This is a genomic window from Methylibium sp. (genome assembly GCF_013817345.1).
Lineage (GTDB): Bacteria > Pseudomonadota > Gammaproteobacteria > Burkholderiales > Burkholderiaceae_C > Methylibium.
On the sequence record NZ_JACDCW010000011.1, the window covers coordinates 1 to 56,289 of the forward strand.

Annotated in this window: 50 protein-coding genes and 2 pseudogenes (1 of these 52 only partly in view); 19 read left to right on the top strand and 33 right to left on the bottom strand. The window is 66.0% G+C overall.

The features are described 5' to 3' along the window. Window positions 1-202: 202 nt before the first annotated feature. The 5 genes from H0W40_RS03455 to H0W40_RS03475 form a co-directional block, all read right to left on the bottom strand. Window positions 203-1,621, bottom strand: coding sequence for an FAD-dependent oxidoreductase (locus tag H0W40_RS03455; protein WP_292443205.1), 1,419 nt, complete (start codon window positions 1,619-1,621; stop codon window positions 203-205). An 11-nt stretch (window positions 1,622-1,632) separates the two neighbouring features. Further along, entirely contained in the window at window positions 1,633-1,938 is a 306-nt protein-coding gene (locus tag H0W40_RS03460; RefSeq protein ID WP_292443207.1) for a 4Fe-4S dicluster domain-containing protein, read from the bottom strand. 8 nt (window positions 1,939-1,946) lie between these two features. Beyond that, window positions 1,947-2,534: a molybdopterin dinucleotide binding domain-containing protein gene (locus H0W40_RS03465; RefSeq protein ID WP_292443209.1), complete on the bottom strand. Its 588-nt coding sequence runs from the start codon at window positions 2,532-2,534 to the stop codon at window positions 1,947-1,949. A 14-nt stretch (window positions 2,535-2,548) separates the two neighbouring features. Next, on the bottom strand, window positions 2,549-4,078 hold the full coding sequence (locus tag H0W40_RS03470; RefSeq protein WP_292443211.1) for a molybdopterin-dependent oxidoreductase: 1,530 nt from the start codon (window positions 4,076-4,078) through the stop codon (window positions 2,549-2,551). Window positions 4,079-4,308: 230 nt separating this feature from the next. Continuing rightward, complete coding sequence (locus H0W40_RS03475; RefSeq protein ID WP_292443213.1) at window positions 4,309-5,787, bottom strand: PLP-dependent aminotransferase family protein; 1,479 nt, start codon at window positions 5,785-5,787, stop codon at window positions 4,309-4,311. A 315-nt stretch (window positions 5,788-6,102) separates the two neighbouring features. On the opposite strand from H0W40_RS03475, the gene H0W40_RS03480 reads away from it, so the two are divergent. Continuing rightward, window positions 6,103-7,566: a DUF3422 family protein gene (locus tag H0W40_RS03480; RefSeq protein WP_292443215.1), complete on the top strand. Its 1,464-nt coding sequence runs from the start codon at window positions 6,103-6,105 to the stop codon at window positions 7,564-7,566. Window positions 7,567-8,176: 610 nt separating this feature from the next. Next, window positions 8,177-11,239 carry a transglycosylase domain-containing protein gene (locus tag H0W40_RS03485; protein ID WP_292443216.1) on the top strand — a complete coding sequence of 1,021 codons (3,063 nt, stop codon included), beginning with the start codon at window positions 8,177-8,179 and terminating at the stop codon, window positions 11,237-11,239. 151 nt (window positions 11,240-11,390) lie between these two features. Here H0W40_RS03485 and H0W40_RS03490 read toward each other — a convergent pair whose 3' ends face one another. Further along, entirely contained in the window at window positions 11,391-11,840 is a 450-nt protein-coding gene (locus H0W40_RS03490; RefSeq protein WP_292443218.1) for a cupin domain-containing protein, read from the bottom strand. 120 nt (window positions 11,841-11,960) lie between these two features. Here H0W40_RS03490 and H0W40_RS03495 point away from each other — a divergent pair, with 120 nt between their 5' ends. After that, complete coding sequence (locus H0W40_RS03495) at window positions 11,961-12,854, top strand: LysR family transcriptional regulator (protein ID WP_292443219.1); 894 nt, start codon at window positions 11,961-11,963, stop codon at window positions 12,852-12,854. A 542-nt stretch (window positions 12,855-13,396) separates the two neighbouring features. On the opposite strand, the gene H0W40_RS03500 is transcribed toward H0W40_RS03495, so the two are convergent. From H0W40_RS03500 to H0W40_RS03515, 4 genes are all read right to left on the bottom strand, one after another. Further along, entirely contained in the window at window positions 13,397-14,230 is an 834-nt protein-coding gene (locus H0W40_RS03500) for an aldo/keto reductase (RefSeq protein ID WP_292443221.1), read from the bottom strand. Window positions 14,231-14,456: 226 nt separating this feature from the next. Next, window positions 14,457-15,245 carry a tRNA-uridine aminocarboxypropyltransferase gene (locus H0W40_RS03505; protein ID WP_292443222.1) on the bottom strand — a complete coding sequence of 263 codons (789 nt, stop codon included), beginning with the start codon at window positions 15,243-15,245 and terminating at the stop codon, window positions 14,457-14,459. A gap of 629 nt (window positions 15,246-15,874) precedes the next feature. Further along, window positions 15,875-16,105, bottom strand: coding sequence for a hypothetical protein (locus H0W40_RS03510; protein ID WP_292443223.1), 231 nt, complete (start codon window positions 16,103-16,105; stop codon window positions 15,875-15,877). A gap of 287 nt (window positions 16,106-16,392) precedes the next feature. Continuing rightward, window positions 16,393-16,644 carry a hypothetical protein gene (locus tag H0W40_RS03515; RefSeq protein WP_292443224.1) on the bottom strand — a complete coding sequence of 84 codons (252 nt, stop codon included), beginning with the start codon at window positions 16,642-16,644 and terminating at the stop codon, window positions 16,393-16,395. 41 nt (window positions 16,645-16,685) lie between these two features. Here H0W40_RS03515 and H0W40_RS03520 point away from each other — a divergent pair, with 41 nt between their 5' ends. From H0W40_RS03520 to H0W40_RS03530, 3 genes are all read left to right on the top strand, one after another. Further along, entirely contained in the window at window positions 16,686-17,051 is a 366-nt protein-coding gene (locus H0W40_RS03520) for a transposase (RefSeq protein ID WP_292443226.1), read from the top strand. Then, window positions 17,048-17,389, top strand: coding sequence for an IS66 family insertion sequence element accessory protein TnpB (tnpB, locus tag H0W40_RS03525; RefSeq protein WP_292443228.1), 342 nt, complete (start codon window positions 17,048-17,050; stop codon window positions 17,387-17,389). The genes H0W40_RS03520 and tnpB overlap by 4 nt, the downstream gene beginning before the upstream one ends. 93 nt (window positions 17,390-17,482) lie before the next feature. Further along, window positions 17,483-19,108, top strand: coding sequence for an IS66 family transposase (locus tag H0W40_RS03530; RefSeq protein ID WP_292443230.1), 1,626 nt, complete (start codon window positions 17,483-17,485; stop codon window positions 19,106-19,108). 195 nt (window positions 19,109-19,303) lie between these two features. Here the strand turns inward: H0W40_RS03530 and H0W40_RS03535 are convergent, their stop codons facing one another. Then, window positions 19,304-19,663: a hemerythrin domain-containing protein gene (locus tag H0W40_RS03535; RefSeq protein ID WP_292443232.1), complete on the bottom strand. Its 360-nt coding sequence runs from the start codon at window positions 19,661-19,663 to the stop codon at window positions 19,304-19,306. 588 nt (window positions 19,664-20,251) lie between these two features. Beyond that, on the bottom strand, window positions 20,252-21,574 hold the full coding sequence (locus tag H0W40_RS03540) for a glycerophosphodiester phosphodiesterase family protein (RefSeq protein WP_292443234.1): 1,323 nt from the start codon (window positions 21,572-21,574) through the stop codon (window positions 20,252-20,254). 253 nt (window positions 21,575-21,827) lie between these two features. Between H0W40_RS03540 and H0W40_RS03545 the strand changes: the two genes are divergently transcribed. Together H0W40_RS03545 and H0W40_RS03550 are read left to right on the top strand one after the other, a co-directional pair. Then, entirely contained in the window at window positions 21,828-22,094 is a 267-nt protein-coding gene (locus H0W40_RS03545; protein ID WP_292443236.1) for a hypothetical protein, read from the top strand. Between the two features lie 314 nt (window positions 22,095-22,408). After that, window positions 22,409-24,001, top strand: a complete 1,593-nt coding sequence (locus tag H0W40_RS03550) for an alkaline phosphatase D family protein (RefSeq protein ID WP_292443237.1) — start codon at window positions 22,409-22,411, stop codon at window positions 23,999-24,001. Window positions 24,002-24,562: 561 nt separating this feature from the next. Here H0W40_RS03550 and H0W40_RS03555 read toward each other — a convergent pair. The 3 genes from H0W40_RS03555 to H0W40_RS03565 all read right to left on the bottom strand — a co-directional run bounded on the left by H0W40_RS03555 (window position 24,563) and on the right by H0W40_RS03565 (window position 30,342). Then, entirely contained in the window at window positions 24,563-27,622 is a 3,060-nt protein-coding gene (locus H0W40_RS03555) for an ExeM/NucH family extracellular endonuclease (protein ID WP_292443238.1), read from the bottom strand. A 157-nt stretch (window positions 27,623-27,779) separates the two neighbouring features. Next, window positions 27,780-29,585, bottom strand: a complete 1,806-nt coding sequence (locus H0W40_RS03560) for an EAL domain-containing protein (RefSeq protein ID WP_292443240.1) — start codon at window positions 29,583-29,585, stop codon at window positions 27,780-27,782. Window positions 29,586-29,655: 70 nt separating this feature from the next. Further along, window positions 29,656-30,342, bottom strand: a complete 687-nt coding sequence (locus H0W40_RS03565; RefSeq protein ID WP_292443296.1) for an alkaline phosphatase D family protein — start codon at window positions 30,340-30,342, stop codon at window positions 29,656-29,658. A 271-nt stretch (window positions 30,343-30,613) separates the two neighbouring features. Between H0W40_RS03565 and H0W40_RS03570 the strand changes: the two are divergent. After that, window positions 30,614-30,730, top strand: a pseudogene (locus H0W40_RS03570) (GAF domain-containing protein); the annotation flags it as partial. 9 nt (window positions 30,731-30,739) lie between these two features. On the opposite strand, the gene H0W40_RS03575 reads toward H0W40_RS03570, so the two are convergent. After that, window positions 30,740-30,889, bottom strand: coding sequence for a hypothetical protein (locus tag H0W40_RS03575; protein WP_292443242.1), 150 nt, complete (start codon window positions 30,887-30,889; stop codon window positions 30,740-30,742). An 810-nt stretch (window positions 30,890-31,699) separates the two neighbouring features. On the opposite strand from H0W40_RS03575, the gene H0W40_RS19995 reads away from it, so the two are divergent. Next, entirely contained in the window at window positions 31,700-31,966 is a 267-nt protein-coding gene (locus tag H0W40_RS19995; RefSeq protein ID WP_367153727.1) for an SDR family NAD(P)-dependent oxidoreductase, read from the top strand. A gap of 182 nt (window positions 31,967-32,148) precedes the next feature. Here the strand turns inward: H0W40_RS19995 and H0W40_RS03585 are convergent, their stop codons facing one another. Further along, window positions 32,149-33,510 carry an integrase gene (locus tag H0W40_RS03585; protein WP_292443244.1) on the bottom strand — a complete coding sequence of 454 codons (1,362 nt, stop codon included), beginning with the start codon at window positions 33,508-33,510 and terminating at the stop codon, window positions 32,149-32,151. A gap of 329 nt (window positions 33,511-33,839) precedes the next feature. Here H0W40_RS03585 and H0W40_RS03590 point away from each other — a divergent pair, with 329 nt between their 5' ends. The 3 genes from H0W40_RS03590 to H0W40_RS03600 all read left to right on the top strand — a co-directional run bounded on the left by H0W40_RS03590 (window position 33,840) and on the right by H0W40_RS03600 (window position 35,694). Further along, window positions 33,840-34,514: a PEP-CTERM sorting domain-containing protein gene (locus tag H0W40_RS03590; protein ID WP_292443246.1), complete on the top strand. Its 675-nt coding sequence runs from the start codon at window positions 33,840-33,842 to the stop codon at window positions 34,512-34,514. Between the two features lie 24 nt (window positions 34,515-34,538). Then, a complete protein-coding gene (locus H0W40_RS03595; protein ID WP_292443248.1) occupies window positions 34,539-34,742 on the top strand; it encodes a hypothetical protein in 204 nt (67 codons plus the stop codon). Between the two features lie 751 nt (window positions 34,743-35,493). Continuing rightward, complete coding sequence (locus tag H0W40_RS03600) at window positions 35,494-35,694, top strand: hypothetical protein (protein WP_292443250.1); 201 nt, start codon at window positions 35,494-35,496, stop codon at window positions 35,692-35,694. Window positions 35,695-35,733: 39 nt separating this feature from the next. Here H0W40_RS03600 and H0W40_RS03605 read toward each other — a convergent pair whose 3' ends face one another. Further along, the gene (locus H0W40_RS03605; protein ID WP_292443253.1) at window positions 35,734-36,048 is read right to left on the bottom strand and encodes a hypothetical protein; all 315 of its coding nucleotides are present in this window, start codon (window positions 36,046-36,048) and stop codon (window positions 35,734-35,736) included. 382 nt (window positions 36,049-36,430) lie between these two features. Between H0W40_RS03605 and H0W40_RS03610 the strand changes: the two genes are divergently transcribed. Continuing rightward, window positions 36,431-36,991 (top strand): PEP-CTERM sorting domain-containing protein, encoded by a 561-nt coding sequence (locus H0W40_RS03610; RefSeq protein WP_292443254.1) that lies wholly within the window; start codon window positions 36,431-36,433, stop codon window positions 36,989-36,991. A 357-nt stretch (window positions 36,992-37,348) separates the two neighbouring features. Here H0W40_RS03610 and H0W40_RS03615 read toward each other — a convergent pair whose 3' ends face one another. Next, a complete protein-coding gene (locus tag H0W40_RS03615) occupies window positions 37,349-37,705 on the bottom strand; it encodes a hypothetical protein (RefSeq protein ID WP_292443256.1) in 357 nt (118 codons plus the stop codon). Between the two features lie 322 nt (window positions 37,706-38,027). Here H0W40_RS03615 and H0W40_RS03620 point away from each other — a divergent pair, with 322 nt between their 5' ends. Genes H0W40_RS03620 through H0W40_RS03630 form a run of 3 tightly spaced genes read left to right on the top strand, consistent with a single transcriptional unit; the run spans window position 38,028 to window position 39,772 of the window. Then, on the top strand, window positions 38,028-38,660 hold the full coding sequence (locus H0W40_RS03620) for a DUF1326 domain-containing protein (RefSeq protein ID WP_292443258.1): 633 nt from the start codon (window positions 38,028-38,030) through the stop codon (window positions 38,658-38,660). A gap of 48 nt (window positions 38,661-38,708) precedes the next feature. Beyond that, on the top strand, window positions 38,709-39,488 hold the full coding sequence (locus H0W40_RS03625; protein WP_292443259.1) for a DUF2182 domain-containing protein: 780 nt from the start codon (window positions 38,709-38,711) through the stop codon (window positions 39,486-39,488). A gap of 20 nt (window positions 39,489-39,508) precedes the next feature. Continuing rightward, window positions 39,509-39,772, top strand: a complete 264-nt coding sequence (locus tag H0W40_RS03630) for a DUF2805 domain-containing protein (protein WP_292443261.1) — start codon at window positions 39,509-39,511, stop codon at window positions 39,770-39,772. On the opposite strand, the gene H0W40_RS03635 is transcribed toward H0W40_RS03630, so the two are convergent. The 7 genes from H0W40_RS03635 to H0W40_RS03665 all read right to left on the bottom strand — a co-directional run bounded on the left by H0W40_RS03635 (window position 39,712) and on the right by H0W40_RS03665 (window position 47,307). Then, on the bottom strand, window positions 39,712-41,184 hold the full coding sequence (locus H0W40_RS03635; protein ID WP_292443263.1) for a M81 family metallopeptidase: 1,473 nt from the start codon (window positions 41,182-41,184) through the stop codon (window positions 39,712-39,714). The genes H0W40_RS03630 and H0W40_RS03635 overlap by 61 nt on opposite strands. Continuing rightward, window positions 41,181-42,455 (bottom strand): Zn-dependent hydrolase, encoded by a 1,275-nt coding sequence (locus tag H0W40_RS03640; protein ID WP_292443265.1) that lies wholly within the window; start codon window positions 42,453-42,455, stop codon window positions 41,181-41,183. Before H0W40_RS03640 ends, H0W40_RS03635 begins: the two co-directional genes overlap by 4 nt. Window positions 42,456-42,680: 225 nt before the next feature. Continuing rightward, a complete protein-coding gene (locus H0W40_RS03645; RefSeq protein ID WP_292443266.1) occupies window positions 42,681-43,379 on the bottom strand; it encodes an ABC transporter ATP-binding protein in 699 nt (232 codons plus the stop codon). After that, the gene (locus H0W40_RS03650; RefSeq protein WP_292443268.1) at window positions 43,379-44,149 is read right to left on the bottom strand and encodes an ABC transporter ATP-binding protein; all 771 of its coding nucleotides are present in this window, start codon (window positions 44,147-44,149) and stop codon (window positions 43,379-43,381) included. The genes H0W40_RS03645 and H0W40_RS03650 overlap by 1 nt, the downstream gene beginning before the upstream one ends. Further along, window positions 44,146-45,123 carry a branched-chain amino acid ABC transporter permease gene (locus H0W40_RS03655; RefSeq protein ID WP_292443298.1) on the bottom strand — a complete coding sequence of 326 codons (978 nt, stop codon included), beginning with the start codon at window positions 45,121-45,123 and terminating at the stop codon, window positions 44,146-44,148. The genes H0W40_RS03650 and H0W40_RS03655 overlap by 4 nt, the downstream gene beginning before the upstream one ends. An 8-nt stretch (window positions 45,124-45,131) precedes the next feature. Then, entirely contained in the window at window positions 45,132-45,992 is an 861-nt protein-coding gene (locus H0W40_RS03660; RefSeq protein WP_292443269.1) for a branched-chain amino acid ABC transporter permease, read from the bottom strand. 109 nt (window positions 45,993-46,101) lie between these two features. After that, entirely contained in the window at window positions 46,102-47,307 is a 1,206-nt protein-coding gene (locus H0W40_RS03665; protein WP_292443271.1) for an ABC transporter substrate-binding protein, read from the bottom strand. A 206-nt stretch (window positions 47,308-47,513) separates the two neighbouring features. Here H0W40_RS03665 and H0W40_RS03670 point away from each other — a divergent pair, with 206 nt between their 5' ends. Continuing rightward, complete coding sequence (locus H0W40_RS03670) at window positions 47,514-48,446, top strand: FadR/GntR family transcriptional regulator (protein ID WP_292443273.1); 933 nt, start codon at window positions 47,514-47,516, stop codon at window positions 48,444-48,446. 69 nt (window positions 48,447-48,515) lie between these two features. Here the strand turns inward: H0W40_RS03670 and H0W40_RS03675 are convergent, their stop codons facing one another. Continuing rightward, window positions 48,516-49,793 (bottom strand): MFS transporter, encoded by a 1,278-nt coding sequence (locus tag H0W40_RS03675; RefSeq protein WP_292443275.1) that lies wholly within the window; start codon window positions 49,791-49,793, stop codon window positions 48,516-48,518. Window positions 49,794-49,848: 55 nt separating this feature from the next. Next, on the bottom strand, window positions 49,849-50,502 hold the full coding sequence (locus H0W40_RS03680) for a metalloregulator ArsR/SmtB family transcription factor (protein WP_292443277.1): 654 nt from the start codon (window positions 50,500-50,502) through the stop codon (window positions 49,849-49,851). 45 nt (window positions 50,503-50,547) lie between these two features. Here H0W40_RS03680 and H0W40_RS03685 point away from each other — a divergent pair. Next, window positions 50,548-50,643, top strand: a pseudogene (locus H0W40_RS03685) (IS3 family transposase); the annotation flags it as partial. A 60-nt stretch (window positions 50,644-50,703) separates the two neighbouring features. Here H0W40_RS03685 and H0W40_RS03690 read toward each other — a convergent pair. From H0W40_RS03690 to H0W40_RS03710, 5 genes are all read right to left on the bottom strand, one after another. Continuing rightward, window positions 50,704-51,558, bottom strand: a complete 855-nt coding sequence (locus H0W40_RS03690) for an oxaloacetate decarboxylase (protein ID WP_292443279.1) — start codon at window positions 51,556-51,558, stop codon at window positions 50,704-50,706. Between the two features lie 68 nt (window positions 51,559-51,626). Further along, window positions 51,627-53,324, bottom strand: coding sequence for a dihydroxy-acid dehydratase (locus tag H0W40_RS03695; RefSeq protein WP_292443281.1), 1,698 nt, complete (start codon window positions 53,322-53,324; stop codon window positions 51,627-51,629). Between the two features lie 22 nt (window positions 53,325-53,346). Continuing rightward, window positions 53,347-54,669 carry an FAD-dependent oxidoreductase gene (locus H0W40_RS03700; RefSeq protein ID WP_292443283.1) on the bottom strand — a complete coding sequence of 441 codons (1,323 nt, stop codon included), beginning with the start codon at window positions 54,667-54,669 and terminating at the stop codon, window positions 53,347-53,349. A gap of 40 nt (window positions 54,670-54,709) precedes the next feature. Beyond that, the gene (locus H0W40_RS03705) at window positions 54,710-56,032 is read right to left on the bottom strand and encodes a TRAP transporter large permease subunit (RefSeq protein ID WP_292443285.1); all 1,323 of its coding nucleotides are present in this window, start codon (window positions 56,030-56,032) and stop codon (window positions 54,710-54,712) included. Beyond that, window positions 56,029-56,289 carry the 3' portion of a TRAP transporter small permease subunit gene (locus tag H0W40_RS03710; protein ID WP_292443288.1) on the bottom strand. Its footprint extends 258 nt past the window's final position, so 261 of the gene's 519 nt are visible here — the last part of the coding sequence; its start codon lies off the right edge, out of view; the stop codon is at window positions 56,029-56,031. Before H0W40_RS03710 ends, H0W40_RS03705 begins: the two co-directional genes overlap by 4 nt.

The following is a 56,289-nucleotide window of genomic DNA, read 5'->3' on the forward strand; positions in this document are numbered from 1 at the left end:
ACAAGGCCATCGGCTTGGCTTGGTCGAATGACGTGTTCATCGACGAGGTCAACGACGGCGAAAGCGACCTGCTGTAGTCCCCTCCCAGCTTCTCGGTCAAGAGGGCCTTGAGGCCACGCTTACCTTCTTTGCGTGTGGCTTGAGCTTTCTTCGCTGGGCTTCTTGCGCCCCCACGAGCCCGAGCTTGTCGTGATCCCGCGGGTCAGGCCTGTGCATGCTCCGCAAGCTGCCCGGCGGCCGCGGCGAGCATGTCGGGCACGCGGACGAATTTCTCGGCCACCTTGTTCAGCGCTCTGCCTCGCTCCTGCTCCGCGCGCTCGATGGCCAGCCAGTCGTCGAAGGTGACGACCCGGTGCCCGGCGGCGTTCAGCATGGCGAGCAGCGCCGTGCGTCCCGGCTTGGGCCTGGCCAGCGCTGGCAGGTCCTCGAGGAGACGCGCCACCGTTTCCACGCTGTCGAGCCGATTGCTGCCGATGACGCCGGTCGGCCCCCGCTTGATCCAGCCGGTCACGTACCAGCCCTTCATCGCATGGCCGGGTGCCTTCATCACCCGGCCGTCCTGATGCGGGACGGTGCCGGTCCGAGTATCGAAAGGCAGGCCCGGCACCGCGCAGCCCCGGTAGCCGACGCTTCGAAACAGCAGGCCGGCGCGCAGGCTCGAACGCTCCCCCGTCGGCACGGCGCGCTGATCGCCGGCGGGGCCTGCCAGCTTCTGCGTTTCCAGCGTGAGGCTGTGCAGGCGGCTGCCCCCCTGCAGCGCGACGGGGGCCTGGTAGAAGTGCAGATGGAGCGTGCGTTCGGCCTCGCGGGGGCGCGCTGCGAAGGCCTGCAGGATCTCGCAGTTCTTCGCTGCGTGAACGAAGCCTGCAAGCGCCAGCTCCTGCCGGCTTTCCTCGTTCAGCACCAGCGAGGCGGGATCGACGACGGGCTGCCAGCCCGGCAGCGCGCCGAGTTCACGCAACTCCTTCGGCGTGAACCGGGCTTGCACGGGGCCGCGCCGGCCGACGAGATGGATCTCGCGCACCCGCGACGCCGCCAGCGCATCCAGCGCATGCTGCGTGATGTCGGTGCGGCGCAAGTCCTCGACCGGCTTGGCCAGGATGCGGCACAGGTCGATCGCCACATTGCCCTGCCCGACCACGACCACGACCTCCTGCGAAAGGTCGAAGTCCATCCCGGCGCACTCCGGCTTGCCGTTGTACCAACCGACGAAGTCGCCGGCCGCGTGCACGCCCGCCAGGTGCTCGCCCTCGATGCCGAGCTTGCGGTCTGCGTCGGCGCCCACCGCAACGACCACCGCGTGGTACATCGCGGCCAGTTGCTCCGCGGTGAACTCGCGCCCGAGCGCGACATTGCCGAAGAAGCGGCAACGCGGGTCGCGCGCGATGCCGTCGAACACGGCGGTCACGGACTTGAGCTTGGCGTGGTCCGGCGCAACGCCGAAGCGCACCAGGCCGTAGGGCACCGGCAGGCGCTCGATCAGATCGACCTCGACTGCGAGGCCGCACTCCAGCAGCGCCTCGGCGGCGTAGAAGCCACCGGGGCCGCTGCCGACGACGGCCACGCGCAGCGGCTCGCCGGGCGCGCCCACCGCGTTCGTGCTGGCGGCCTGCGCCGTCACGGCCGCGCTCCTCAGTAGCCCAGTTCGCGGCGCCGGTCGGCCGCACCCTCCAGCGGCGGCAGCTTCGCCCGCACGGTCGGATAGCGCCCGGACTCGCGGGCATTGATCTCGATCCAGTGCTGCTGGTCCGGGCTCAGATCGAACTCTTCCACGATGGCGTGGACCGGACAGGCGGGGATGCAGGCGCCGCAGTCGATGCACACCGCAGGGTCGATATAGACGCGCACCTCGTTCACGTGAAAGCAGGCGACCGGGCAGGTGGCGACGCAATCCGTGAAGCGGCAGTGGCGGCAGTTGTCGGTCACGACGTGGGTCATGGCGGGCCTCAGACCGTCTGCACGTCCACCAGGTTGTCGGAATAGGCGCCGGCCTGGCCGAGGTTGCAGTGCCGCGCAGGCGTCGTGGAATTGACCGCCGTGCCGCTCCGGTTCAGGCCCGGCCAGTGGCCGACGTTGGTCATCATCAGGCCCGCCGAGACGTCTTCGCTGAGTTCGGCGCGTGCCTCGAACGAGCCGCGCTCGTTGAAGATGCGCACATAGCTGCCGTGCTCGATCCGGCGGGGGACCGCGTCCTGCGGATGGATGACGATGATCTGCTCGCCCTGGCGCCTTTGCTGCGTGGGCTCGTTGCCGTACTGCGTGTTCAAGAAGGCATGCGGCTTGGGCGACACCAGGTTGAGCGGATAGCGCTGAGCCGACGACGCATCGCTCATCTCTGCCGGCGCGATGTAGTTCGGCACCGGGTCCACCGCGTCCCCGGGCTGCATGCCTTCATAGCCCGAGCGCCAGACCGGCACGACGAAGTTGCCGCCGGCCGCCAGGCTCGATGCGAACTCGCACTTGCCCGAGGGCGTCTTGAAATTGCCCTGCGCATGCGGCGCGCGCTCGTGCGGCAGGCCCACGTTCAGGCGCATGTAGCCCTTCTCCTTCAAGGCCTCCAGGGTGATGCTTGCATCTGCGGCGCGCTCCAGTCGTAGGAGCGCAGCAGCATCTCGTCCAGGCTCAGGGACCAGTAGTCGTCGTCGAAGCCCATCGTGCGCGCGAGGCGGCGGAACATCTCGATGTTCGGCACGCACTCGCCGGGCGGCTCGATCGCCGGCTGGTTGAGCATCACGTAGAGGTGGCCCCAGGTGACCATCAGGTCGTACTGCTCGGCCTGCATCGTCGCCGGCAGCAGGATGTCGGCGTACTTGGCGGTGTCGGTGATGAACAGCTCGCTGACCACCGTGAACAGGTCTTCACGCGCCAGCCCCTCGACGATGCGGCCCGCCGCCGGCGCCTGCGACACCGGGTTCGAGTTATAGACGAAGAGCGATTTGATCGGCGGATCGAGCGCCATGTCGCCGGTCAGCGCCGCGCCGAGGTCGAGTTCGTTGACCACCCGCGTGCCCGGGCGGATCCAGTCGGGCCGGCACATGAAGTCGAACTTGAAGGGGAACTCCCAGATCGGCATTTCGACCGTGCCGCCGCCGACATGACGCCATGCGCCCACCAGCGCCGGCAGGCAGGTGATGGCGCGGATCGCGTCGCCGCCGCCCGGGCTCCGCTCCACGGCCACGCCCTGGCGGATCGCCGAAGGCTGCGCCGTGGCGTACTCGCGCGCCAGCGTCACGATGTCCTGCGCCGCGATGCCGGTGATCTGCGCCACGCGCTCGGGCGGGAACTCGGCCGCGCGCTGTGCGAGCTGCTCGTAGCCCAGGGTGTACTTCTCGACGTAGTCGCGATCGACCAGGCCCTCGCCGATGATCACGTTCATCATGCCCAGCGCCAGCGCGCCGTCGGTGCCGGGCTTGATGCGGATGTGCCAGTCGGCCTGCTTGGCGGTGCGCGTGCGCACCGGGTCGATCACCACCAGCCTGGCCCCGTTCGCCTTGGCCTGGAGGATGAACGGCCAAGCGTGCAGGTTGGTGTTGAGCATGTTCATGCCCCACACGATGATGTACTTGGAGAAGGCGAGGCTCTCGACGTCCAGGCCGCCCGTCGGGCCCACCGTCATGATCCAGGCGGTCGAGGAGCCCGACTCGCAATACGTCTTCTCCGCCACCGTCGAGCCCAGGCGGTTGAAGAAGGCGTCGCCGGCGGTCAGGCCGTTGAGCGTGCCCTGGTGGCCCAGGTAGGCGTGGGGCAGGATGGCCTGCGATCCGTGCTCGGCAATGATGTCGGTCCAGCGCGACTTGATCTGCGCCAGCGCCTCGTCCCAGGAGATGCGCTCGAACTGGCCCGATCCCTTGGGCCCGACGCGCTTCATCGGATGCATCAGCCGGTCCGGGTTGTAGTGGTGCTCGGCGAAGTTCTTCAGCTTCACGCACAGGCCGCCGCGTGTCATCGGGTGGTCCGGATCGCCGGTCACTTCGACGAGTTTGCCGTCCTCGACGTGATACAGGAAGGCACAGGTGTCGGGGCAGTCCTGCGGGCAGGCGCCGCGCACGGTGCGGGTCTCGCTGAAATGGGCTGACATGGCAGACTCCTGATCGGTTGCCGACGGTGGATGAACGCCCGCGGTCGAGGCAACATCGTCTCGCTGCCCTGCGCCAGCGCGCGCCGACCGTGAGCCGAAGTTAGGAGAAGGCCTGCCGCAGCGATAGAGCCAGTGCGCGAAAAATCGACGGTGCCAGTTGCGGCGCCGTGCGCCGATCGAGGGTTGCCGGGCCTGACAGCGCCACCTAAGGGTCGTCCCGGACCCCGGGGTCAGCACGCTGCGAGTGCGGTGCCCAGAACAGCGATGCCGCGCCGGATCTGCGCTTCGCTCAGGTGGGTGTAGCCCATGAGCAGGCCGCGCTCGTGGTCTGCCAGGTGCTCGTAGAGCCAGGCCGGGCTGTCCGCCAGGGGATAAACGCCCACACCGAGGGCTCGGCAGGCCTGCTGGACCAGCGCCGCACGCGGCGCGCCCGGCGGCAAGGTGAGGTACACGTGGGTGCCCGCCTCGGCACCCGACACCACTGCGCCGGGCAGCTCGGCGCGCAAGGCCTCGAGCAATGCGTTGCGGCGCAGCTCGTAGGTGTGCCGCAACTTCCTGACGTGCGTCTCCCAACTGCCTTCGCGCATGAACTGCGCCAGCGCGGCCTGCTCCAGCCAGGGCAGCCCGTTGTCCATCAGGGACTTGACGGTCAGGGCGGGCCGGATCAGATCGCGCGGCACCACCACGTAGCCGATGCGAAGACCCGGGCCGATCGAGCGCGAGAAGGAGTTGAGGTAGATGACGCAGCCATTGCGATCGAGCGACTGCAGCGACGGCAGGGGCGAGCCCTCGTAGCGGAAGTCGGCGTCGTAATCGACCTCCAGGATGTAGGCGCCCGCCTTCGCGGCCCATTCCAGCAGCGCCAGGCGGCGGTGCAGCGGCATGGTGACACCGGTCGGAAACTGGTGCGAGGGCGTGACGTACACGAGCTTGACCCTTGCGGCCGGCAAGCGCCCGACGTCGATGCCGTGTTGATCGACGGGCACGGCGATGATCCGGCTGCCGTAGCTTTCGAACAGGAAGGCCGCGCCGCGGTAGGTCGGCGCCTCCATGACGACCGGCGTGTTGGTGCCGACGAACAGGTGGCCCGCGAGGTTGATGCCTTGCTGGAAGCCCGCGACCAGGAGCACCTGCTCGGCCGAAACCACCATGCCGCGGGCCGGCCCGAGGTGGCTGGTGATGAGCTGGCGCAACTCGGCGATGCCGCCCGGATGGCTGTATTCGCTCATCCGCTCGGACGCCCCGCCGAGGCAGTCGGTGAGGATCCTTCTCCAGGCCTTCTCGGGAAACGAGCGCGCCGAGGAGCGCCCGAACACGAAATCAACCGTGATGCCGGCGGGCGTGGGCCGGTGCAGGCCGGGCGGGCCCCGGCCCGTGTAGGCAAGCGGCAGGTTGATCGCGCGGTACGGGCTGCCCGTGCGCGCCGGCAGTCCGGTGTCGTGAGGGCGCATGAATTCGTCGGGCAGCGTCTTGCAGACGAAGGTGCCGACCGTGCGTTCGGTGTAGAGGTAGCCCTGGCCGATCAGCGTTTCGTAGGCGCTCGTGATCGTGTTGCGCGAGACGCCCATCTGCTTGCCCAGCTCTCGCGTGGTGGGAACCGGCGCGCCCGGCGCCAGACCTCCTTGCTCGATGAGCGCACGCATCCGCTCGACGATCTGCGACTGCAAGGTCGAGGTGCTGCTCGGGTCGATGGAGATCGGAAGCTGCAAATCGGCTCCAGGCGAGCGGCGGCGGTCGGACCGAGGTGGGGCCTCCGTACGGACGGGCCATTGTCGCGATCCGCGGACAGCCGGAACCGATCGCCGTCGCGGCGATCGCCTCGGCCTGTACCTTTCGGCCGCCGGACGCTCACCCATGCCCTCGCCGCAGAAGGGCAGCGCCGATCAGCCAGCGGTGACGGGGCTGCGGTCACGGCACACCGGCACGATCGTGCCGTCTATCCGAAGCGGAGGGATCTGCAATATGCTGCGCTCCCTCCGAGCGAAGGCGCAGCGCCCGTGCGGCGCAAGGTTTCGAGCACCGCCATGACCGTCGCGGGCAAGACGGGTTTCGAACAATCCACCATGCTGCCACCCGACCATCCACAGCGACGCACCCTGGCCGACGAGGTGCATGCGCGGCCGCCCGAGCCGCTCGGCACGCCCTCGCGCGCGAGCTACATCGCCCTGCTCGTCGAACCGCATGACCGAGCGCGCGAGCTGGCGCATATCGTCGCGCTGTGCGAGCGTCATGCGGTCGAGCCGCCCGACGGCCAGGCCACGCAGTTCAGCGTGCAGATCGGCCCCGTGCGGCTGAAGTGGGAGCGCCACGGCGAGTTCTCCGCGATCACGCTGTTCGCGCCGGGCCCGAGCGGGCGACCGTTCAGCGAACCGGTGGTCGCCCTGCTGCCCGCCGACTGGGTGGCCGCGCTGCCCGGCGTCGCCCTCGTGGCCGCGCACGCGGAAGTGATCGCCGCCGGCGACGGGTCGCCCGATGCGGAGGCGCTCTCCGGCCACTTCGCCGGCAACATCGTCGTCGGCGCCGAGGTCGGCGAAGGGGCCGGCCTGGCCTTCACCGACTTCCGCGTCCATGCCGACGGCTTCTCGCGCGTCCTGCTGTGCAACCGCAGCTTCACCACCCGCCAGGCCGGGCGCATGCTGCAGCGACTGTTCGAGATCGAGGCGTATCGGATGATGGCGCTGCTGGCGCTGCCGGTGGCGCGGCGGCTGTCGCCGCGCTGCCTGGAGATCGAACGCTCGCTGGCCACGCTGACCGCAAGGATCGCCGCCGATGCCGGCGACGACGAAGCGCTCCTGCAGGAGCTGACCCGGCTGGCCGCCGAGTTGGAAAGCGAACTCACCGCCAGCCAGTTCCGCTTCGGCGCCTGCCGCGCCTACCACGCGCTGGTCACGACGCGCATCGCCGAGCTGCGCGAACGCCGGCTGGCGGGCATCCAGACCATTGACGAGTTCATGGCACGCCGCCTGAACCCGGCGGTCGCCACCTGCGAGACGGTGTCGCGGCGGCTGCACGGTCTGTCGGAGCGGGTGGCGCAGGTGAGCGGCCTGCTGTCGACCCGGGTCGATATCAAGCGCGAGCGTCAGAACCAGGCGCTGCTGGCCTCGATGGACCGCCGCGCGAAGCAGCAATTGCGGCTGCAGCAGACGGTGGAGGGTCTGTCGCTGGCGGCGATCGTGTACTACGTCGTCGGACTCCTGGGCTACGCGGCGAAGGCCGGCAAGGCCGGCGGCCTGGCGATCGAGCCCGACCTGCTGATCGGGGCGGCGATCCCGATCGTGGCGGCAGCGGTGTTCCTGATGCTGCGGCGGACCCGGCGCAGGCTCCACAACGCCGAATCGGAGAGCGCCTCGCCGGTCTGTGTCGGGCGGGATTGCCCGAGACCGGAGCACCACGGCGCAGCGCAGCAGTCAGGGTTCGAAGACGGCCGCAGGCCGCAAGCGCTCTCCGCAGCGAGCGCGCAGACCTTGACGGCGAGAACGACGTGGTAGCGTGGGTCGACACGGCAAGCCCACCAACACCAACGCACGCCAGCCCGCTTCAGTGAGATAGGTCGAGGCGCAGAAACTCGCCGCTGAGTCGCGCGAGCTGAGCACTGTCGGCTCGCCTATCGCAGCGTCGGCTTCGCGGCTGCTCAACGACAGATTCGACTGGCAAGACTCGACCCGAAGCGGTCCGACAGGTCGCGTAATTCAGCGCCCAATAGCTGCCATTCAGCTCACGCCGCCATCGCTTCGATCTCGTCGTTGAACGCGGAGCGCTCGATTTCGTTGCCACACCAGCCCGCCAGGCACAGGACGCCGCCCGAAGATATCTACAGCCGCGGCCCAGGACTGGGGCGCTCGAGGAGCGCACGCACCACCGAGGGCTTGGCGCTGTTGACCTATGCCCGGGGTCGCCGCAGCGCAGCCTCGGGGAACCGTGGGCCAGAACGCCGCACTCCAGGAAGCCGTCGAACTCGTCCTTCACGAACTGCGGCAGATCGGTCCGATCGATCGAGAAGCGGCGCCAGACGCGCCCAGACGTGCAGACCGGGCGCGTCGCGCGTAGGCACGATATCGGCCTCGGGCGAGCCCTTTCGTGCCGCCCGCGCACATTGTGATGGCCGTCTCGAACCGACCCCGCTGGACCCGCAACGCTCTGCTCGTGGTGTGCGCGATTTTCATCTGCGCGCTGGCGGTGGCCGGCTGGCTGATTTTCGACGAAGCGACCACCTCGCGCCGACAGGCCGGATGGCTGAGCGCGCAGGCGCCGGCGATCGGCTACACCGTGCAGCCCGGCGCGACTGCACAGCCCCGGTTCCCGACCACCGGGCCCTTTGACGAGCGTCTCGGCTACCGGCGCGTGCCCGAGTTCGTGCAGCGCCTGTCGGCGCAGGGCTATGAGCTGACCGCGCAGGCGCGCATGTCACCGCGCATGGTCGAGTTCATCGACCGCGGGCTGCACGCGCCGTACCGCGAGACGGTGCAGGCCGGGCTCGACGTGCGCGATTGCCGGGGCGATGCGCTCGCGCTCGCACGCTACCCGCAGCGCGTGTTCGACGGCTTCGGCGCGGTGCCGGCGCTGCTCGTCGACGCACTCCTGTTCATCGAGGACCGGCACCTCCTGGACGCACAGCATCCGATGAAGAACCCCGCCGTCGAGTGGGATCGCTTCGGCAAGGCCGTGGTCGGCCAAGGGCTGCGGCGCCTGACAGGCGCGCACACCGCTGGCGGCGGCAGCACGCTCGCGACGCAGATCGAGAAGTACCGCCATTCGGCCGAAGGCCGCACGGTGAGCGCCGAGCAGAAGGTGCGCCAGATGGCATCAGCATCGCTGCGCGCCTATCTTGACGGCACCGAGACCCTGCCGCGCCGGCAGCAGATCGTCGTCGACTACCTGAACACGGTGCCGCTGTCCGCCAAGGCCGGGTTCGGTGAGGTCAACGGCGTCGGTGACGGCCTGTGGGCGTGGTACGGGCGCGACTTCGATGAGGTGCGGCAAGCGCTCGGTGCGCCACGGGGCGCCCCCGCCCCATCGACTGCGCAGGCACTGGCCTTCAAGCAGGCGCTGTCGCTCATGGTCGCGCAGCGCCGACCGTCGCACTACCTGGCCGAGGGTGAGCCGGAACTGCGCAAGCTCACCGATGCCTACCTGCGCCTGCTCGCCGATGCGGGCGTCATCACCCCGTCACTGCGCGACGTCGCGCTGACGCAGCCGTTGCGACTGCAGCGCGGTCTGCCGGGGTCGGACGCGCAATCGTTCGTCGACCGCAAGGCCGGCACGCTCGTGCGCGCGCGGCTGCAGACGCTGCTCGGCGTGTCGCGCGCCTACGACCTCGACCGGCTGCACCTGGCGGTGCGCAGCCCGCTCGACGGCCGCGTGCAGCACACGGCAACCGAGCTGCTGCGGGGCCTCGCCGACCCGAAGGCCGCGCAGGCCGCCGGCCTGTACGGTTTCCGCCTGCTCGATCCGGGGCAAGACCCGTCGAAGCTGCGCATCAGCTTCACGCTGTACGAGCGAGGCGAGACCGGCAATCTGCTGCGCGTGCAGACCGACAACTTCGATCAGCCGTTCGACCTCAACGACGGCGCGCGACTCGACCTCGGATCGACCTCCAAGCTGCGCACGCTGACGACCTACCTCGAGATGGTGGCCGAGCTGCACCATCGCTGGTCCGAATTGTCGAAGGATGGCCTCGCCGCACTGACGATTCCGTCGCAGGACACGATCGGCCGCTGGGCGCGCGAGCAGTTGCTGCGCGACGAGGAGCGCAGCCTGCGCCATCTGCTCGACCAGGCGATGGACCGCGTCTACTCGGCCAGCCCCGCCGAAGGCTTCCACACCGGCGGCGGGCTGCACCATTTCGGCAACTTCGACAAGGTCGACGACAGCCGCAACATGACGTTGCGCGAGGCGCTGACCCGCTCGGTCAACCTGCCTTTCATCCGGCTGATGCGCGACCTGGTCCATCACGTCACCGCGCGCGGCGACGGCGCGCACACGGTGCTGATCGACGACCCGAACGACCCCCGGCGGCGCGAGTTCCTGGCCCGTTTCGCCGACAAGGAAGGGCGCGAGTTCCTCGGCCGCTTCCACCGCCAATACGCTGGCAAGTCGCCGGCCGAGATCGAGACGCTGCTGCAGCGCAATGCGCGCGGCACGCCCTCGGGCCTGGCCGCCGCGCTGTACGGCATGGAGCCGACGGCCGACACCGCCCGCTTGCGCGCGTTCATCGCCGGCCGGCTGACGAACAGCGCGCCGAGCGATGCGGCGCTGGAGACGCTGGCGGCCAGGCATGGGCCGGACCGCTGGTCGCTCGCCGACCGCGCCTACCTCGCAGGCGTGCACCCGCTGGAGCTATGGGTGGCAGCGCAGCTGCGCGCGCATCCGCAGGCCGGATGGTCCGAGGTGGTCGCGGCGAGCGCCGACGCGCGCCAGGCCTCGTACGAATGGCTGTTCAAGACGCGCCACAAGTCGGCGCAGGACAGCCGCATCCGCAACCTGGTCGAGCTCGACGCGTTCACCGAGATCCACGCCGCGTGGCGCCGCCTCGGTTACCCCTTCGATGCACTGACCCCGTCTTACGCGAGCGCGCTCGGAGCCTCGGGCGACCGCCCGGCGGCACTCGCCGAGCTGATGGGCATCATCGTCAACGGCGGCCTGCGCCTGCCGGTGACGCGTGTCGAGTCGCTGCGCTTCGCCCGCGGCACGCCGTACGAGACCCAGTTGGCGCGCCGGCCGGCCGAGGCCGAGCGCGTGATGCCGGCCGAGGTGGCCGACGTGCTGCGCACGGCGCTTATCGGCGTCGTCGAGGACGGCACCGCCAAGCGGCTTAAGGGCGCCCTCGTTCGCCCCGACGGCACGCCGGTGACGATCGGCGGCAAGACCGGCACCGGTGACCAGCGCTTCGACGTCCACGGCCGCGGCGGCGTGCTGATCTCGTCGCGCGTCGTCAACCGCACCGCCACGCTCGTGTTCCTGATCGGCGAGCGCCACTTCGGCACGCTGATGGCCTACGTGCCGGAGCCGCACGCGGCCGCGTACAACTTCACCAGCGCGCTGCCGTCTCAGCTGCTGAAGGCCCTGCTGCCCGCGCTGCAGCCGCTGATCGACGGCACCGGCTGCCCCGCCGGCGTCGAGCCCGCGGCCTTCGCGGCCGCGGTGCTCTCCGTCCCGCGCTGACGCTCGCGGCGCCGCGAACGTCGCCGCCCGCGCTGGCCGGACGCCCCCGCGCTCCTTGCGCGATCGGCGACTGGTTTTCGAGACGATGAACTCAACATCTCACCCATGGCGGTCGTCGACGCATTGGATGGCAGCGTCGGAAACTAGTCTTTCACACCGGCGCGGCCGCCGTCGGCTGCGGCGGCGCCGCAGGCACCAGCCCGTAGCGCGACATCACGTCCATCAGCTTGGCCCGGTCCGGCGGGCCGCCGGCATTGGTCACCGCGGTTACGTCGAGGAAATACTGTGCACCGATGTCCGGCGTCATGACGATCAGCGCGCGCGCCGTCGTCGTGCCGGTGTTTCGAAAGCTGTGCACCGAACCGCGCGGCGACGACATGCACTGGCCGGCGGTCAGTTCCCGCGTCACACCGTCGACCGAATAGCCGAGCGTGCCTTCAAGTCCGTAGATGAACTCGTCGTTGCGTTTGTGGCTGTGCGGCGGCGGCACTGTGGCGCCCGGCGCCACCGTCAGCTCGAACGCGCCCAGCCCATCGGTCTTCGAACCATCGACCAGGTAGCGGATCTGCAATTCACCCAGCTTGATGACGTCTTCGCTCATGCCTTGCTCCTGAAGCTCCACGATGCGTCAGAATCTAGTTCGTTGCACGTTCGGTGTAAATACGACTTTCAGCAACTCATTGTTGCTTCAATAGTGCAATTAAGGGAACGTCTGGCCGCGATGTCCGTGTTTGCACAGGTGGTGCAGGCGAAGAGCTTTTCCGCGGCCGCGACGCAACTCGGTCTGTCGAAGTCCGTGGTCAGCCGCCAGATCAGCGCGCTGGAGCAGTCCCTGGGCCTGAAGCTGCTGAACCGCAGCACACGCAAGCTGAGCCTGACCGAAGGCGGTGCAATCTTCTACGAGCACTGCGCGCGTGTCGTGCACGAAGCTACGTATGCCGAGCAGCGGGTGAAGCAGACGCAGTCCGAACTGGCCGGGCTGGTGCGCGTGACCTGCGTGCAGGCCTTCGCGCTGCGCCACCTGATGCCGGCGCTAGGCGAGTTCCAGTCCAGGCACCCAGAGATCCAGATTAAGCTTTCGTGCAGCAACCACAGGATCGACCTGGGCGAGGAACGCTTCGACATCGGCATTCGCATGTCGGACGACCCCGACCCGAATCTGGTGGCACGCAAGCTGGCGGTAAACCGCAAGCTGATGTGCGCCGCGCCCGCCTACTTGGCACGGCGCGGCACGCCGCGCGGAGTGGCCGACCTGGCCGGCCACGATGCGGTGGTGTTTCCGCCTCTGGCGCCGAAAGGGGTCTGGACCCTGCGGCACGACGGGCGCGACCACACCGTGCATTTCACCGCACGTCTCGAGACCGACGACATGGATGCCACCCAGGCCGCGCTGGTCGCCGGGCTGGGCCTAGGACCGCTGCCGGTGTATGTCGCGGCGGACGACATCCGGCACGGCCGCTTGGTGCCGCTGCTGCGCGAGTTCGAGGTCGTACCCCAGTTCGGCATCTACCTGGTGCACCAGCCCAACCGCACGATGCCGACGCGCGTGCGCGCGCTCATCAACTTCCTGGTGCAGCGCTTTGAGCCCACGCCGCCGTGGGAGATCGGTTGGTAGCGCCAGGGGCCGCCAGCGGAGCCGGTCGATCTACACAGACAAGCAACGGATCTATTGCAAAGCTCGCGCCGAAATTTATTGAACCCAGCGAGACCAGCCTCGCCGCTCTTTGACGGACACCAAAGACTTGCCCTACTCGCTTGGAGTGGGCATGCCCCCACACCGGACTGCGTTTGATTTTGCTGGGTGACTTCGGGTCCGCAGATTGAGCGGCGTGAAAGCGGCCGCTCGTGGCCGACTGGAAGTGGCCGCGAGTGTGAGTACGTGAGCGTCGCCGGTAAGCCGCCCTTCGACTTGAGGGTCCAGCCCGCCGGGTATGGCAGAACGCGGCGCTGATCGGGAAAAGCGCTGCGGCGTGGACCCTCAGCTGTATCGCCGCCTGCGCGAACGCGCATCACGGACCTCAGGGTCGGGCCTGGGATCTCACCGTAGGCCAACGCCGCGCCTTTTGCGCTCCCTGTGGCGATTGACCGGGCCTCTTCAAGCTCCGAAGGATAGGCGTTATGCCATGGAGCAGCAGCAGGCGCTGAAGAGCCAGGGTCCTAGATCATCTCGAGTGAAACGGGGCCGGTTGGGGCCGCGAACAGGGCATTCAGTTCGCCCAACTGTTGAGGCGTCAGCGGTCGCGAGAGTGCCCTTGCGTTCTCCTCCAACCGCTCCCTGCTGCCGGTCTTGGGTATCGCCACCACGCCGTCCTGCGCAAGCAGCCAGGCGAGCGCGACCTGAGCCGGTGTCATGCCTTGCTGCCTCGCATACTTCACGAGCCGTGGCGCTTTCAACAACCCGCCCTGCTCGAACGGTGAATAGGCCATCACTGGGATGTGGCGTTGGCGCAGCCAGGGCAGTAGGTCCCATTCGATGCCTCGCCGTGTCAGGTTGTAAAGGAGCTGGTTCGTCTGCACCCCGGCTCCTCCATGCACCGCCTCCAGCGCCACCATCTGGCGCAGGTCCAGGTTGCTCACACCCCAGTAGCGGATCTTGCCGCTTTGCTGCAACCGTTCGAAGGCCTCCACCGACTCCCCGAGTGGAACGCTGCCTGACCAGTGCAGCAGGTACAGGTCGATCACTTCGATACCCAGGCGCCGCCGACTGTTGTCGCAAGCAGTCGGCATGGCGTGACGAGAGGCGTTGTGGGGGTAGACCTTGGTGACGATGAAGACCTCCCCGCGTCTGCCCGCGATGGCTTCGCCGACCAGCGATTCCGATCGGCCATCCCCATACATCTCCGCGGTATCGATCAGGGTCAGTCCGAGGTCAATGCCATGACGCAGGGCGGCCATCTCGCCCTTGCGGCGGCGATTGTCTTCGCCGATTCGCCAAGTGCCCTGCCCGAGTGCGGACAGGGTCTCGCCGCAGGGCAAGGCAATGCGCTTCATCTAAAGCCTCCGGCGCAGAAGTCAGGTGCGGTGGAACCGTTCATGCGGTTTGCGATCATCAGATAAAACACGATCACCATCGAGACAAAGGCCGGCACGCCGAGTGCCCCAGGATCTTGACCATGCGACCCTACTGCGCCGGCAGTGGCGCCGCCTGCTTTCGTTGATCAATTTCAAACGTCGTATCAGTCTGCAAGGGCCATCGCGTTGCGCTGTCGATCGCCCGTCAAGCAGTTGGAGTCGCTTCAAGCGTGACGTCGCTCTGCTCCATCGCGCCCTGGCGACCCACTACCTCGTGCAAGCGCTGATGAGCTGCTCCTTCCCAGGCAATGGGCAGCTGGTTCTTCGCCTGAACGTAGTGGTGCGTGAAGACGTTCAAGTACGCCTCCAACGTCTGCCCGGCGACCTGGTCGCCTGCGAGATTCAGGCACAGCGCGGCCACCTCGCTCGTGCAGAAATGGTCGCCGCAACGTGACCGACGGAGCTTGTACTGAGACGTCCGGGCCGGCTCCAGACTGAGCACCGGCAGGTGGTCCAGATAAGGGCTTCGCCCGAACATCTTTCGGGCCTCCGACCACGTACCGTCCAGCAGAACAAACAGCGGACGTTTGGTCGCGCCCACAGGGCCTGCGGCGCGCGTCCGAACGGCGTGCACGACACGTTCCGGCGCCGCGTACTGGCCTGGAAACACAACGTAGAAGTCCCAGGTCGGATCGCTCAAAAGGGAGAGAAGTGCAGGATCGGGTTCGGTTCGAGACCAGCCGAAGGCGAAAGTGTCCTCGACCACATCCGCGATCAACCAGCCGGTGTTGGACGGCTTGAGCGGTTCGATGTCGGCCATCAGCAGGCATACCGCCGCGCGCGTGAACATCGAAGTGCGCAAGACGCACATGCAGTGCGTCGGGACCAGCCGGCAGCCCGCGCAGCGCTCGCGCTTGAAGCCGCCACGAACCAAGAAGGGCTTGGTGGCGTTCGCCAGACGCGCGGCGCGCAGAAGAGAGACAGCGTGAGACATGCGGAGATTGTCAGAGCGATCGCATGGGCCTTGGACTGCACATCCGACGCGACGGGCCGGTACTGAGCCGGGTTATACGGATGGCAACTGCAAAGCGCGCCCCGCGTCGAGCGGACACCGTGACGCTATGGCTTTGACGGATTCGCAGCGATTGCTGTCGTTTCCGGCCAAGCCCTGAACTCACGGTCTCAGCCCCATTCCGGTCGTTCAGGCGCCAAGGAGATCTTGGCATCGACGACCGGTCTCAAGGTTCTGCAGACGGCGTTCGGCAACCCATTCTCTCCTCCAGAGCACGAAAGAGTCCTCGCAATCGGGGGGAGTTCACATAGCGCGAAATCGCAGCCCGTCAGAGGCGAGACGCACGGCGGCTCGACGCGAGGCGCAACTGCTCGGCCTCACGAAGCGGGGCGCGCCCAGTGTGAAGAACATCACCGCACGCGCTCGCAGTAGCCGGTCCGTCAATCGGGACCGACTCGGCTATCGCCTGGCATCGCATGCAGCAACACTGACTAAGTCCGATCTCGCAAGGCATTCATCCGCTGAAGGCACCGGACGAACGCCGTGAGTCGGTACGAGCACCGGTGCGCATGGTCATCGAAGTCCAACTCCACCGGGGTCTTCTTTTTTGCTTACTGCCAGCAGCCGGCACGCAAGTCTTCGAGGAACTGACCGATCCAATCACCGCCGAAACTTGCGTCGTAACAGCATTGCATACCGTCGCGACTGACGGCCACGATGCGAGATGTGGAGTCGCCGGTCAGTAACTCCAAGGTGAACTTTTCACAGCCGCGAACTTCCGCGGCGCAAGCGTCATGAAAAGCCTTCACCTCTCGCTTGGTGAGCTTGTCGCCAGTTGCCATTTCTCCCTCTATCGTCTTTGTGTCCCAAGCGGATCGAGCCGCATGTGGTGTCCAACGATACTGCCTGTCGTCTAGGCAAGATGTGAGGTGCTTCCCCCGTCTGTACAACCGCTCAAAAGAAGAAGCCCGTGCAATGACGAGCTTCGATGAACGACTTCGACAAATGTTTCTGAGTTGGCAGCCTGACCGCCAACCACAAGCTTGTTCGATCCGGATCGTCGCTTCTGCGAGCACTGTTAGATCGACGACGATCGCAAAGCCCGTGGCGATGCGAGAAAACTGCTCGTCTAAATGGATGGCATTCCTGCGTTCGGGAAACTTCCAAGCACCAGCTTGGCTTCCTCAAGCAGTGCTGCAGCCGGCTCGGATTCGTCAAAGTCGCGACGATCTTCGCCAAGCAACGAGCTCAAGTGAGCTTGCACTTCGGTCCCTAGCTGCATGCGCCGCTCTTCGTCGAGTGCAGCCCCGAGCCATGGGAAGTAAGCGTCTCGGGGCGACACCTTGAACAGCGGAGCGCTGAGGCTAATGATCGTGTCCATCAAGAAGTTAGGTGGACACGATGGCAGAGGAGAGGCCGGTAATGCGGCGACGGCACAGTGCGCAGTTGAAGGCGCAGGTGCTTGCGGAATGCGCCGAGCCGGGGGCGTCGGTGGCGAAGGTGGCGATGTCGCACGCACTGAACGCGAACATCGTCCATGGGTGGCGCAAGTTCGCACGCGAGCGCGATGGTCCCGCCGTGTTACCACCAAGCCCCGCGGCCTTGCCCGCCAGGTCAGCCGCGAGCATGCCGCAGTTCGTGCCGGTGTCGATGGCGCCGACACCGCCGCAGTCGGCGCCCGCCGACATCCGCATCGAGCTTCGTCGCGGCGCCACTTTGATGAAGATCACCTGGCCGATCGCAGCGGCGGCGGACTGCGCGGCCTGGATGCGCGAGTTGCTGCGGTGATCCGCATCGACTCACTGTGGCTCGCGGTTGAGCCCATGGACATGCGCGCAGGCGCCGAGCGGCTGCTGGCCAGCGTCGTGCAGGTCTTCGGCCGCGCGCAGGCGCACCATGGCTACCTGTTCTCAAACGCACGCACTACCCGCATCAAGCTGCTGGTGCACGACGGCTTCGGCGTGTGGTGCGCGGCCAGGCGCCTGAACGCAGGGCGCTTCGACTGGCCGCGCGAGGTGAGCGCCGGGACGGCGCCGATGACCTTGACGCAGCAGCAATTCGACGCCCTGGTGCTGGGTCTGCCGTGGCAGCGGCTCGCGCAAATGCAGGTCATTACGCGGATGTAATTGCCCTGCGCTCAGTCGACGGTGCCAGACCTGTGCAAGGCAATTGGCGCATGTCCGAATGGCTCGGTCCGGACTGCGTCAACACAATGGCGCATGCTCGATGTGCGCGACTTCAAAGCCCAAGACCTGCGCGGTCTGAGCCCCGATGCATTAGCCGTCGTGGCCGAGCAAATGTTGGCCCACATCGGCGAGCAGAGCAAGCATATTGGCGAGCAGAGCAAGCGCATCGACTCGCAGGCCCAGGCCATCAAGTGGCGCGACGCCAAGATCGAGAGCATCACGTTCCAGCTCGCCCGGCTGAAGGCCTGGAAGTTCGGCGCCAAGACCGAAGCCATGAACGCCGAGCAGCGCGCGCTGTTCGAGGAGACGTGTGCCGCCGACCAGGCCAGCCTGGAGGCCCAGCTCGCCGCGTTGCAGCCCGCAACCGTTGGCGGCACTGCACCAGACAAGCAGCCAGAGCATCCAAGCAAGCGTCAACCCAAGCGCGAAGCACTGCCGGCACACCTGCCGCGCATGGATCAGCGCGTCGAGCCCGAGGACACGAATTGCCCGACGCCAGAGTGCGGCCAACCGATGGTGCGCGTGGGCGAGGACATCAGCGAGAGGCTTGACGTCAAGCCGGCGCAGTTCTTCGTGCAGCGCCAGATCCGGGGCAAGTGGGCCTGCCGGTGCTGCCAGTTGATGGTGCAGGAGCCTGCCGCGCCGCAGGTCTTCGACAACGCCATCCCCACCCCGGGGCTGCAGGCCCACACGGTGGTCAGCCGCTTCATCGATCACATTCCCTACTACCGGCAAGAGCAGATCAACGCCCGCTCGGGCGTGCACACGCCGCGCTCGACGTTGGCGGGCTGGGGCGGCCACACCGGTGCGCAGTTGATGCCGCTGTACGAGGCGCACCGCAGCTTCGTGCTCGGCAGCCCGGTGGTTCACGCCGACGAGACGCCGATCGGGATGCTGGACCCGGGCGGGGGCAAGACCAAGAAGGCCTACATGTGGGCCTACGCGCGCGGCGCCTTCGAGGCTGAGCCCGGGGTGGTGTACGACTTCTGCGCCGGGCGCGGGGGCAAGTATCCCCATGCCTTCCTCAAGGACTGGTCGGGCACGCTGGTGGTGGACGCCTACGGCGGCTACGACGCCACGCTGTCGCTGGATGGGCGCTTCACCGCGAACTGCCTGGCTCACGCGAGGAGGAAGTTCGACGAACTGGTCAAGGCCAACGCGAGCGAGGTGGCCAAGCAGGCCATCCAGCGCATCGCCTGGCTGTACCGGATCGAGGCCGACGCCAAGGTGTTGACATCCGAGCAGCGGCTGCAGATGCGGCTGGAGCGGACCCGGCCGTTGTGGCAGGAACTGCACGTGTGGCTGCAACTCGAGCGCCAGCGTGTGCCCGACGGCAGCGCCATTGCCAAGGCCATCGACTACACCCTGAACCACTGGGCGGGACTCGGGCGGTTCCTGCTGGACGGCGCTGTGCCGATCGACAACAACCACATCGAGAACCAGATCCGGCCCTGGGCCTTGGGGCGGCGCAACTGGCTGTTCATCGGCAGCCAGTTGGCCGGCGAGAGGGCTGCGATGGTGATGAGCCTGCTGCAGTCGGCCAAGCTCAATGGGCACGAGCCCTGGGCCTACTTGAAGGACGTGCTCACGCGGCTGCCCACGCAGTTGAACAGCCAGATCGAGGAGTTGCTGCCTCACCGGTGGCGCCGCGCCGACTGAGGTGCTCCCGGCGGCGCAAACGCGCCCAGTGAACAACGCGGCGATGCGCTGGCCGATGCACGCGACCAGGGCGCCGACGCACAGGCAGCGAACGAGCCGCGTCATCGCTGCCCTGCAAGTCATCGCCACCACGTTCGCCATGCACGCGAGGGTCGATTGCCGTTCGCGTCAGATCAAGATGCCACGCCCAGACGCTTACCATGGGAAGAGCTGCTCGACTCCGATCCTCTGCTGACGACGCAGCTTCAACGCCATGGTGTTAAGGGCCGCCGTGTAGGCGGGCGTATCGAGGCGCGTAGTCAGCAGTTCGCCTAACTGATGCTTCAGCTCGACATGCTCACGAAGCAGTTGAGACGACACCTGCTTCCAGCCCTCGATCTTCATGAGTGGAATGACCGAGAGATCCATCGCCCGCAGCAACGCGCCGACCCCTTTGGCGAACTCGTCAAAGAGCCGGCGGTAAGACGGCGAGCTTTGCAGCGCCAATAGCTGGTCCATCAAATCAGCAAGGACCCGGTGATGGTCGTTTATGACGGCAACTACATCTCGCTTCATGTCGCGATTACCGTCTGCTTGCAAGATGGCTGGTGCGGCACCGGATGTAGCAATTTGTGTGCCGCATAACACCGATGCGCAAAAGATGCACAACGACGGTACGGAAACGTACAAAGCGGACCTAAAAGTTTATCCGAGCCCAAGGATCGCTTTTACTGCAGGACCGGCTACCTGACCGGTTCCTCGTGCAAGCAGCGTGACGTTGATTGCCAGCTTTGTATGGGTCTTTGGCCTGCCCCCTCTGCCTTGGCAGCGTTTAGGCTGGAGTCCGGGTCGAACTGATGCCAAACAACAGCAACAGAACCGCTCGTAACGGACCAGACCGTCACGATGACTGAAACCCAGTACGAATCTCCGACCGTCGAAAACTTAGGACACAACCAGCCTTTACTCAAGCTTTCAACTACGCACCCGCAGCCATGGCCTGCAGACCCTAAGCAAGGGCGTCTGAATATAGGAGCAGGCAGCCCTGCTGGCCGCACGGTAGTGCGGCAAGGTAAGGGCCCCCTGTACGTCCGCCCCATGGCGGCCGACGAAGCGACGGGCTGCCGTGCGATTCCCGACGCTACACGCTCCCGCGATGGCTGCTTAGCGCAGGCCTGCGCAGTTCGCGTAGAAAGTCGTCGTGGCCGGCCAGTCCGAGAAGATGCCCAGTATGCCGATCTCGCGCGCAAGCACGTCGAGAACCTGCATCATGTCGCCTTCGCGTTTGATCGCCGTGTCAAAGCTCTGATAGTAGAAGCCGTTGCCACCGTCAGCCAGAACCCCTGAGCGCTCCAGGGTCCACGTGATGATGTCGAGTCCCGCGGCCTTGGCGTTGCGGGCGTAAGTCGATGGCACGATGCGACCGCCGCCATCGTCGGCCAGCAACGCGAAGATCGGCGGCGCCACGATCTGGACACCCTCGTTCTTGTAGCCGACAAGCTCGGCGTAAGTCGGCAGGTCCGCAACGGTGTTTGCGTCGTCTAGGTAGACAGCTTGTTGCCCGAACTCGGGCTCCTGGGCAACCCAGTAGCGCACGTCCCGAATGTCGAACGACTGGGGCCAGACGTGGCGCGGCGGCACCTTTGCCTGCCTGTACTCGTCGATCATCTTCTGCGCGTAGGCTTCCTGCGTGAAGCCATCGAACGGCATGGCCACGTTGGGGCCCTTGAGTTCGGGAGTCATTTTCACGCCGAGGCGCTTGAACAGCTCAATGCTTTCGCGGTGGGTCAGCAGCGTGCCGCTCGTGGGCCCGGCATACAGATCCGTCCGCCAGTTCGCCGTGCCACCGAGGTACTCCTGCACTGTGCGGGCCCGCGGGTTGAAGGCGTCCATCTTGCCTCGCAGCGTCTTAAACTCGGCGAGCGTCAGCTCGCTGGTGCGGCACTCGGCCGTGGCGGGCGTGACCAGGGCGCCGTTTGCATCAAAAGTAGCTGGCGTGAAGGGCTGGGTGCACTTGGCCGCCAGCTCGGTGGCGAGGATGTTCGTGGAGGTGTGCAGGTCGTTCTGGGCATGGCGGCAGACGAGCTGCTTGTCCTTTGTGAACGTCACATCGCACTCGATGATGCCGGCGCCGGTGCGCGCCGCGGCTACGTAGGACTCCAGCGTGTGCTCCGGAAACTGCATCGGTGCGCCGCGGTGCCCGATCGAGAACTCTCGCGCCGTGTAGGTGCCACGCTGTGCGCATTGGCGTAGCTGCTGCTTCAGCGGTCCCTCGCGCATGTCGTCGACCAGAAAGAGCGGGCGCGGACCGATCTGCACGCGTGTTGGCTTTTCGATCTCAGACAGCGTAGGACCGCCGCTACCGGCGTGAACGCCGCTCGTCATCAGCCCGGCGAGTGCGACGAGCAGGATCAATGTGTTGCGCATGGATGTCCTCGGTGGTGGTGGATGACCAAGCCCGATAAGTGCATCGGGCGCCCGCACCATTCTCGGAAGCGCTTGTGGCAGTTCGGTGTCGATCGCTTGACGGCGCCGTGGCAGTCGGGACCACCCGAACGGAACAGGATAGGGAGCATCGAAGGGTGGGGTCGCTGAAGTAGGGCGCCGGCGACCGGCTGGAATATTCAGCGCTCTCTGGATCCGCATCGCTTCTCCCCTCTGCGATGACGGGCTGAGCCATTCAGCGAAAGATTCTCTCAGGTGTATGCTGCAGTGCAGCAATACCTTGAAGTGGCTCCCCATGCTCAAGTTCGATGCTCTTGTGCGAGGGCGTGTGTTCTACGAGGGTTCGGACAGCCAACCCGTGCGCATGCCCCAGGGCCGATGCTTGGTCGAGGCCTATCAGGGCTTTGTCAGTCTCACATGGGCCGAGGAGGTCGGCCCATGTACGGCAGTGCTCAACGCCGATGCCTTTGAAACCGCGCTCGAGGCCGGGGCAATCTTGATCACTGATGCGTCCCAACTGCGGACTTTGCGCGAGCCTGCCCGGGAGGATTCCGAAGGTTGATGCGCAACGCCCTCCCGGCCGAGCGCCCGCGCTGCCGCCTTCCGTCTGGTGAGGGTAGCCGCTGTGCGGATCGATGGAAACGGCTTCATGGGTGCCTGCGGCGCGAACAGCGCGATCGCTGCGAGCAGGATCTGCAGGGCAACAGCCGGCGCTGCAGCGCCATGCGAGCTTCTCGTCGTGACCCGCACATTCGCACCGCAACGCGACAACTCCGTGAAGCACGATGGTGACCGTCGCGTCGCGCGCCGGTCATCGAACTGACTTCGCCGCCGCCTACGGTGCGGGCTTCTTCCACCAATGCCCAGGAGCCCTCGATGACCGATCACGATCTCCCCTCGCGCCGCCTGTTCCTCAAGTCCAGCGGCGTCGCGCTCGGCGCGCTGGCCGCGCCTGCCATCGTCACCGCGCAGTCGGCGCGTCCGATCGCCGCGCAGGGCGTGCAGTTCGGCGATCCGACCGGCGACGCCGTCGTCGTGTGGAGTCGCAGCGACCGGCCGGCACGCATGATCGTCGAGTGGTCCAGGGACCCGATGTTCCGCGACGCGCAGCGCATCCTCGGCCCCTACGCACTGAAGGCGAGCGACTTCACCGCGCGCCAGGACCTGACCGGTCTGCCGCCGGATCGCGACACTTTCGTGCGCGTGAGCTTCCAGTCGCTGGACAACGCGCGCGCGCTCAGCGAGCCGGTGATCGGCCAGCTGCGCGGCCTGCCCGACCGCGGCGAGGACCTGCGCTTCGTCTGGGGCGGCGACACCGCCGGCCAGGGCTGGGGCATCAACCCGACCTTCGGCGGCATGCGGATCTACGAGGCGATGCGCCAGCGCCAGCCGCACTTCTTCGTCCACAGCGGTGACACCATCTACGCCGACGGCCCGATCCCGGCCAGCGTCGTGGCCGAGGGCGGGCGCGTGTGGAACAACCTCGTCACGCCCGAGGTCGCCAAGGTCGCCGAGACGCTGGACGAATTCCGCGGCCGCTACCGCTACAACCTGCTCGACGAGCCGCTGCGCCGCTTCAATGCCGAGGTACCGCAGATCTGGCAATGGGACGACCACGAGGTCACGAACAACTGGTCCGACGCCAAGGACCTGTCGGCCGACGCGCGCTACACCGAGAAGAACGTGCCGCTGCTGATCGCGCGGGGCACACGCGCCTTCCTCGACTATGCGCCGATGCGGCCCTTCGATGCCCGCGAGTCGCAGCGCGTCTACCGCCAGTTTCGCTACGGCCCGCTGCTCGACGTGTTCGTGGTCGACATGCGCAGCTACCGCGGCCCCAACAGCTACAACCGCCAGACCGCGCCCGACGACAGCACCGCGATCCTGGGCCGCGAGCAGCTGGACTGGCTCAAGCGCGAACTCGCGAAGTCGCGTGCTCTTTGGAAGGTGGTCGCCTCAGACATGCCGATCGGCTTGCTGATCGGCGACGGCCGCGACGCGCAGGGACGCGCTCGCTTCGAAGGCCCGGCCAACGGCAGCGGCCCGGCGCTGGGCCGCGAGTTCGAGATCGCCGAGCTCCTGACCCACCTCAGGCGCGAACGCGTCGACAACGTGGTCTGGCTGACCGCCGATGTGCACTACTGCGCCGCTCACCATTACGACCCGAAGGCGGCGTTGTACGCGGACTTCGACCCGTTCTGGGAGTTCGTCGCCGGGCCTCTGAACGCCGGCTCTTTCGGGCCCGGCGTGCTGGACGACACTTTCGGACCGCAGGCCGTCTTCGTGAAGGCGCCGCCCCCCGGCCAGGCCAATTTGTCGCCGTACGCGGGACTGCAGTTCTTCGGCGAGGTCAACATCGACAGCCGCGGGCAGTTCCACGTTGATCTTCGCGATCTCGACGGCACGGCGCTCTTCAGCAAGACGCTGACGCCCGAGCGGGGGCACGGCGGTCGTCACCCCCGGCGTTGATGCCGGCCTGCGCCGCGCGCGAACTTGCGGCCGCCGGTGGGCTCCAGTAGGGCATTTCTTTCGGCATCGCCAGTACTGCCTGCCCATGTTGCCGACAGCGTTCGGCGTCAGCTCGATGCCGGCGGATGACGCGCCGCGCCCAGTCGACTGCAAGCGGGGGCCCGACGCCGCGCGAGCCCAGAAGGCGATGTCGGCGGCCCGCGGGTCGCCTTACTCACCACCTACCGCGCTACGCCTGCGCGCTGCCGCCCGAGCAGCGCGGTTCGCTTCAGCGCGCAGTAAGTGGCTGCGGCAGAAGCGCCGAAAATCGACATGAAGCTGCGCTTCGTCATCAGGAACGCTAACGGCCAGTTGTAGCGCGCTGCCACCGAGGGCATTTTCGGCCTGCTGCCGCATTTTGCGACCGAGATCGCATTCGGTCGCAGAACCTACAACGCCCGCTCGGACGACCAGCGCGACTTTTCCCCAGGTCGATCCACCAGTTCAGAGGACAAGAAAGAGGGGGCGGCGCACTACCGCGGGGCGACGCGTCGCTGGAACAAGCCGCTCGCTCCCGGCCGCTCAGAAAACGAAGTCCCGACTCGCAACGAGCGCCTGTTTCTTGACGCCGCGCAACAGCACCAATGGCTGGGAAGCGCTGCGCTTGCCACGACCCTTTGCGCGGTGTTCGCCTTCTTCGGTATCGACCACGATCAGCGTCCCAACGCCGGTGCCGAACAGCCGCACCTGCCCTGAAGCCACTGCGTCTGCGCCGCTCGTGCCTAAAGCGGCCAGCACGCCACGCAGATCGATGCGGTCGGCGCCCGGCTCGAAGTCGGTGATCAGGTCCAGACCCCGCCCGATCTCGTTGTAGACGAACAGGTCGTTGCCGGCACCTCCCGTGAGCAGGTCCGGGCCGGCGCCGCCCGTGATCACGTCGTCGCCCAGCGTGCCGACGATGCGGTCGCGCTTGCGCGTCCCGTTGATGGTGTTGACCAGGTTCAGGCCGACGATGACCGGGTCGTGGTCCGACGAGCGGTAGGCGTTCGGCGCGTACAGGTCCTGCGGTTTGAACTCGGTGTTGTAGTCGATCACCGACGGCTCGTCGGCGTTGACGGGCCACAGGATCGCGCGCTCGACCTTCTCTCTGAGCGAGTCGGTGGCCAGCGCATGGTCCAGCCGCCCGGCGGCGCCGTCGAACACGAAGGAGTAGCCGAAGCCGTTGTCTCGTGCGACCTCGTCGACCAATCCGGTCTCGGCGAGCACCGCGATCGGATCTTCCTTGGCATAGGCGTTTAGGTCCCCGATGACCAGCACGTCCTCGCTGTCGGCGGCTGCCTGCAGCGCCGTGACGAAACGGCTCAACGCCTGCGCCTGCGCGACGCGCGTGGCGTTGTAGCAGCCCTGCAGGTCGCCCTGATCGATGTCGGCACCGCTCGCACCGCCGCAGCCCTTGGACTTAAAGTGATTGACAACCAGCGTGAAGCGCTCTCCGTTGGCCGCCGCCAAAGTTTGTGCCAGCGGCGGGCGGTCGTGCACCGGGTCGGTGTCGCTCAGTGCGGTGCCCACGAGACTCAGGCGGGCCGACTTGAAAATGATGGCCTGCCTGATCGCGTCGGTGCCGGTGCCGTCTTCGGGGTCGGGCACGACCGCATAGACGGCCGAGCCGAGTCGCGCGTTGAGCGCGTCCACCAGGTTCTGCGTCGCGACCGTGCCATTGTTCTGGATCTCGATCAGGCCCAGCACGTCGGCATCGATCGCCACCATGGCCTCGACGATCTTGGCGCGCTGACGTGCGAACTCCTCGGCGTTGTTCGCGCCGCGGCAGTTGCTCGCCGCGGTCGAGGTGCCGAGCGTGCAGCCCTGCCCGCTCTGCCCGTCGGCAGTCGTGCCATCGGTGAAGGTGGTGAAAAAATTGAGCACGTTGAAGCTGGCCACCTTGATGTTGCCGCCCACGTTCTCCGGTGCCGCTGTGCGTGGGTTGCTGCGCGTGAACACGGGGGCCGTGGTCGGCTGCAGTCGGTAGCTGGCGATGCCGGTGTTGCTGGCCGTGGCCAAGCCGTAGTCGAGCACACCCGTCAGCGAGGGCGCGGTGTCGCCGGCACGCACGGTGTTGTCGGTGCCGATGTAAGGAATCGGATTCGGGTTCTGCATGCTGGTCGCATCGTCGAGCAGCAGGCTGCGGCGCGCGTTCTGTTCTGCCAGCGCGAGCGCTTCGGGGCCAGGGCGCAGCCGGTTGGTCGGATTCTCCAGCCGCGGGCCGACCGCCACCGTCATTTGGCCGTAGCGGCCGAGGAAGAAGTTCTGCGACACGGTCACCGGGCCCGCAATCGTGACCAGCATGCTCTCGTAGCGCTCGAGTGCAGCGCCGCCCATCTCCGGCAAGCTGACCGTGACCGGCGCGATGGCCGGTCCGTTGCCCACCACGGTGAAGCCGGCAACGCCGCTGAGCTGCGTCAGCGGATTGGCGGCGGTCACCGGGTTGCCGGCGGCGCCGGTGTTGAAGTCGGTCACAGTGCCGGAGAGTTGCACGCGTTGGCCGGGTGTGGGCTTGGCCGAGCTGCCGTTAAAGACGAAGAGGCCGTCCGAGGTGCTGGCGTCGCCGTCGCCCTCGGCGTCCTGGAGGAAGAAGCCGTTGTTGGTGACTTTCGTGACCACGCCCTCGGTCGCCACCTGCATGCCGGCCAGCGGGCTATTCGCGCCGCGACCCTGGATGGTGGGAATGCGCGTGAGGCTCGCGACATTGACCAGCACCGTGCAGTTCGCCGTCTGCGCCTGGTCGTTGCCCCAGCGCAGCTCGACCGCGTAGCTGCCCACGGCGGTGTTCGACGCGACGCGCAAGTCCGCCCCGGCACTGCCGCCCACGCCGGTGGCGGGAGTCAGCTCGCCCAGGCTGATGCCGGCCGGCACGCTGCCGGCAAAGGCAACACTGCCGACGAGGCCGTCGGCATCGCTCGCGCCCAATGCGACCCGGCCGGGGCTGCCGGCCGCGAGGTTCAGCGCCGGACAGGTCGTGACGATCGGCGCGTTGACCGGCGCACCGTCGCAAACGTTGAAGGCCGCACTGCGGTTGCGGGGACTCGGCGCGCCGGTGGCGAAGTCGGCGCGGTTGTCGTTGCTGTCGGTGCAGCCGCTCCCGGCGCGCAGCGCGCCAGTGGTGTTGCTCAAGGTCGGTGCGGCGGCGCTGCCTTCGAAGAAGCCGGCCGAGCCGAAGCCGATCAGATCGACCAGCGCCGGCGAGGCCGGTGCCGTCCCAGAGAGCGCGGCCGTCGTGCTCAGCAGTGCGACCTTGCCGGCGGAGGCACTCATCGCGGTCGTGCCCGACGCATCGGGCGCCGGCAGTGCGGCGCTGCCGCCCGCGCCCATTGCCTGCTGTACCAGGTAATACTGGCCTGGCTGCAGGGTGGCGCTTTCGAGCGCGGTGACCTGCCAGCTGCTGCCGGTAGCGGACGCGTACTGGACCGACCAGCCGGCCAGGTTCACCGGCTGAGTCGATGCATTGAACAGCTCGACGAAATCGTTCCTGAGCGTCGCGCCGCTGTTGCCGCCGCCGCCGTAGACCTGGCTGATGACCACGCCCTGCGCCGAAGCCGCGCAACCGAGAAAGGCAAGGAGTCCACCGAGCAAGAAGGATTTGTTCATGGGGCCGCCGCGATGAAAGAACGGGCCGTTGCGGCAGCGCTGAACGCGCCGTGCCGCTGGCCAACTGGCGCGATTTTGTTGACGCGGCATGACGCGGCAGTGACGCGCCCCGGACATGCGGCCAAGCGTGCCCCGCGCAGCTCGCTCCGACCGCCCCTCAGAACCCCGTATCGCGCGGCCGCCCCTCCAGCACGACGACACCTCGGTTTGACTGCTTGGCCTGTCGCTTGGCGGCGGCCGCCGCGCTGGCCACGTCCTCCGCGTGATCGAAGCGCCCCGGTTGCACCTGCACGGCGCCGATGCACAGCGTCGTGCAGGGATGAAAGCGCATGTCCCCGTGCCGGTCTTCGGCATGGATGCCCCCGGCCGCGAGCGCTTCGGGATCGAACAGCTCGAGCGCCTTGTCGTTGAAGGCGACGACGATGCGCTCGCAGCGCTCGAGCCAGTCGCTGCTCTGGAACAGGACGAGGAAATCGTCGCCGCCGACATGGCCGACGAAATCGCGGCGCGCATCGCAATGGGAAACCAGCATGCGGGCCACCAGCCGGATCATTTCATCGCCGCGCCAGTAGCCGTACTGGTCGTTGTAGGGCTTGAAGTGGTTCAGGTCTGCATAGGCCGCCACGAAATCCCGCCCGCTGGCCAGGAGGCGATCGATGTGGTCGCTGATCGGGATGTTGCCCGGCAGGAAGGTCAACGGATTCGCATGGCGCGCGGCCTCGATGCGAGCCTCAGTCACCGCCCGTACCAGTTGCTGGCCGGTGCCCAGGCCGCGGTAGCGCCCGCCCTCGGTGATGACGAAGCCTTCGGTCAGATAGCGCTGGTCTCCCGACGTCAGCACGCTGGTCAGCTCTTCGATGCCGGTGTGCAGCTCGATTGCCAGCGGCGCGAGGTTCGCGAACAGTGTGCAGGGCTTGTTGCCGTAGAGCTCCTTGAAGTACGGCCGCGCATAGCTCGCGATGAACTGGCTGCGGTTGATCAGGGCCACCGGTTTGTCGTTGTCCACGACGGCCACCGCGTGCAAGGCGTCGCGTTCGCGCAGCATGTCGTAGACCGCGTCGTGCGACATGTCGGGCCGGATCGCCGGTGCGGCGATCAACAGGCGCGAAGCGGTGTAGCCGCTGTTGCTCGCCCGCTTGAGCTCCGGGAACACCGAGATGTCGCGACTGATCAGCACAGCCCTGGCTTCGGGCAGCAAGGCGTCGACGGGTTCGGCGGCCGGACGGCCGAGTGCCCAGCCCTGGCCGTAGGTGATGCCCAAATCGCGCGCGAGCCGGAGCTCTTCCGAGCCTTCGAGGCCTTCGGCGACGAGCTGCGAGCCGAAGGTCTCGGCGATCTGCAGCAAGGCCCGCAGCGTTTGCAGCTTGTCCCCGTGACGGGCCAGGTCCTTCAGGAAATACTTGTCGATCTTGACCAGGTCAGGCTTCAGCTCCGACCACAAGCGCAGGCTCGACCGACCGTCGCCGAAGTCGTCGAGCGCGATGCCGATGCCGTTGCGGCGCAGCGTGGCGCATGCCGAAAGCAAGGCGTCGAAATCGCGGACCTGCTCATGCTCCGTCAGCTCGATCACGACCGACGACGGTGCCACGCCCTGCGTCACCGTAGCCGAGATGATGTCCTCGATACTGCGCTCGCTGAGTGTGCGCACCAGGGCACTCGCGCTGAGATTGAGGAACAGCCGGCCGCTGCGCTTGCTCTTCGTCCATGCCGCCAACGCCCTTCGCACACAAGCGACTTCGAGTTCGAATGCACAGTTTTCCTTGTGCGCGGCCGCGAACAGCGCATCGGGCATCGCATAAGCCGAGCCCGCGGGCCCGCGGATCAACACCTCGTGCGCGTACACGGCGCCATCGCGCAGATCCGCGATGGGCTGAAAGTGAGCCTGTAGGAGGCGATGCTCAATCAGATCGCGCACCGTGCGCCATGTGAGCGGTGCATAGGTCGACGTCGGCAAAGTATTCATGGGGCACTGCAAAGCACGGAATTGGCGTTCTTATCGGGTGTTCGCGCTCGATCTTGATCACCGCCTTCAATCATCCGTTTTCTCCTCGGCGCAATCGGCGCGCTGCCGGATTCGACTTACGCGCGTCACATGCTGGAGTGAAGATTGGCCGGAGGATGAACTCAGCGGTGAAAGGAGAAGCTTGTGGAGATTTCAAGCATTGCGCACCGATATACGCTGCTGCGCGGGGAAGTAGCGCGGCGCATGGCCCAAAAGGGCAAGTGGGCCGGCTTGCCCGGCTTGCTGGACGAGTTGCATTCGCTTCGTTGCGAGTACCGCGCCTTGGCTGCTCAACGAACATAGCCGTTCTCACGCCCGGCACGAAAGCGGCGGGTCGACATCCGAGACCGCCGTTGCGCGGCCTCAGCGCCGCTGCCAACCCGGCACAGGCTCCAGTGTCTTGGTGAAGACCGACGTACCGCTCAGGTCCCGCAAGTCCACCGTCAGGTGCGCTCGGGAGTCGATGTTGACTTCGCCGAAAAACTGCAGTCCCGAGTAAGGCGACAAGTTGGCCCCGCCCTGGAGGCAGCGCCTTATAGAACACGGCCTGCCGCCCGAAGGTGTTGTCCAACGTGCCGGGCCCGAAGCTGCCCGCATTCAGCGGCCCCGCAACGAATTCCCAGAACGGCTCGAAGTCCTGGAATTGCGCTCGCGCCGGGTCGTAGTGGTGGGCGGCGCAGTAGTGCACGTCGGCCGTGACCCAGACCACGTTGCGCACCTGCTCGTGTTTGATATGGCGCAGCGTGATCGCGGCCGACATGCCGATCGGTCTGCTGATCGGCGACGGCGCCGACGCCTAGGGACGCGCCCGCTTCGATCACGGGCTGCATGGAAGGGCTCCTGTGATGCTTCGACGGTACCGGCTTTCTGTCGTCTATATACATCCGACCCGCACGGCCGACCCCGGCGGGCTTCGCGGACTGTTGTGCAATCTCCGACGTCATCCCCGTTATCTTTTTCGCCTTGGCCTCTAAGCGACCCCAGCTCCAATCCCCAGTAGTGAATCTGCGCGTCTCCAAGCGCTCAGACAGCTCATCATTCTCGACACCCCACCCGAGGAAAGATTTGACCGGATAGTTAGATTCGCATGTGAAGAGTTTGAAGTTTCTACTGCACTAACCCGGCACCGTCACGCTCGCGTAGTTGCAGTTTGTTTGAGCCGAAGCAATGCGCGCGTTCAACAGGCCCAACGGCGCCAGCGCGATGCCGACCGCTGCGGCGCTCGACATCTCCATCAAGCGACGGCGATTCAAGGGGGGAGTCACATCTGTCTCTTTATCAGAATGCAAGTTGCTGACGCACGAGACCGGCGTCAGGACTTCGGCACGAAGGACGGGCAGTCGGGTCGAAAGGATAGGCGGCGGAGATGACAGCAGTGTGAGAAGCCAGTACCGGTTTTTGACCAACGCAATGCAGGTAGGCGCAATCGACGTTGCGCCGTCCGGGCGAAACTGCCGCTCCAAGCGCCGAAAGAACGACGGAGGATGGCTTGACCAAACAACGCACTAACGTGGGCTTGTTCCTTTACCGCGGTAGGTGAGCGCTGTTAACTTCCTCGAGCGACTTCTCGCCCGCAATCTCTTCACAAACTCATGCGTACCGCTTTGACCCTGTTGCTCCTCGTTGGCCTGACGGGCTGCGCCGTGTACACCCCGGCTGGCTCCGTCGTGATCGATCCGCAGGAGCGGCCCTCCCACGGCGGCGGCTTCTGCCCTCCAGGGCAGGCTAAAAAGGGCCACTGCTGAAGGGCCGCGCCCTCGTCTTCCCGACCGCCTTGACAGGCGAACCTGATAGCTGAACCCGCTGCTCTCCGCCGGAGCGAGGACGCACTGCCTCCTTCCAGACGGCTGCGGATCATCGCGCTCGATGTCACCAACGCCGACAGCATTCGACAAGCCGTCGAGGCCGGTCCGATTGACGTGCTGGTCAACGATGCAGGAGTCGGACTGCTGGCGGCACTTGAGGGCACGTCGATGCAAATGCCCGTGAGGTCTTCGAGACCAACACCCTCGGCACAATCGCAATGACACAGGCGGTACTGCCGCAGTTCTGTCAACGTCATGTCCAGCGTCACCATGGCCCTGCTGCCGCTGCTGTCGCTCTACACCGCCAGCAAGGCGGCCGTGAACGCGTTCACCGAGTCTTTAGCGGTAGAGCTAGCCCAGTTTGGCGTCCGGGTGCGCTTGGTGCTGTCGGGGCGAGCACAGGGCACGCGCTTCGTCCAGAACGCCTCTCGATCATGGAGGGCAGCGTGCCGGAGGCACACAGCGATGTCACCCACGCATCTTCGCCCTGCTTGGCGACAGCGGAACGCCGAGCACGCATGCGGAAGATGCTGCTGAGGCCGTATGGCGCGCGGTCACCGAACCCGCGTCTGCGATGCGGATCCCGGCCGGCGAGGACGCCGCCGCGCTTGCCCGCACCGCCTCACGCGTCGAACGTTCAACTCGCCGCTGTGCAGTGGATTGGGCGTGCCGCGGCTAGCCTTCGGCGGCTTTGCCGTCAGGGCCTTGCGGTGAGCCCTCTAACAAGCTGCAGGACCTTCATAGCATGTGCGGTCAGCGACATCCGGAGTCAACATGGGCAAGACTGTTCTGATCTGAAGCTCACGACTCAAGATGTCGAGCGCCGATCGCTTCTCGGACATGTAGTCGTGGCCGTCATAGTGCCGCGCCTGAACACCGGTCAGGCCATGCGATTGGAGGTGGCCTCGTACTTCCCGACTAACGCCACGGGCTGCAAGTAGTGTCTCAACGCCGGATCGAATCCGTTTCAACTGAAACCCTTCGATCGCGTCGCCAACGATGGCATGCGCCCAGCCCGCCAGCGTTCTCACGCTGATGGCTTTCTTGCCGGCAGTCGTCGAAATCGAAAATTCGCCCTCCCTTGTGAGTACCGCCAGATCGGCACGGGCCAGCTTCACCAGTGGAATTTGATGGGGCCGCGGCCCCTGGCCCGGCCGTCCCTTGCCATCGAAGATCGTGATGGCTTCATCACCCACGTCAGTCCATTTCAGTCGAACGAACTGCTCGATGCGCTGACCACCGGTCAGCAGGTGCAGTCTCAGCATCGCAGCTTCAGGCCCCGGACGCTCAGCGATCAGCTGCCAATACGCCTGCAAATCGGCCTTGGAGAACGTTCGCTTGTCAGCGCGATCGAACTGCGGCGATCGACGCGTCTGCGCGGCTGGGTTGAACACAACGCCGAATGACTTGAAGACCACAGGGATGGAAGCGGTCGTCCTTACGTCGAGCGCGCACTGGTAAGCCGCACGGATGTAGGAGCGCAGCTTGTTGGCAGTGCGGCCCTTGCCGGCCTCGATCAGTCTGCGCAGCATGTCGAGCACCTGGTCGGGCGTAAGGTCCACAGCAGGTGCATCGGCGGTCCCCGCCCAAGCCTCGGTGACGTGGCGCTTGAAGATCTGGTCGGCGTCCACGTGGCTGCGTCGGCCTTGAGTCTTGAGGTGAGCCACATAGGCATCGAGAAGCTTCTGCAGAGTCCGCTCCGACTTCGCCGCTTCGGCGACCTTCTGCGCGAAGAAGGCTTTACGCTTCTCGGCTTTCGCCTCGCGAAGGCCGCCCGTGTCCGCCCGCGCAGCATGCACGTCAGCGAGCTCGCGGCACTTCTCAAGCGCCGCGGCCAGACCGTACCCGCGCGGGGTTGGTTGCAGTTTCTTTGGTGGCGCCGACGAGTCATAGACGCCGATCGGCTCGCGACTCGTCTTGCCGCCAAGCGAGTAGCGCCAGTAGAGCTGAACCGCCCCGTTGCCCAACTTGCGCGCCTGCAGTGCACCGCCCCGATCGAGGCGGCTATGCAGCGTCACGAAGCCGCCGCCATCCAGCGATTTGATGGCCGCGGAAGCCGGGGAAACTTGATCTCTTGCCATAGTCCGTAGCTGATCTGGTGCCAGTCTGGTGCCAGTTTTGGCGGGAATGGTCCAAGACGGCTTGAAATGACTATGAACGTAAGCTGTTGATCTGTAAAGGGTATTTCAGCGGCAAGTTGTTTCAGGAGATCCCAGGAAATCCCATTCCCAGGGACTGTTAATCCGTAGGTCCCTGGTTCGAGCCCAGGTCGGGGAGCCACATAGTTGTTTGGCAAGCACTTGGCCCAGCCTTCACCGGTTGGGCTTTTTGCTGTTAGGAGCGAAGATTAGCGTCGCACAGCAGCCGCGTGAATGGGGTACCGTCTCTGATCAACTTTTTAGGACGCCGGATGCCTCGTACTTTTGTTGCTCGCTTAGCCGCTACTGCGGCTGTTGCCGCGATCACTAGTGGCTTTGGCTCGGCCAGTGCCGCGCTCATACCGGGACATGCCAGTTATTCAGTGGTCTTCAGCGATCTCAAGTTAGATCTCGTCGATCTCGACTTGACTGACAACTTGACGCCACAGGTCACAACCACCGCAGAAGAGTTTGAAAGCTATTACACAGGCGACCTCGGCGATTTCAAGCTCCTGACCGGTTTTCTCGGCCCCAAGACAGAGGTGGTGATTAGCTACACCACGGAAATCACACTTCAGGCACTCGACTATCCCGGCAGCTTTGTGTACTTCAGCTACGACGCGCTCGTGTACGTAGAGGGCGTCGGTTATCAGGGCTCATCGGGCGAGGCAGATTCCCTTTCAGTCTTCCATCCGAACAGTCCATACACCGGAGAGCCCGTACTAAAGAATTACAGCTTCAGCTACACCTTCAACTTGACGAACGGGATCGACTACGACGTGCCCACATTCGTGCCGTTCACTTTGGCTGCCGGGCCAATATCTGAGCTCTTCTCGGATGGTGAAGCAAACTCGCCAATTCCGGAACCAAGCACCTATGCCTTGATGCTGATGGGGCTTGGAGCGGTCGGCTTGCACGTGCGAAGGCGCATGCGGCGGGTGAGGTGAAAAGGTTGTCCTAAGCGACGAACGATGAAACTGAGCATCATCTGCTCTGCTGCCGCGCTTTGCCTTGCCACTACAGCCCAAGCCGCGCTGTTCGATCGTGGGGGCGGGATGATCTACGACAGCACGCAGAACATCACATGGCTGCGATCCACCTCAGCCCTTCACCTCGGCACCGGCATCGAGCGAGCTGTATTCGCTTTACCTACAGCTTGGAAGTCCTTCTACTGACGAAGAAGCCGTGGGGCCGTTCTTCAACATCCAGCCTACTCATTACGTGGTTGGCTCGTGGACCGGCGACGCGAAGGTCTCACCAACGTCTTGGCCGGCTTTTCCAACCTTCGAGAAAGCATCGCAGTATTTTGCGGCCTGAACATCTGCGAGATAAAGCCTTGCTTGGCCGTCCTCGAAACCGGCGTTGTAAACAGGCGAAGCGAAATTACAGGCCTGCGCATTGCAATCGCAAAGCAGGCAGCGGGTCGCGACCATGTTTCCGACCGGTTGGAACGCATCGACACCCGGCTCCGACAGCTTGTGCCTAATCCTCGCTCGCTACAGCATCTACCTCTTGGCTGACCGACCTCGCGCTCAAGGGCCGCGATCTTGGCTTCGTAGTCGCCAACCACAGACGCTTCGACCTCGTCCCCGTTCCACTCGCCGCGGTCGTATGGCGTCAGCCAGAGCTGAATCATATTGGCCGACAGGCTGTCCTGCATGAGCCGTGACAGCGCATGTAGCACGGCAGGTGCCCTAGGCCCGATCGGCTCAGGAGATGCACGCGCAATGGTGAGGAATGAGGAATAGGCTCGTGCGGGAATCAAGACCGGAACAAGTTCACAGTCGCCACCGTTCTTATTCCCGATGCGTGTTAATGCCTAGATGCTGACCGATTCTGGATGTGTAATGAGCACGCGTACACGCGGACCCTTCAAAGCGGACATCGAGCTAGCCACACCAGCACTAATCTTGCACGGGAGGTCGAGTGGCCATTTTTCTGTTTTGGCTCACCTGTTCGATAGCAGTCGGCGTCATTGCCGACGGAATGCGGCGCAGCGGCTACGGGTGGTGCCTGCTGGCGCTATTTATCAGCCCGTTCATCGCCGGAATATTGGTTCTTGTCCTTGGCCCTCCGAAAGGAGATCGGTCCTCCAGCGGTATGCGTGTGAAGGGCGAGTTACGCTGACCGAATCAGACCCTGGAGGCCGGACTGCAGCTCCGTCTGTTACAGCGTCCCAGGGGCAGCATTCGCGACAACCGTTCGGGTCGGGTCAAGCCCACCGGACGCAGCAACATGCATACGGCGAAGCGCGGCCCATCGCTGTTGCCAATGGACCGCCTCAGCCTGCGCCACCCTCTCTCTTTCCATAGCAGCAGCAAGTTCTGTCTGAGTGGCTGTGAGGGTGGCGAGGATCCGGGCAATGTTCTCCGGCTCGCAAGCCTCCTGGTACTCATCCCAAACGTCGCCGACAGCGTTTAGGCCGTGCGGCGTGGTCCTGAACTTTGCGAGCACTGCCGCCACAGCATCAGCGTCGCTCATGCGCTCCTTGGCTTCTTCCGCCGGCACCTTCTTTGGACTCGCCATCGTCCCCTCCCTGTTTGCCGCAACGCTACTGCGTAATGGCAAGCGGGTGGCGGTGAGATTCCACGCAGCTCTGCTGTTCGATCTGCAGTTGCTAGGGCCGAGGAACAGCTACATCGTGCTCCGCGGCGTCGAGCGTGCGAATTGCGATTCGCCGGAATGGTGCAGGAGTGGCGGGTAAAGCCGGCCTAGCCCGAAGCTGACGGGACTCATGGTGGACGCCCCCCGAGTTGGGGGCCGCGGCGATCGTTTAGACCATCGGTCACCGTTTAGATTCTCGGCACTGGCTACTCGTGCGCCGCCGTCGCTGTTCAGTTCGGAAGAACTCTAAGGGATCGACATGACCTTTACTAAGCACCTGGTGACCGCCGCGATCGGCGTAATGACGCTGTCGGCTGCGCCCGCTTACGCCGCAATCTCGCCTGCTAATTCATGCAGCTTTGCCGATGTCTCCGGTACCGGCGTCACAGTCGCGGACTGCAGCGGCTATTACACCGGCAACCTGAACAATGCCGCCGACTTCAGCGATGTGAAGCCGCTGCTCACGACCGAATTTCCCGGCGTCGTTCTCGGCAATGCCATCCTCGAACAGTTGAACGTCAACTCGGGCTCTATCACGTTCGCGTCATCACTGTCCGGTGACTCCGTCATCGGCGTGCATTGGGGTGGCGGCCAAGGTGGTGGCGAAAGCGCCTTCTACCGACTGTCCTTCGATGAAACTTTCACTGGCACCTTCAGCGTAGTGGACACGAATCCCACACGGCGTCGGGGAGGCATTTCTAACGTTGCCCTTTACGACACCGGCACCATCACGGCGGTGCCGGAGCCTGGCACCTACGCCCTCATGCTCGCTGGCCTCGCAGTAGTGGGCTTCATGAGCCGCCGAAACCGCTCGGCGTAGCTCCAGCCAAGCTAAGGCGGACTGCCCTGCTTGTGGAAGCCGGTGTCAACCAGCGATTCCCATGGAGGATAGGCGGGCTTCCCCCACATTGCCGGGCTCGGTGTAGGCTCGGTCGGAATCCGGGCAACCCATCGATTCTCGTTGACTTTTTCGCGCATAGACCCTATTCCGGCTATTGGGGTTCGGAATGGGTTCGGTGGGGAGCGTAGCGTTCAAAGACAGTGGAAAAAGGCCTCTCGATTCTTTAACTTGCGCTCAGAAAACTTCAGCGTGTGCTGTTCTGTTAATCCGTAGGTCCCTGGTTCGAGCCCAGGTCGGGGAGCCACATAGTTGTTTGGCAAGCACTTGGCCCAGCCTTCACCGGTTGGGCTTTTTGCTTTCTGATGCCCTCTTGCCGCGCGTGAACCGCTGCAGCGCCTGGCTTGCGGCCATCTCGGAGGACACCGAGCGCTCCAGCGGAGACATCGAGAGGCCGGACCGCGCGTAGTGCAGGTTTTCGTACACCTCGCCGGCACTCGGAAAAGCATTCGAGATCGCCCTGATCGCGTCCGACGGTAAATCGCCTTCGAACGCTTGACGCACACGCGCCACGAGCCGCTGGTACTCATCCGCCGTAATGCGGAATTGCTGGCGTTCGGCGCCTTCGAGCAGTCGCGATACCGCGACCAGCTCTTCGAGACGTGTCCTGACGGTGTCGAGCGGTTGGGCAGCCATGTCTGTTCCTGGGTCATCCGAAGTGTTTTCGATGACTACCACGTGCGGCCTCGTACGCGGTTATCAAGCGCTCGGTGCACGGGCGAGCCTTACAACCCGTGGAGGGATGACTGCATCAAAGGTATTGCGCAGCGCCCGCAACAGGCAGATAGTCGACTGGCCCCACTTAAGGTTTCAGCCACGGCGAAAGCAGGCCCGCCGGCCCGCCACCCGACTCACACTGGCGATTCGCTCCCACGCAGGCTCGAAGCGAGGCCAGCCGGGGCGGCAAAAGAGAGGCCCGCCGCGATCGTCACATCTGTCCGACACAGGAGATGAGTCCATGGCACAAGCAAACTGGCGCCTCGAAGGCGAATGGCTCAAGAACTGCAACTGCGCCTACGGTTGCCCCTGCGACTTCAACGCCAGGCCGACGCAGGGGTATTGCAAGGGCTTCCTCGGCATGCGCATCACGAAGGGGTTTTTCGAGGAGACGCGCCTCGACGGCCTGAGCTTCTTTGCTGTCGTCTCGTTCCCCGGAGCGCTGCACGAAGGTAATGGTCAGTTGCAGCCGATCATCGACGAACGCGCCACGCCGGAGCAGCGGGAGGCCTTGTTCAAGATCATGTCCGGGCAGAACTCGGCGGAAGGGACGCTCTTCCACATCTGCAGCCTGATCGTCACTCAGATGCACGAGCCGATCTTCGCTCCGATCACCTTCGCGTTCGACAGGGACGCCCGAACCGCGCGCCTCGTCATCCCCGGCGTGCTGGAAAGCGATGTCGAACCGATCAAGAACCCGGTGACCGGCGAGGCCCACCGCATCCAGGTCGTGATGCCCGACGGGTTCGAGCACCGAGAGGGCGAAGTGGCCTCTGCCGACATCCGCAGCCACGGCGCCATCCCCTTCGAGACCCGCGGCTCGCACAGCACCCTCGCTCAGGTGGTGCAAACGCCGCAGGGCGTGGCGGCCTAGAGAGAGCGCCTGCCCCACAACGCAGATCGCGCGCCGGGGAGCACGGGGGTGACGGCCGGTGCGCTGGTCGAGCAGGCGCTGCGGCGCGATCGCCTCCTGGTTGTCTTCTGCCTGCTGCTGGCGATCGTCTTGGCCTGGGGCTACCTGCTCTCCGGCGCCGGGATGATGCAGGACATGGGCGACATGCTGATGCCCATGAGTTCGGGCCCCTGGACACCCGCCCATGCGGCGCTGGTGCTCGCCATGTGGGCCGTGATGATGGCGGCCATGATGCTGCCCAGCGCGGCGCCGATGATCTTGCTCTACGCCACCATCGCGCGCCGCCGCAGCGAACAAGGCCAGCCGGCAAACGCCTCAGGCGCCTTCGCTTTCGGCTACCTCGCTGTCTGGGCCGCATTCAGCCTTGCGGCGACGGCACTGCAGTTCGGGCTCGAGCGGGCCGCGCTGCTGTCGCCGATGATGCAAAGCACCAGCACGGTGCTGGCGGGTTCCGTGCTGATCACCGCTGGCATTTACCAATGGACTCCGTTGAAGCACGCCTGCCTGCGGCGCTGTCGATCACCGCTGGACTTCATCCTCACGCACTGGCGCCCTGGCACTGTCGGTGCGTTGCGCATGGGCTTGGCGCACGGCGCGTTCTGTGTGGGCTGCTGCTGGCTGCTGATGCTGTTGCTCTTCGTCGGCGGGGTCATGAACCTCGCATGGATCGCGGGCATCGCCCTGTTCGTCCTGATCGAAAAACTCAGCCCGGCCGGTCACTGGATCGGCCGCGGCGCAGGCGGTCTGCTGATCGCATGGGGTGTCGCTACATTGCTCGCCGCGTTGTGAGTCCGCCGACAATCGCCACCATGGCCAAGCCCGTTCCCCGTTTGACTGCTGCAGAGATCCAGCGTGTGATTGAAATTGCCTGGGACGACCGGCCGCCCTTCTCGGCCGTGCTGCGCAGCCACGGGCTGTCGCCTGGTCAGGTGGTGCAGCTTCTCAAGCGGGAGCTCACGCCGAACGCGTTCAAGGTCTGGACTGCACGAACAAAAGCGGCTCCGGCGGCCACTCAGAGCGAATCCAGCGGAAAGACCGGCCGGCGCACGTTCCGGAAAGGGAACAGCGCGTAGTCGGAACTGGTGACGCCCGCGCTGTCGCATTCGATCAGCGCAGCGGCCAGGGGCTCGAACACGGGCCGGCAGTACATCCGCGACTTGAGCAGGATGAAGCGGTGGTGGGTCGGGTCCAGGCCCACGCAGGAGAACACGCCCAGGTCCCACGGTTCGTGCGTGCGCTCGGTCACCACGATCTGTGCTGCCCCGACGTCGAAGTGGACGCTGCGGCCCATCGAGCAGAGCATGCCGGTGTAGGTGGGGCCGGTGACGGTGTACTGGCCGTCGCTCACGCAGCGCACGACGCCGCGCAACAACGCCGGCGTCTTGGCCACGCCGATGGATTCGAGCACGGTCTTGTTGCCAAGCGCAATCTCGACTTCGGCTCCAACGCCCGCCTGCGCGAGCAAGCGCACCGCTTCCGGGTCGCACAACGGGCCCACGGCAATGTCCGTGAGGCCTCGTGCCAGGGCCGCTTGCAGCACGTCCATGGTGTCGCAGGTGCCGCCCGACATGCAGTTGTCGCCGTGGTCCAGCAACAGAACCGGGCGCTCAGCATGCTCGGCAGCAGCCTGGGCGCGCGCCAAGGAGGCCGACAAGGGTTCGCTGCAGTACGAGAAGCCTGCTCGACCCGTCCAAATCTGTTCACTCAACGTGTCGAGCGCCGCTTGTGCGCGCGCCTGCGCGTCGGGCGACTCTGCTGTCGTGACGACGACGCTGACGCAGGGCGCCTCGATGTCGGCGAGTGCAAAGCCGGCAAAGACGGACACCGCCGACACACCGCCCGACTCTGCGGCGCGGGCGCTCGCCACGGCCTCTTGCATCGCGCCCGACATCGTGGTGCTGCGCAGCGTGTGGCTCATCAGCGGCAGGCGCTTGAACAGCACCCGCTGGCGCGGCCCGCCCCGCAGCATGGCGAGCAGCAGTCTGCCGGCATGCTCGCCCGTCTCGTACATGTCGATGTGCGGATAGGTCTTGAAGCCCACCATCACGTCGGCGTTATCCACCATCTTCTGCGTGATGTTGCCGTGCAGGTCGAGCGCCACGCCGATCGGCGCACCGGGCGCCGCCGCGCGCACGCGCGCCAGCAGGTCGCCTTCGCCATCGACGCTGTTGTCCGCGACCATGGCGCCATGCAGGTCCAGCAGGACGGCGTCGCAGCCGGCGCACGCATCGACGATGCGGTCGCACAGCGTGTCGTAGGCCGCAGCGTGCACTCGCCCGCTGGGGTTGGCCGCGGCACTTACGGGTGTCAGCAGTTCCGCGCCTTGGGCCTCGGCCAGATCGATGAACGCGGACATCGCCGTGCGCATGCCCTTCTGCACCCGGTAGGCATCGTTGCCGAAGTGCGGCTCGAACGCTTCGAGCGGCGTCGCTACCGGCGAGAACGTGTTCGTTTCGTGGTTCAGCCGGGCGATCAGGATCTTCATGCCGCGACTCCCGCGCTGCGCAGCATCGCGTGCAGCAAGACGTTGCAGCCGGCCTCGAGGTGTTCGGGGCGGGCGTCTTCGATCTCGTTGTGGCTGATGCCGCCCGCACAGGGCACGAACACCATTGCGGTGGGGGCGACGCGGGCGAGGTAGACGGCGTCGTGGCCGGCGCCGCTCACCACGTCCATGGCGGTCAAGCCGAGCGTGGCCGCGCCCTGGCGCACGCCTTCAGTCAGTTCCGGCGTAAAGGGTTGCGGCGGGAAGTACACGACCTGATCGACTTGCACGGTGAGCTGGCGCTCTTGCGCAAGCTTCGCGCAAAAGCTGCGCAGCGCCGTGTCCATCGACGTGAGCACCTCGTCATCGGCCGCACGCAGATCGACGCTCATACGAACGCGCCCCGGAATGACGTTGCGGGAGTTGGGATGCACCTCCAGCGAGCCGACAGTGCCACGCCCGTGCGGTGCGCGCTCGAGCGCGATCCGGTTGACTGCCTCCACCAGGGCGCTGGCGGCCAGCAGCGCGTCGCGGCGCAAGGCCATGGGCGTGGGGCCGGCGTGCGCTTCCATGCCCTGCACGACCACGTCGTACCAGCGCTGGCCGAGCGCGCCCTGCACGACGCCGATCACGCAGTCGTTCGCTTCGAGCACCGGTCCCTGCTCGATGTGGGCCTCGAAATAGGCGCCGACGGGAGGCGCCGCATCTGTGGCGCTGCCGGCGTAACCGATGCGCGCCAATGACTCGCCGACGCTCACACCCTGCGCATCGCACTGAGCGAGCGCGTGCTCCAGCGTGAACGCCCCGACGAACACGCCCGAGCCCATCATGACCGGGACGAAGCGCGAGCCTTCCTCGTTGGTCCACACCGCCACTTCCAGCGGGGCTTCTGTTTCGATTCCCGCATCGTTCAGGCTGCGCAGCACTTCCAGCCCTGCCAGCACGCCATAGTTGCCGTCGAACTTGCCGCCGGTCGGCTGGGTGTCGATGTGGCTGCCGGTGACGATGGGCGGCAAGGCCGCGTTGCGGCCCGCGCGGCGCGCGAAGATGTTGCCGATCGCATCGATGCGCACGGTGCAGCCGGCCGCTTCGGCCCAGCTCACGAAGCGGTCGCGCGCCTGGCCGTCCAGCTCGGTCAGCGCCAGGCGGCACACGCCACCCTTGGGCGTGGCGCCGATCCGGGCGAGCTCCATCAGCGAGTCCCACAAGCGCCCACCGTTCACGCGCAAGGCCTGCGTGGTTTGGCTGTGACGTGATTCAACCGATGTGTTCATGACTTTTTCCTTCGGCGTCGGTCTCAATTCCATCGCTCTTCGCACGTCTCGCGACGCATGAAACGCTCAATGAACGACGCGGCCAAAACTCCCTCTCCCGCACGCGGGAGAGGGTTGGGGTGAGGGTCGGTGCAGCGCGCGATACCCTCATCCCCCGCCTTCTCCCGCAAGCGGGAGAAGGAGCCAACACGCTGCAGCGATCGTTTCGGCAAGTTCAATTTCATCCTAGACCAGGCCGACCCCCAGATAACGGTCCTTGACCGCTTCGTCCGCAATGAACGCGGCGTTGTTTGCCTCGTACACGATGGCGCCCTGCTCGAGGATGTAGTGCCGGTCTGCCAGTTGCGTGCAGACATCCAGGCTCTGCTCCACCAGCAGGATCGTCACGCCGGCCGCCTTGATGATCTTCAGCTGCGCCACGATTTCCTCGACGATCACCGGCGCCAGCCCCTCGACCGGCTCGTCGAGCATCAGCAGCGTGGGATCGTTCAGGAGCGCGCGGGCGATGGCCAGCATCTGCTGCTCTCCGCCGGAAAGCTCCCCGCCGCCGTTGCGGCGCCGTTCCTGCAGACGCGGAAAGATGCGATAGACGTCCTTCAACTGCCAAGGCGACGACTTGCGCTGGCCGAGCAGCAGGTTCTCTTCGACGGTCAGGAGCTTGAAGATGCCGCGGTGCTCGGGCACCAGGCACACGCCCCGGCGGGCGATCCGGTGGGGCTCCCACCCCTGCACTTCCTGACCGTCGAAGCGCACCCGCCCGCTGCTGGGGCGCACGACGCCCGCGATGCACTTGAGCGTCGTCGACTTGCCGGCACCGTTGCGCCCGAGCAGCGTGACCAGCTCGCCCTGGGCGATGCGCATCGAGACGCCCTGCAGCACATGGCTCTTGCCGTAGTGCCCATCAACTTGTTCGAGTTCCAGCATCACGCCTGACCTCCCGCGCTCTTGTTGCCCAGATAGGCAGTGCGCACGCGCTCGTCGCCGCGGATGTCCTGCGGCAGGCCCTCCGCGAGCACCCGGCCCAGTTGCATCACCGTGATGGTGTCGGAGATGTCCATGACGATGTTCATGTTGTGCTCGATCAGCACGACGGTGTGCTCGTCACGCAGGCTGCGAATGAGCCGCTTCATGTCGTCGAGGTCGTCGATGCCCATGCCCGAAGTCGGCTCGTCCAGGAAGATGGCCTTGGGCTTGGCAGCCAGGGCCATGCCCACTTCCAGGCGCCGTTGCTGCCCATGCGAGAGCGTGCCGGCCACTGTGTCGGCGAAGCGCTGCAGACCCAGGCGTTCCAGGACCCGGGCGACGGTCTCGGCCTGGGCGCGCGGACCATCGGGCGGGCTCCACCAGTTCATGGCCTTTCTCGGCGCCGTGCCCTGCGCGGCCAGGCGTAGGTTCTCGCGCACCGGCAGGTTCGGGAACAGGCTCGTGACCTGGAACGAGCGCGCGATGCCGCGCTGGACGCGGCGGTAATCGGGTTCGTGCGTCACGTCGTGACCATCGAACACGATGCGCCCGCCACTGACCGTTTTGGTTCCGGTCAGCATGTGAAAAAGCGTCGTCTTCCCGGCGCCGTTCGGCCCGATGACAGAGTGCACGGTGTTGGCCCGCACCTTCAGGTTCACGCCGCTGAGGGCCGCGAACTTGTCGTAGCGCTTGTCGACCTCGATGGCCTCGATCAGGATGGGCGAGCTCATGCTTTCTCCGCCTGCGCACCGGCTCGCCCGGCGCTCTTGCCGCGCACCAGTCGCCACAGTTTTTCACCGAGGCCCCACAGGCCGCCCTGCATGGCCAGACTGATGACGATCAGCAGCAGGCCCAGCAGCATCAGCCAGCGCGGCCACAGTGTGGAGAGCCAGTCGGACATCAGCAGATAGAAGGCCGAGCCGAGGACCGAGGCGAACAAGTTGGACGTGCCACCGATGACCGTCATGACCAGGATCATTTCGCTGGTGTGGTACTCGACGCTGGACAGCGGCGCGATGCCGGTCATCATGGCGTGCAGCCCTCCCGCCAACCCCGTCACCGCGCCCGAGATCACAAAGGCCCGCAGCTTGAGCTGCTTGAGGTTGTAGCCGATGGCTGCGGCGCGCTCGGGGTTGTCGCGCACCGCCAGCAGCGTGCGCCCGAAGATCGACCGCGCCGTGCGCAGCATCAGCCAGAACACCAGCATGAAGATGCCCGCGACGAAGCCGTAGTACTGCCACGGCGTGGCCAGCGGCCACAGCGTGTGGCCCATCACGCTGATGGAAGGCCGGGGGATGTCGAGCAGGCCGTTGTCGCCGCCGGTCAGGCCGGGGGCCGAATAGGCGACGAAGTAAACCATCTGCGACAGACCGAGCGTGAGCATCACGAAATAGACGCCGCGTTGCCGGATGGCGATCCAACCCACCACTGCGGCGGCGAGCCCGCCCATGGCGATGGCGCACAGCAGGGCCAGCGGCATCGGAAGCGGCCAGCGCGTCAACAGCAAGGCGATGGTGTAGCTGCCCAGGCCGAAGAAGATGCCCTGCCCGAAGGACAGCAGGCCGGTGTAGCCGAGCAGCAGGTTGCAGGCCATGGCCGCCAACGCAAAGATCAGCACCTCGCTGGCCAGCGATCCCGACTGCATGAACAGGGGCATGGCCAGCACGACGGCCAGGGCCAGCAGGAGAAGTCCGTGCTTTCTCATCATGGCGCTCATCCTCTACGGCCCAGAAGACCGTGCGGGCGCAGGAGCAGCACCGCCACCATGGCAACGTAGATCATCAGGTGCGCGCCGGAAGGCCAGATCGTGCTCATCAGGCTTTGCACGATCCCGATCAACAAACCGCCCACCAGCGCGCCGCCGAAACTGCCCATGCCGCCCACAACCACGACCACGAAAGCGACACCCAGCGCCTCGATGCCCATGAACGGTTCGGCGCCGCGGATCGGCGCGGCCAGCACGCCGGCTATCGCAGCCGTGGCGGCGCCCAGCGCGAACACCAGGCTGAAGATACGGAACACGTTGATGCCCAGCAGCGAGACCATCTCGGTCGATTCGCTGCCGGCGCGCACGGCACTGCCCAGGCGCGTTCCTTCCAGCACCCACCACAGTAGCGCGGCGAGCACCGCGGTGAAGCCGATGACGAACAGGCGGTACTTGGGGTAGATGAAGTCGCCCCACATCACCACGCCCTGCAGCAGCTCGGGCGGCGGCACGTTCTCGCCCAGCGCCCCCCACTGCACGATCACCAGTTCCTGGATCACCAGCGCCAGACCCAGCGTGACGAGGATGTGGAACTCGTGCGGCTTGGCATACACGTGGCGCAGCACCAGCTTTTCGGTCACCCAGCCGAGCGCCCCCACCGCCAACGGCACCAGCAAGAGCGCGAGCCAGAAATTGAGGCCCCACTGCATGATCTGGTAGGTGCCGTAGGCGCCCAGCAGGTAGAACGAGCCGTGCGCGAAGTTCACGAAGCGCAACAGGCCGAACACGATGGACAAGCCGACCGCCAGCAGGAAATACAGCATGCCGATGCCGATTCCGTTGATGATCTGAAGCAGGTAGATGCTCATGCGATGCGTGAAGCGAACGAGGGCCGCACCCTCAGCCGCGAGGCTGCGGGTGCGGCACGTTGAAACGCCGGGTGAGGCGGGGTGCTTGCAAGCCGGCGATGGGCTGGGTTCAGACCAGCTTGCAGCCCGCCTTTTCCGGCGACAGGAACGACCGGCCCGAGCTGATCACATCGACGTAGTCGTCCTTGTTCTTCATCGCGGCCTTGCCCTTGGCCTTGAGCAGGTAGTAGTCCTTGAGCACCTGGTGGTCGGCCTTGCGGATCTCTTCGTCGCCCGTGAGGCCCTGGTACTTCATGCCTTCCATTGCGGCGATCACGGCCTTGGGGTCCACCGTGCCGGCCTTGACGATGCCGTCGAGCAGCAGCTTGGTGCAGATGTAGGAGCCGGCCAGGCTGTAGTTCGGGTTGCTCTTGAACACGTCGTTCGAGCGCTTCACCAGCTCGCGATTGAGCGGGGAATCCACCGTGTGCCAGTACTGGGCGCCGAAGTACACGCCCTCGCTCAGGTCGGCACCGAGCGACTCGAATTGCTCGAGGCCCGAGGCCCAGGCGATCAGGATCGTCATGCGCTTGTTCAGGCCGAAAGCCACGGCCTGGCGCAGCGCGGAAGACGACTGCGAACCGAAGTTCAGCAGCAGCAGCACGTCGGGCTTGGCGGCCGCGGCGTTGGTGAGGTAGCCGCTGAACTCCTTCTCGGCCAACGAGTGGTAGCTGTTGCCCACATGCTCGATGCCCTTCTCCTTGAAGATGTTCGTCGCTGCCGACAGCAGGCCTTCGCCGAAGACGTACTGCGGCGTGATCGTGTACCAGCGCTTGGCCTTGGGCATCGACTCGATCAGGGGCCGCACGGTCTGTTCGATGGCGCCGTAGGTCGGCACCGACCAGCGGAAGGTCGCCTTGTTGCAGTCCGAGCCGGTGATCTCGTCGGCGCCGGCCGTCGTGATGAACACGCCGCCCGCCTTCTCGATCTCCTTGCCCATGGCGAGCGATCCGGACGACAGAATGCCGCCGGCGAAAAACTGAATGCCCTCCTGCTGCGACGACTCCTGCACCTTGCGCACGGCGGTGGCGGGCTTGCCCTCTGTATCGAGCACGGTGTGCGCCAGGGGGCGCCCCAGCACCTTGCCGTACTGGTCGAGCACGAGCTTCATGCCCAGGTCGGCGAACTTGCCGTTGGCCGCGAACGGGCCCGACATGGGGACCGGGCAGCCGAAGCGGATCGGGCCCGACGCCTGGCCAAAAGCCGGCGCCATCAGGCCCAGCGTTGCGGGCATTGCGCCCAGGGCCGAGAGTTGCAGCAGTTGGCGTCGTTTCATGGGGTCTCCGGTTGGGGTTCGGGAAGCGCCGCCGGCGGCGCGGCGTGAGTTCGATTACGACGGGTACGACGGGTACGACGGGTACGAGTACCAACGCGTTGAACAGATGCGTTGACGTTTGATGCTATTTATACGTATAAATAAAACAAAGCTTCATCGGGCAAACCCTAGACGATGTTTCATCGAACGCTTGCAACGATCCCCCAATGCCAACCAGCCCTGCCGTCCGGTCGAAGATCAAGCCACTCAAGCGCTCCGATCTGGTGGCCGAAGAGATCAAGCGACTCATCACCGAGAAGGACTTGAGCCCCGGCGACCGCCTGCCGCGCGAGAGCGAACTGCAGGCCCGGTTCGGGGTGAGCAAGGGCACGATCCGCGAAGCCTTGAAGTCGCTGGAAGTGCAAGGCCTCGTCAAGATTTCCACGGGGCCGAGCGGGGGCGGCACGATCGTCGAGGTGCCGCTCGATCGCACGCTGCAGTTCCTGCAGAACTACCTGTTCTTCAAGGAGGTGACGATCGACGACATCTACGCCGTGCGCCAGCGGCTCGAGCCCGAGCTTGCGGCCGGCGCGGTGCCGCATCTGACCGAGGCGGACTTCGAGGCGCTCGAGCACAGCATCAGCTGCTGCGACCCCACGAGCAGCCGAGAGAACCTGCTGCAGCAGCGACGCGAGGACGTGAACTTCCACGACATCCTGGCCGCAGCCAACCCGAATCCGTTCCTGCGCTTCGTCTCCGAGTTGATCAACGAGATGATTCGCCAGCTCATCGTGTTCGGGAACCAGACTCCGGCCGCCGAACACCGCCGCTTCGGAGCGGCCAATGCGGAGTTCCATCGCAACATCGTCCAGGCCGCGCGCGCACGCGACGTCGAAAAGACGCGCGCCTTGATGACGCTGCACATGGCCGATGCGGCCCGCAGCGTCAAGCGCATCAAGGGGCGCATACAGGGGCGCTTGATCCTGGATGCCGACAGCCTGCGGTCGCAGCGGCCGATGGGGCCAGTGATGCCCCGCTCTCAGGAGCCGCCCCCCGCCACCGCCGCCAAGATTCCCCGCGCCACCGGGCAAACGAGCGGCACGGCGGTCAAGACGACCTCGGAAAAGGCAGCAACCACGACAGCCCGCAGGGCGCGATAGCGTCAGCATCGGCAAGGGCCAGGGCGGTGGCGATACGACGAGTGGTCGCGGGTGTCTCCTGAAGGGAAGTCAGGGCGCGGGGTTGAGGCGGGGATGGGTCTCCTCGCCCCAGCGGTAGAGGACAGCACCGGAGACCAGCATCGCGACGGCGACGAACCAGAAGGCGCTTTCGAGCCGGCCGCCCAGTGCGGCCGCAGCACCCAGGCCCAGGGCGCCAATGCCGTAGCCCAGGTCACGCCAGAACCTGTAGATGCCGATGGCTGAGGCGCGCCAGTTCGGGTGCGCGATGTCGGCGACTGCTGCACTCAGGTTTGGATAAAGCATCGCCATGCCGAGGCCCGTCACGGCCGCCGAGGCGCTCCACCACAGCGCGCCGCTGCCCAAGGGCATCAATGCCACGCCCGCGCCGCAAATCCACATGCCCCACGAGTTGAGCAAATGCCGCCCGACACGGTCGGAGAGCTTGCCGGTGATGAACTGCGCCGCGCCCCAGGTGAAGCCGTAAATGCCCACTATCCAGCCGATGCCGGGCAAGCCGACCCCCTGTTGGTGCAGGTACACCGGCCAGAAGACCCAGACCAGCGCGTCGACAAACTTTTCGACCAGCCCGGCCTGGCAGATGGCGGCCATACGCCGGTCGCGCCAGCTCATCAGCGCAAACATCTCGGCCGTCGAGGGTTGTGAGCCGACGGCCGTCGGGTACCTGGGCTTGAAGGCCTCAGCCGAGGGGTTGGCGTGCCGTTTCACCTCATCACGTGCCCAGGGCAGGGTTTCTGCGACGGTAAGCCAGGACAGCAGCGTAGCCAGACCGATGACGACGGCGCCGAACCACAGCAGGCCTTCACGCGGCCCCAGCATCGACGCCAGGTAGCCGGTGATGATGCCGGCGATGGCAACGCCGACATAGCCCGAGAACTCATTGAGCCCGATGACGAGGCCGCGTTGGTCGGCCCGGGTGAAGTCGAGCTTGGCCGTCTGCGTCATCGACCAGGTCAGGCCCTGGTTGATGCCCAGGAGGACCGTCGCCGCGACCACCCAGGACCAGCTGGGCGCGAAGTAGACCAGGGGCGGGATGGGTAGCGCGACCAGCCAGCCAAAGAGCAGCACTCGCTTGCGGCCGAGCTGCTCCGCCATGCGGCCTGCGACAAAGTTCATCGCACCCTTGACGAACCCGAAGGCCACGACGAACGCCACCAGCAGCATGAAGGAGCCGCGAGGCACGCCGAACTCCGTCTCAGCGAGCGCTGGGACGACGGTGCGCATCATCCCAATGGTCATGCCCACCAGCAGCACCTGCAGCAGTTGCTGCAGGAACTGAGCCAGGTTGGCGCGGATGCCGAAGTTCATTGCACGGTCAGGCGTGGGCCGCATCGGGACACAACGTTTTCATGGCAGCACCTCGTCACTCCTCGACCGGGAGACCCTTGGCGCGCCACTCTGCGACACCGTCGGTCAAGTGGAAGGCTTGGTAGCCCTTGTTCCGCAGAAGCTCGACGGCATCCTTGGCCATCAGGCAGAACGGGCCACGGCAGTACGCGACCACCGGCACGTCCTTCGGCAGTTCGGCCAGGCGCTTCTTGAGTTCGTCGACAGGAAGCGAACGCGCATGCGGCAGATGAGCGACGGAGAACTCGTCCTCGGGGCGCACGTCGAGAACGACGACCTCACCGGCTGCGGCTCGGCGCAGGATGTCAGCGCGGTCGACTCCCTTCAGCTCGTCTGCGTGCTCGACGATGGACGTGAGCGCCATCTGGAGCTCGACCAGACGTTCCTCAGCCTCCGAGCGCAGGTTCACCCAGAGGTCCGCCACGCTGGTGCTGGCTAGCTGATAGAGCACGTACCTGCCGTCCTTACGGGTGTTGACGAGGCGGGCCTGACGGAGCACCTTGAGGTGCGCGCTGGCGAGCTTTACGCTGATTTCGGCTTGTGCTGCCAGCGTCTCGACGGTCTTCTCGCCCTGGCACAGAAGCTCAATGAGCTCGAGTCGCTTCGGGCTGGCGACCGCCTTCCCGATGCGGGCGACTTGCTCGTACAACTGGTTCTTGAGTTCTCTCATGCTTAAATTCTAACGTATGTTGGAATGTTGGGGATTCGATTTAGCCGGCGCCGTTTCGGCTATCGGCGCATCCTCGATCTGCTGCGCCCCGAATTTCCGGGCCTCAACCACAAGCGGGTGTACCGGCTCTACGGCGCAGCCGATCTTCCTGGCGAGCGGGTCGGCCCCGGGCTCGCCGTGTGCTCAGGCGCTCGAGCCTGATCAGCCCCCGAACATCGCATTGATCTCCGCGAACGGCACCGCCTTCTGCGCGAAGGTGAACGTGCCCTGCTCTCGCACCTCGCGCGCCGCGCGCAGGAACTCGCCGTAAGCGGCACGCGCCAACGCCGAGCCGACGCTGATGCGCTTGACGCCTAGTTGCGCCAATTCGTCCACCGACAACGCTGCGCCCGCCAGCCCCATCAGCACGTTGACCGGACGCGGCGCCACCGCCTGGACCACCGCGGCGATGTCCTGTGGCGTCTTCAATCCCGGCGCATACAACACGTCCGCACCGGCCTCGGCATACGCCTGCAGACGGCGGATCGTGTCGGGCAGGTCGATGCGGCCGTGGATCAGGTTCTCGGCACGAGCGGTCAGCATGAAGGGAAAGCTCAGTGCATGCGCTGCCTTCACGGCCGCTTTTACACGCTCCACCGCTTGCTCGAAGGGGTAGATCGGCGCATCGCCTCGCCCGGTGGCGTCTTCGATCGATCCGCCGACCAGCCCCGCCTGCGCGGCCATGCGGATGGTCTTGGCACAGCTCGCGGGGTCATCGCCGAAGCCGTTCTCCAGATCAGCAGAAACCGGCAGCCCGGTGGCTCCGACGATCGCCCGCACGTTCTCCAGAGTTTCGTCGCGGCTCACCGCGCCTTCCGAATCGGGTTTGCCGATCGAGAACGCATAGCCCGCGCTGGTCGTCGCCAGCGCCTCGAAACCCATGCCCGCGAGTAGCTTGGCCGAGCCGGCGTCCCAGGGATTGGGGATGACGAAAGCGCCGGGTCGATCGTGAAGCGCGTGAAACTGCCGGGCGCGTTCGGCCTGCCCTGCGGCATCGGAAAACCGGATGGTTCGCATGTTCATCTCCTGAGCTTGTCGTGCCTCGCTCTCGCCAACGATCCACCGCCCGCGCGGGCGGGTCGCCGTCAGCGCGGCGGGGTCGAGGGTTCCGGCCGAATGCCGAGCACCGCACCTTTGGACAGCGGCTGAACCAGTTGACCGTACAGGTGCAGCCAGCCGAACGGGCCCTTGGGTTGCGGCGGCGTGAAGCCTTCGAGGCGGCGCGCGATCTCGGCGGCATCGACCTTCAGTTCGATGCGGCGGGCGGTGAGATCGATCTCGATCACGTCGCCGTCGCGCACCGCCGCCAGCGGGCCGCCCTCGGCCGCCTCGGGCATCACCTGGCCGATTGTGATGCCGCTGTTCAGGCCCGACAACTCGCCGTCGGTGACGACGGCCACGTCGCTGCCGAGGCCAGCGCCGACGAGCGCGGCCATGAAGCTGGCGGCGAACACCGTCCCCGGCCCACCCTTCGGGCCCAGCATGCGCAGCACCACGACCTGCCCCGCCTTCACCGCGCGGCTCTCCAATCCTTCGATCGCGAGCGCCTCGTCCTCGAACACCTTGGCCGCGCCGGTGAAGCGGCGGATGTGCTGCGGCACCGCGGCCAGCTTGACCAGCGCGCCGTCGGGCGCCAGCGAGCCGCGGATGATCATCAGCCCCGGCTCGTGCGCGAAGGGTTTGTCGAGCGGGCGAATGATGTTCTCGTCGATCTCGCCGGCCTGGGCGAGCACCTCGCCGACGCTGCAGCCCGAGACTGTCTGCGCGCCGCCATCGATCAGTCCGCGGAGTTGCACCATCACGGCGCGGCAACCGCCGGCCGCCTCGAACTCCTCGATGCGGTGCGGGCCGTTCGGGCGAATGCGCGTGAGCAGCGGCACCTGGTCGGCCGCGCGCTCGAACTCGCCGATCACATCGACCTCGCATTCAGCCTCGATGGCAATGGCGATCAGATGGCGCATCACGTTGACCGAACAGCCCGTGGCGACCGCGAAGCGCACGGCGTTGCGAAACGCACTCGGCGTGAGCACGCTGCGTGGCCGCAGATCCTCCAGCACCATCTCGACGATGCGCGCCCCGGCCTGCTCGGCCAGCGCGTGCAGCCTGGGCCCATCGGCGCGGATGGGCGCGTTGCCCGGCAGCGCCATGCCCAGCGCCTCGGCCAGGCAGTGCATCGAGTTCGCCGTCGCCAGCCCGGCGCACACGCCCGGGCCGTCGATGGCCACGCGGCACATGCTCTCCAGCCCCTCGATCGACATCTGCCCGGCCTTCACGGTGCCGACGGCCTTGTAGACCTCCTCGATATCGACGTGGTGCTCGCCGCACTGGCGGCCGAGCTGGTAGCCGCAGGCCAGCACGAGGCTCGGCACGTCCAGCCGCCCGGCGGCCATCAGGTGAGCGGGCGTCGTCTTGTCGCAGCTCGACAGCAGCAGCATGCCGTCGAGCTCGGCGCCCTCGATCTGCACTTCGATGTCGTTGACGATGAGGTCGCGGGTGGGCATCAGGTAGCGGCCCTGCCGGCCGGCGCTGGTGACGAAGTCGGAGGGCGCCGCGGTACGCACCTCGAAAGGCAGTCCGCCGGCGGCGCGGATTGCGTCACTCACGCGCCGTGCGATGCCGTCGAGGTGCTGGAAGCACACCGATAGCTGGCTGGAGGTGTTGACGATGGCGATCTTCGGCTTTTCGAAGTCCGCCTCGGCAATGCCCATCGCGCTCCACTGCGCGTGGCGCACCGCCCAGCGGGTCGAACCGCGCTCGAAGTTGCTTCTCAAAGGTCGCGCCATGGTCGTCGTTCTTTATGGTTGATCAGCCGTCGAGCCGGGCGCCCTGCCGGTTGAGCAGGTCGCGCACGGCGGCGCCGGGAATCGCACGCGGCTCCACGCGCTCGCGCAGCGCGACCGTGGCCGCCACGCCCAGCGCGTGCCCATACGAGAAGCACTGCGCCGTCACCCGGGCCGAAGCCACCGCCTCGTGCTCGGCCGACAAACAGCGCCCGCCGAACAGCAGGCCCTCGCCACGCTCGGGCACGAAGCAGCCGTAGGGAATCTCGTAGTAGTCGTTGAGCAGCCACGACACGCGCGGCTTCGCGCCGGCATGCAGCTCGATCGGCCAGGGCGAACGCGCCACGCCGTCGGTGAACTTCGAGCCGCGCACCACGTCCTCGTTGCGCAGCAGCGCCGTGCCGCGCGCCTGGCGCGTCTGGCGCACGCCCACCTGCACGGCGGTGTCGTTGAGCCAGCTCGCCTCGCAGCCGGCAAGCTTGTCCTTGAAGAAGCGGGCGTACTCGCGCGCCTGTTTGCGGCCCTGGATCTCCGCCTCGGTGAAGTCGTCGGCATTGATGCAGTTGAGCTCGCGCCCGTCGGCGCCGCGCACGCGCGTGCAGTTGCACAGCAGCTCGCCAGGCCGAGTGGTCTCGAACAGCCAGATCTTCGTGCGCGGCAGTGCGTAGCCGGACTCGGCGGCGCTGGCGATCATCTCCGACACCTCGGGCGGCAAGATGGTGTCGGCACCGTAGGCGGCCTTGAAGCGCTGCGTGTCCACGCCCTGCAGCCGGAAGATCATGGTCGGGTTCTGCACCACGCCGTCTGCGCCGCAGTACGTCTGCAGGCCAGCCATGGCAACAACATCGGCATCGCCGCTGGCGTCGATGGTGAGGCCGGCGCGCACGTCGAGCAGGCCGCCCTTGGTCCAGATCGTCGCACCGTCGATGCGGTCACCGTTGCGGTGCACGCCGATGGCCAGCGAGTGGTAGCTGATGCGCACGCCCGCATCCATGAGCAGCGCATCGGCCGAGTCGCGCCAGGCCAGCGGTTCGTGCACGCGCGTCCACGTCTTGCCGTAGAGCATGGGTGCGCTCAGGCCGCCGCGTTGCTCCATCGCCTTGATGAAGTCATCGACGAAGCCGAAGACGATCTTCTTCGGCTCGCGCGGCGTTTCCTCGGCTTCGTAGAGGCCGCAGACCGTGCCCGACAGCCCGGCCACCGCGCCGCCGCCGCAAAAGCCGTAGCGCTCGACCACCAAGGTCTTCAGCCCGGCACGCGCTGCCGTCGTGGCCGCGGCCACACCGGTCGCACCACCACCGACGACGAGCACGTCCACGCCGACGCGTTGGCTCGGTCTTGCATCCATGTCTGTCTCCTTGCGCGATGCTCGTTGCAGCGCGATGCCGCTAGCGCAGCCCCATGGCCACGCTCGGCAACCAGGTCACGAGTTGGGGCCACATGAGCACGCTGGCGAGCGTGACGACCTGCAGGCCGATGAAGGGGACCATGCCGCGGTACATGTCGCGCATCGTGATCTCGGGCGGCGCCACGGCGCGCAGGTAGAAGATCGCCGGCGCCATGGGCGGCGTGAGGTAGCCAGTCTGCAACATGATCAGGAACAGGATGCAGAACCACACCGGATCGAACCCGGCGACGGTGACCAGCGGCACGAAGATCGGCAGGAAGATCAGCACGACCGAGATCCAGTCGAGGAAGAAGCCGGCGAGAAACAGGATGAACAGCATCAGGCTCAGGAGCGCCCAGGGCGAGAGATCGAATTCGCTGATCATCGAGCTGGCCAGATTGATGCCGCCGCCGCCGATGAACACGCCCGTGAACAAGGTGCCGGCCAGCAGCACGAACATGATCATCGCGGTGACGCGCACGGTCTTGAGCAGCGAGTCGTACAGGCTTCTCCAGGAAAAACGGCCGTACAGCGCGGTCAGTCCGACCGAGAACACGGCACCGATGGCCGCCGCCTCGGTCGGCGAGGCGAAGCCGGCCAAGATGGAGCCCAGCACCGCGACGATCATTGCCAGCGGCGGAATCAGGTTGCGCGTGGTGATGCCGAGCTTTTGCGCGAAGCTCGGCTCGTCCGGCTCGGGCGGAATCCGCGGGCCCGCGTCCGGCTTCACGATGCACAGCACGAGGATGTAGGCGAGGTACAGGCCGGCCATGAGAAAGCCGGGCAGCACCATGCCGTACATCAGGTCGCCCACCGACAGGTTGGCCAGCGGCCCCATCACCACGACGACAACCGAAGGCGGGATGATCGTGCCGAGCGAGCCGCCGGCGCAGATGGTGCCGCTGATCAGGGCCTTGTTGTAGCCGTAGCGCAGCATGATCGGGATGGTGAGCAGGCCGACCACCGATTCGGTGGCGCCGATCACGCCGCTCGACGCCGCGAAGACGATGCACATCAGCACCGTCGCGATTGCCAGGCCGCCGGGCAGCCGGCGCGTCCAGATATGGATGGCCTCGAACAGTCGGTCCGCGATGCCCGACTTCTCGAGCATCGCCCCCATGAACACGAACAGCGGCACCGCCGCCAGCACGAAGTTCGACGAAAGGTCGTCGATCTTCTCGATGAACTGGTGAATGACGTTGGGGCCGAAGGTGATCAGCCCGAAGCCGGCGGCGGTAAGCATCATCGCGAAGCCGACCTGCACGCCCAGGAACATGAGCGCGAAAGCCGCCGGCAGCATGAAGAAAGGCAGGTACTCGGTCATGTGGGCCGTGCTTCGGTGTTGTTGCTGTCATTCGGGGCCCACAGCGCTTTCAGCAACTCGCACAGGACCTGCAAGGCGAGGATCGCGAAGGCGACGACGAACACCACGCGAAACGGCCACACCGGCAGGTTCAGCGCCGATTGCCCCGAGGTCTCGCCCCGTTCGTAGCCGGCCATCAGGTACTGGAAGAGCTCGAAGCACAGCCATACCAGCAGCGGCAGCACCACGGCATAGACCACGCCGTCGATGCGGCGCCG

What these genes read in the sequence shown, in the direction of transcription:
- H0W40_RS03460 (WP_292443207.1), bottom strand. Translation starts at nt 1,938, where the DNA reads ATGACCCACGTCGTGACCGACAACTGCCGCCACTGCCGCTTCACGGAT.
- H0W40_RS03465 (WP_292443209.1), bottom strand. Translation starts at nt 2,534, where the DNA reads ATGCGCCTGAACGTGGGCCTGCCGCACGAGCGCGCGCCGCATGCGCAG.
- H0W40_RS03470 (WP_292443211.1), bottom strand. Translation starts at nt 4,078, where the DNA reads ATGTCAGCCCATTTCAGCGAGACCCGCACCGTGCGCGGCGCCTGCCCG.
- H0W40_RS03480 (WP_292443215.1), top strand. Translation starts at nt 6,103, where the DNA reads ATGACCGTCGCGGGCAAGACGGGTTTCGAACAATCCACCATGCTGCCA.
- H0W40_RS03485 (WP_292443216.1), top strand. Translation starts at nt 8,177, where the DNA reads ATGGCCGTCTCGAACCGACCCCGCTGGACCCGCAACGCTCTGCTCGTG.
- H0W40_RS03490 (WP_292443218.1), bottom strand. Translation starts at nt 11,840, where the DNA reads ATGAGCGAAGACGTCATCAAGCTGGGTGAATTGCAGATCCGCTACCTG.
- H0W40_RS03495 (WP_292443219.1), top strand. Translation starts at nt 11,961, where the DNA reads ATGTCCGTGTTTGCACAGGTGGTGCAGGCGAAGAGCTTTTCCGCGGCC.
- H0W40_RS03500 (WP_292443221.1), bottom strand. Translation starts at nt 14,230, where the DNA reads ATGAAGCGCATTGCCTTGCCCTGCGGCGAGACCCTGTCCGCACTCGGG.
- H0W40_RS03505 (WP_292443222.1), bottom strand. Translation starts at nt 15,245, where the DNA reads ATGTCTCACGCTGTCTCTCTTCTGCGCGCCGCGCGTCTGGCGAACGCC.
- H0W40_RS03510 (WP_292443223.1), bottom strand. Translation starts at nt 16,105, where the DNA reads ATGGCAACTGGCGACAAGCTCACCAAGCGAGAGGTGAAGGCTTTTCAT.
- H0W40_RS03515 (WP_292443224.1), bottom strand. Translation starts at nt 16,644, where the DNA reads ATGGACACGATCATTAGCCTCAGCGCTCCGCTGTTCAAGGTGTCGCCC.
- H0W40_RS03520 (WP_292443226.1), top strand. Translation starts at nt 16,686, where the DNA reads ATGCGGCGACGGCACAGTGCGCAGTTGAAGGCGCAGGTGCTTGCGGAA.
- H0W40_RS03530 (WP_292443230.1), top strand. Translation starts at nt 17,483, where the DNA reads ATGCTCGATGTGCGCGACTTCAAAGCCCAAGACCTGCGCGGTCTGAGC.
- H0W40_RS03535 (WP_292443232.1), bottom strand. Translation starts at nt 19,663, where the DNA reads ATGAAGCGAGATGTAGTTGCCGTCATAAACGACCATCACCGGGTCCTT.
- H0W40_RS03540 (WP_292443234.1), bottom strand. Translation starts at nt 21,574, where the DNA reads ATGGTGCGGGCGCCCGATGCACTTATCGGGCTTGGTCATCCACCACCA.
- H0W40_RS03545 (WP_292443236.1), top strand. Translation starts at nt 21,828, where the DNA reads ATGCTCAAGTTCGATGCTCTTGTGCGAGGGCGTGTGTTCTACGAGGGT.
- H0W40_RS03550 (WP_292443237.1), top strand. Translation starts at nt 22,409, where the DNA reads ATGACCGATCACGATCTCCCCTCGCGCCGCCTGTTCCTCAAGTCCAGC.
- H0W40_RS03555 (WP_292443238.1), bottom strand. Translation starts at nt 27,622, where the DNA reads ATGAACAAATCCTTCTTGCTCGGTGGACTCCTTGCCTTTCTCGGTTGC.
- H0W40_RS03560 (WP_292443240.1), bottom strand. Translation starts at nt 29,585, where the DNA reads ATGAATACTTTGCCGACGTCGACCTATGCACCGCTCACATGGCGCACG.
- H0W40_RS19995 (WP_367153727.1), top strand. Translation starts at nt 31,700, where the DNA reads ATGGCCCTGCTGCCGCTGCTGTCGCTCTACACCGCCAGCAAGGCGGCC.
- H0W40_RS03585 (WP_292443244.1), bottom strand. Translation starts at nt 33,510, where the DNA reads ATGGCAAGAGATCAAGTTTCCCCGGCTTCCGCGGCCATCAAATCGCTG.
- H0W40_RS03590 (WP_292443246.1), top strand. Translation starts at nt 33,840, where the DNA reads ATGCCTCGTACTTTTGTTGCTCGCTTAGCCGCTACTGCGGCTGTTGCC.
- H0W40_RS03595 (WP_292443248.1), top strand. Translation starts at nt 34,539, where the DNA reads ATGAAACTGAGCATCATCTGCTCTGCTGCCGCGCTTTGCCTTGCCACT.
- H0W40_RS03605 (WP_292443253.1), bottom strand. Translation starts at nt 36,048, where the DNA reads ATGAGCGACGCTGATGCTGTGGCGGCAGTGCTCGCAAAGTTCAGGACC.
- H0W40_RS03610 (WP_292443254.1), top strand. Translation starts at nt 36,431, where the DNA reads ATGACCTTTACTAAGCACCTGGTGACCGCCGCGATCGGCGTAATGACG.
- H0W40_RS03615 (WP_292443256.1), bottom strand. Translation starts at nt 37,705, where the DNA reads ATGGCTGCCCAACCGCTCGACACCGTCAGGACACGTCTCGAAGAGCTG.
- H0W40_RS03620 (WP_292443258.1), top strand. Translation starts at nt 38,028, where the DNA reads ATGGCACAAGCAAACTGGCGCCTCGAAGGCGAATGGCTCAAGAACTGC.
- H0W40_RS03630 (WP_292443261.1), top strand. Translation starts at nt 39,509, where the DNA reads ATGGCCAAGCCCGTTCCCCGTTTGACTGCTGCAGAGATCCAGCGTGTG.
- H0W40_RS03635 (WP_292443263.1), bottom strand. Translation starts at nt 41,184, where the DNA reads ATGAAGATCCTGATCGCCCGGCTGAACCACGAAACGAACACGTTCTCG.
- H0W40_RS03640 (WP_292443265.1), bottom strand. Translation starts at nt 42,455, where the DNA reads ATGAACACATCGGTTGAATCACGTCACAGCCAAACCACGCAGGCCTTG.
- H0W40_RS03645 (WP_292443266.1), bottom strand. Translation starts at nt 43,379, where the DNA reads ATGCTGGAACTCGAACAAGTTGATGGGCACTACGGCAAGAGCCATGTG.
- H0W40_RS03650 (WP_292443268.1), bottom strand. Translation starts at nt 44,149, where the DNA reads ATGAGCTCGCCCATCCTGATCGAGGCCATCGAGGTCGACAAGCGCTAC.
- H0W40_RS03655 (WP_292443298.1), bottom strand. Translation starts at nt 45,123, where the DNA reads ATGAGAAAGCACGGACTTCTCCTGCTGGCCCTGGCCGTCGTGCTGGCC.
- H0W40_RS03660 (WP_292443269.1), bottom strand. Translation starts at nt 45,992, where the DNA reads ATGAGCATCTACCTGCTTCAGATCATCAACGGAATCGGCATCGGCATG.
- H0W40_RS03665 (WP_292443271.1), bottom strand. Translation starts at nt 47,307, where the DNA reads ATGAAACGACGCCAACTGCTGCAACTCTCGGCCCTGGGCGCAATGCCC.
- H0W40_RS03670 (WP_292443273.1), top strand. Translation starts at nt 47,514, where the DNA reads ATGCCAACCAGCCCTGCCGTCCGGTCGAAGATCAAGCCACTCAAGCGC.
- H0W40_RS03675 (WP_292443275.1), bottom strand. Translation starts at nt 49,793, where the DNA reads ATGAACTTCGGCATCCGCGCCAACCTGGCTCAGTTCCTGCAGCAACTG.
- H0W40_RS03680 (WP_292443277.1), bottom strand. Translation starts at nt 50,502, where the DNA reads ATGAGAGAACTCAAGAACCAGTTGTACGAGCAAGTCGCCCGCATCGGG.
- H0W40_RS03690 (WP_292443279.1), bottom strand. Translation starts at nt 51,558, where the DNA reads ATGCGAACCATCCGGTTTTCCGATGCCGCAGGGCAGGCCGAACGCGCC.
- H0W40_RS03695 (WP_292443281.1), bottom strand. Translation starts at nt 53,324, where the DNA reads ATGGCGCGACCTTTGAGAAGCAACTTCGAGCGCGGTTCGACCCGCTGG.
- H0W40_RS03700 (WP_292443283.1), bottom strand. Translation starts at nt 54,669, where the DNA reads ATGGATGCAAGACCGAGCCAACGCGTCGGCGTGGACGTGCTCGTCGTC.
- H0W40_RS03705 (WP_292443285.1), bottom strand. Translation starts at nt 56,032, where the DNA reads ATGACCGAGTACCTGCCTTTCTTCATGCTGCCGGCGGCTTTCGCGCTC.